The sequence below is a fragment of the Pseudomonas sp. AL 58 genome, from assembly GCF_036348395.1.
GTDB classification, from domain to species: domain Bacteria; phylum Pseudomonadota; class Gammaproteobacteria; order Pseudomonadales; family Pseudomonadaceae; genus Aquipseudomonas; species Aquipseudomonas defluvii.
In genome coordinates this window covers 57,672-115,342 of the sequence record NZ_JAZBQR010000005.1, presented here as the reverse complement: position 1 = coordinate 115,342, position 57,671 = coordinate 57,672, and the positions used below count along the sequence as shown (strand labels likewise).

Here is a 57,671-nt window from a genome sequence, read left to right as displayed (position 1 = left end):
CACCGGCGTTTTGTTGGCGGTCAGCCCCTCACCGGTCTTGAAGGTGACAGTAATGACAGGCCCTTGTTGCAGCCAGTTATGCACCACCAGGGAAATGCCCACCAGGACTGCAATGATCGGAACAATCCACACCACCGAAACACTGACGCGGCGGGTCTTGATGCTGGGCTGGCCGGGCATGGCTTGGCTATCAGGGGTTGCTGGCTTCATCCATGCGCTCCTCGGTTTTTTTGGGTTCCCATATCAGACGCGGGTCGAAACTCATCGCCGAAAGCATGGTGAACACCACCACCAGGCCGAAGAAGAGAATGCCCGGGCGCGGTTCAATGTCGCCAAGTGCCTGAAACTTGACCAGTGCCGCCACCAGGGCGACCACGATGACGTCGAGCATTGACCAGTAGCCAATGACCTCGACGAAGCGGTAGAGCTGCGCTCGCTCTCTGCGGGCCCAGTCACTCTGGCGTTGTACGGTGACCAATAGCAGGGTCAAGGCGACGAATTTGGTCGCGGGTACGGCGATACTGGCGATGAAGATAATCGAAGCAATGTCCCAGGCGCCGTGCCCCCAGAACTCGATGACACCACTCATGATCGTGCTGTCGGCACCACTGCCGAACAGGCTCGTGTTCATCACCGGTAAAAGGTTGGCAGGGATATAGAAGATCAAGGCGGCAAGCATATAGGCCCAGGTGCGGGCCAACGCATCAGGCTTGCGTACGTGCAGCGCCGCGCCGCAGCGAGGACAGGTGTGCGGGTGATCGGTCATGTCGCAAGCCATGTTGCAGGCATGGCACAGGGCAAGGTTCAGCTCGGCGGCGAGTGCAGGCGTGCTCACGGCAACATCTCCCACAGTTCGCGAACATCGCGCCCGGCAACCCTTATGATCAGCAAGCTCAACACAGCGAGGGCAATCAGGCCTATACCGGGCAGCACATCCAACATGCCCGCCAGTTTGAAAACTGCGACCATCGCGCCAAGCAGGCACACCTCAAGCATGCTCCAAGGCCTCAAGGTCTCAAGCCAACGCATGCACAGCTTGAATGCCGGAGAGCGTTTGGCGGCCATCGCAAAGGTCAGCACCCAGATCAACAGCACGAGTTGAAAGAGCGGCGCGATGATGATGGCGATGGCTGCCACGAGTGCAATGAAAGTGATAGGCCCGTTACTCAAGGCCCGCACCGAATCCCAGAGGGTTGCGCTGTTGCTCAGGCCTTGCAGGCTGATACTCATGACCGGGTAGAAGTTGGCGAAAATCCACAGCACTGCCGCCGTAAGGCTCAACGCCAGACGTTGCTGCAAGGTCATTCCGTTGTAGCGTTGAAGCACTGCGCCGCAACGCTGACACAAGGCTTTCTGATGTTTGGCAAGCGTGACTTTTTCGTACACGCAGTCACAGTGTTCGCAAATGATCAGACGATCAGTTTTCACCATGATCTGTGCTCTAGCAAAGGGCGAGGAACCGCTGTCACTAGCTCAATATAGAAGTGCGCTGCAATTGAGCAAATCAACCGGCGCGTTTTTAATCGCCAAGCGCTACTGTAGCCCCATAGTTTTTCACTTTGCTGCCCGCTTGAGGTGGCAGCAGCAGGGGCGGAGTGCCCCCACTGCAAACGGGTGTTCAGAGATCAAACGTGATGCCGGTGTAGAGCGCACGCCCGTCGCCAGGTGAGTGCAGTGACGCATCGGCGCCATCCGGGTCGTACCAGACGTATTCGTAATAGCGGTTTGTCAGGTTCTTGAGCTGTACGTCGACACTGACCGACTCGGTTACCTTGTAGACAGCACCAAGGTTCATCAATACATAACCGCCGTAGGTACCTTGGGTGTTCTGCCGTTCCAGGTAGTAATTGGTCTGTCCATTCATCCATGCCGTCAACTGCAGGGCAGGTGTGGCCTGGTAGCTGACGCCGGCGTTGTACAAATGATGCGGTACGTGGTCGATTTCCTGGCCTTTACTGTCAGGCAAGGTCGCACTGGGCTGCAGGATCTTTGAATATTGCCAGGCGTAGGCCATCCAGAAATCGATACGCTCGTTGGGATACATGTTCACCTGCAGGTCGTATCCCCAGCGCCGGGTTTCACCAACGTTGTCCGATTCTCCGCTCGGGTCGTTGAGACGGCGGCTGACTTCACCGGTGGCCTCCTGTTGCCAATAGGCGATACGTCCATCGACCCAGTCACTCGGGGTGAATTTGACGCCGGTTTCCCAGCCCTCATTGATCGAGGGTTCCAGGTCGGTGGTACGCGGAGGAATCTTGTACGCGGCTGCGCCTGTACCCACCTGAAATGTACGCCCCCAGTTGGCATAAACGCTGGCCACTGCCCAGGGTGAGTAAACAATGCTGAGCTTGGGCTGTTTGATCAGCCCGTAGTCGTTGATGTCGTAATCCGTGCCGGTCATTTCATTGGTGAAATCACCCTGGATTTTATCGACCCGGTAGGCAGGGACGATTTTCAACGACTCGAACGGTTTGATCTCGGCCTGAACATAAGCACCGTACGTGTCAAAGTCGAATGCTTGATCCCGCGTCTGGGATTGGCGCACACGAGACTTGGTTTTGTAACGCTCACTCTTGTTCTGTTGCTGTTGCACATCTGCACCGCCTTCCAACGCAAAGTCATACAACCCGTTGACTTCAGGGCGCCAGGTCAGGGAGGTAAGGGCACCGTATTGGGTTTCATAGGTGTCGCGCTCCTGTTGGGAGCTGGTGCGCCAGTACTGTGTCCAGCGACGGTCATCGTAGGTATTGACGTAGGTTTTAGCCGACCAGGCCAGGCTGTCGGTCAGCTCGGTATCGAAATGCAGGCTGACCTGGTTCATCCGCCGCGTGCCCTTGTCCGTCGCGTTGTAGCTGTTGGTCATAGTGGGATGATGGCGGGCGTCATCTTCTGTCAGGTAGCCGGGCTCCTGAGCTTCGGTTTCATAGTGACGGGCAATCAGGCCTATACGGTAGCTGTCGTCGTCCGGGGTATAGAACCACTTGCCTGACATGGAATACCGGTCAGCCTCGGCATGGTCACGGTAGCCATCGGCTTTCTGGTAGGCAATGAAGTAGTTTTGAGTCCAGTTGCTGCTTTCGATGCCCTTGGCCAATTGGGTCTCTTGGGTATTGAAGCTGCCATAGCGGACCCTGGCCTTGGTGTAGTCACCGCTGGTACGGGTCAACATGTTCACATTGCCTGCGATGTTGTTCAGACCGTAACGCGCATCACTGGTGCCGCGCACCACCTCGATGCTGTCGAGTTCGAGGGGGAAAATCATGTCCATATACGGCATGTTGCCGTCGTTGCTGTTGCTCGGAATGCCATCAATCAACAACTTGACGGCATTCACTTCGCCTTCACCGTTGAAGCCTCGGAAAGAAATTTTCCCCGAGGTAGTGCCTTGGTTGAACTCGGTGAGCATCACCCCCGGTGCGCGGCTGAACAGCTCCCAGCTGTAGTTGACTGGCATTTTTTCGAGGATATCACCCCCAAGAATATCGACAGAGCTGACTACGCTGCTGGTTGCCAAGGGGCCTGCTGCTGCACCTGAAACAGTGACAGTGCCAAGGGTGAGTGTGGAGTCTTCGCTGCTGGAGGTTGCTGCAACGGCGATTGAAAGCGGATCAAATGCAGACAGGCTGGCGCTGAGCAAGGCAAGAAACGAGCGGGAAACAACGCGTTGTTTTACACGCGGCAAACTACATGGAGCAGGCATAACGCATACGTCCTGATAACCAAGAAAACTCAATCGTGCCAATGGGCGGTGCGAAATCGCCCAAGGCCCGGCAATGAATGCCTTGCCAGATACGGTCTGGAAGGACTGGACTTAGTGATCAGGCAACAGGAGAGGCGCGGGGGTTGAGACGTGGCCAGAGCCGGCGGGGAGACGATGGTGGAAGCACCGGATTGCGCAGTTCGGCATCGACAGCGAACAATCCCAAGACATGCCGAACGTATGGCGAAGGCAACGCAGCCTGGCCATTGTGGCCACAGCAGCAATCGCCATGCTGCATACTGATTTTCAGTGACGCGGGTGCATGCGTATCGATCAGTTTGTCGAGCGCAGGCACGCGAGGGGTAGAAGGGTTTGCGGAGCAGAAACCGCCCCACAGCGGCAACTGCACATCTTGCGTCTGTAGCGCACGGCCTATGGGCATGGCCAGCAGGTTGAGCAGCACAGCCAGGCAGGCAATCCAGGGGCTTATGCGTTTCAACGAGGCCATTAGGGGAAGGGCTGAGTTAAGAAGCCACTATTTAGCCGCAGTGGGGCGCAGATGTAAAAGCGCGTCAGTGTGCCATTTTGTCACATCCTGCGTGAGTGTATTCGGCCACTCCTGGCAACGGCGCGGCGAGCGGCTGGGACAGACGTTCTCTACCATAAAGCGCCAGTGCGACCATCAACGTACTTAGCCAGACAAATATCCCCGACCAAAAGGTATGGGACATAAAGTGCCAGCCTTGCAGCACCCGCGTCGTGCCGAAGACAAAACCAAGCAATAGCGCCCCCATCAACACCTTTCTAGTGTGTTGCCAACGGTAGCGTCGCGCAATGAAGTACAGGGCCAGCATACTGAAGCCACCGGAAGCATGACCCCCTGGCCAACATCTTCCAGGGCCTGCCTTTTGCCACAAAGAGAAGTTATGGAACCACTCCATGCGAATTTCCTTGCCGCCATACAGTGTGGTTTCTACGGGGCAATACACGCCCGTGTGGCTTTTCAGGTAGTGGATAACACCCGTGCTCAGAGAAAAGGCCAATAGGACAAACAGAAAATCGCGGCGATAACGGGTGGTAAAGCGCAACACGGGCGCGATACGGAAGGCTTCCAGGACAGTTGTGACCCGCGATTGGGGATGAGGGGCGAGGCGAGGCCAGATAAACGACAGCAGCGAGCCGATGATCGCTATTTCACCTGTCCAGTCCGGGATTACCCGGGCCCATTTATGAGTGATCTTTTCAAACAGTGTGTTGTGTTCAAGTGGAAACACACCGGTGACGGGGTCATAGAGCAGATCGCTGAATAAACGGTCAAGGTCTGCCAGGTCGAACAGGACAAACACCGCCAACGCAAACAACAGGACATAACCCACGTTCACCCGATAAAACGCTTCACGCGATATGGCCTGCATTGTTAGTTCACCGCTTGCTGTGCGACTTTCTGCCACTCATCAGCTGAAATGCTACCGAGAATTCGTGGCAGGCCTTTGTCACTGACTGAAACAAACAACGCCTGTGCATAGGCAATCGAGCGTTCGCCGCCTGGCACATTCTGCTCACGTTCAAACTGATCGATACAGCCACTGTGAGTCACCAGCACCAGATTCCGATTGGGCGTCTTGTGCTCAAGCACATTGTTGGCAAACCCCTTGTCGCAGAGCTTCAACCAGTCTTGACTGGCGACCGCATTACCGACAATCCAATCAGCTGTCTGCTGTGTCCTTAGCAAAGGACTGGCGAAAATATCGGTTTGCGCAAGACCAAACGATTTGAGTCCCTTGCCGACCTGTGCAGCGGCCTGGCTACCATTGATGGTAATCCCCTCGGGCGCAGCAAGGCAGGGCGCCTTTGAGCGATCGCAGCGTTCCGCGTGGCGTATCAGTACAACAACTTCGCCTTTTTTCCAGCCCTCATAAACGCCGGCTTTGGCCATCGCACCGCTGGCGCTGAGGTCCGGCACATGCGGCCATGCCATGAACCAGACGGCAAGCGCCCCCAGTACAGCTGCCACCGCAAGGCCAGCGGCAAGTTTGAGAGGGCGCGCGTACTTGTGGCGTAGCGCAAGCGGAAGGGCTTCTGCCCGGCCAATCACTGCGTGCAGCATCATGCAACTCCAGTGCAATATTTTTGAGGGGGCTGCGGCAAAGCACCGCGAAAGAGCGTTGTGCGCAGAAGATAGCGACGCGGGAAGAAATGACTCGTCAAACGGGTGTGAAGGGCGTGTGAAAACGGCTAAGGGTCAGTAGCCGTCAAGCACCTGGCAATTCATCCGCGCGTCCCCACCCGGCAGGCCCGGGCAGGGAAGCACAAGGGTAGTGTCACTGTGTGACAGAAAGAGGTGTTTTGGGGCAGGCCGTTCCAAGGCCGATCAACAGTGCGCGCCGTTTTGGTTTCAGATAGGGCTCAACCTGCGCCAGCACGCAGGGTTGCAGTGCGTTGAGTTCTGCCGGGAGTGGTGCCTGGACAAACAGCAACCCGGGGGCCTCGGTGCGTGCCAGCGCCTGCTCGGCACTTATCGTCGCAACTGGACGCCCCATGTAATAGACCAGGCGCATATCCGGGGGGAGCAGGCTGTAAGCAGGCAGTTCAGGATGGGCTGCAGCAGCGCTACTGATTTGTGGGAACCCAGCGATCCGATGCGCAAAGGCTCTGGACTCGAAGCCCATATAGAACACGGTAAAGCCCGCCAGCACGACAAGCGGCAGACCGATCATCAGCTTGCGCCAGGCATTGCCCACGCGCGACAACACCTCGCTCCACTGCCAGGCCAGCAGCAATGCAACCGCCGGATAGGTGGGTAGCAGGTACTTGGCGTGTTTTTCGGTAAACAGTGAGAAGAGGACCAAGGGCAGCACACTGCAGCAAAACAGCAGCATCAGCTCGGGGCGTTCGCGAAGGCTGCGCCACAGTTGGCGCGGCTGAACCAGCAACACCAGCCAGAATGGAAAGAAGTCGCCAGCCAGGTACAACAGGTAGGCATACCAGGACTCAGCCCCCTGACCGGAGATTTTTTTGACAATATCTTCATTCAGAATGCCGGCCCAAATGCTCCAGCCCTCCTGCAGCGAAACAGCCAGGTACCAGGAACTACCGATTGCCAAGGCGATCAGCCAGCCCCATCCATCACACAGGTAAGCCTTGGCCTTTGCCGAGCGCGTAATGAGTGCAAATGCCAAAACAGGCGCAGTCACCCACAGTAAGCAAACCGGCCCCTTGGTCAGCAGCGCACAACCCAATACGGCGTAGCTGAGCCATACCCAGCCCCGACGACCTTCATAAAACAGGTACTGCCAGGCGGCAAGCAGGGCCATGAAACATAGGCCCGTAAGTGTCATTTCAATTTCTGCGCGGCGCGCGAAGAGGCTGAAGCCGGCATTGGCAGCAAGAAAAATCAACGCGAACAAACCAACCTGACGCCCTGCCAGGCGCACCCCCTGCCAGTAGACAAGGCCGCAGCAAAGCGCGGCAAACAGGGCTGACGGCAGGCGCAGGCTCCATTCGCTCAGTGCCCCCAGCATTTGAGAGGACATCAGCGTCAACCAGTAGAAGAGCGGCGGCTTGGAGAGGTACAGATCACCGTTCATATACGGCAAAAGCCATTGACCGGTTTCCAGCATCTCTCGAGAAGTCACGGCACGGCGCGCCTCGTTCACACTCAAGAGCGGTATGCTGCCCAAGCCCCAGAACAGCAATAACAAGACCAGCATTAAAGCGATGATGGTGAAGGCGCGTGTTGCGTTGCCGGCAGCAAACTTCATGTGCAACCCCCTCAAACAGCCGCGTCAGGTGTATTTACTGTTTCTTGAACTGGTAAAACAGGTTCGGCTCACTGACCACATACAGGTTGCCATCACTGTCCATCGTCATGCCTTCGGCCTGAGGTGCGCTCTGCTTCATGTCGCTAATACCACCGCGCAGTGAACGAGTGCTGACAAAATTCCCGTCCTGATCCAGTTCGGTGATGGACTTCGATTGATCACTCAGAATCAGCATGTGGCCAGTGGCAGCGTCGTAGTAGCCATCCGACATATCCCTGGCAAAGACACTGCGATCGACCCACGAAGTAAGGTCAGCCACTTTGATCTTCAGTGGCGCCCCTATTGAATTAATCATCCCGGTGACTTCAAACAGCTGACGGGGATCCCGTTCCTTGATGGCGAACAACCGGTCATGTTCAGCATCGTAGGTCACACCCTCAAACCCTTTGTTTGTATTGGTAAGATTGATCGCCAGGCTGATGAATTGAGTGTCATCGGCTTTGATCGGGCGAACCTCTGTCGGCAGGGTGACCACGTTGAGTCGTTGCAGGTCTTCGTCGGCTACCACCACACGGCCGTGCCCCAGGTAGGCCAAGCCTTCGGTGTCTTTAAAACCCTCCAGCGGGTAGCGACTGACGATATCGCCAGCCTTGCTCAGTACCAACAACTCCATTGGCGTGTTGTTGGTGATGGCCAGCAGGCGATTCTGATCGTAGTCGTACGTGATGGCTGAGAGATTCCTCAACGTGCTTTCCACCACCTTTCCATCAATGACCACCTTGTAGTCAGGTAACCAGATGTTCTGACCAGGCGCCGTGTCTCCTGCCCAGGCAGTGCGTAATTGAGCGTAGATCTGCTGATGTATGAAATAGCGTGACGATGCGGTATAGGCCAACACGAGCACGATCAACAATAACGCTGCGCCAATCCACTTCGGTGTAGCGAGAACCGGTAGCCCACGCGCTGTTTTCCCTGCAACTGAAATCACTGCATCAATCTCCAGGCAATACGAGGTAACCAGGCCGCTGACGGCCTGGTGATCAAATCAAGGAATTACAGGGGGCTGGTGTGCCAGCTGAAGCGGTACACGTTGGTTGGCGGTGCCGGGCGGCAACTACCGTTATCGGCGTCGGCACCGACCAGGAACCACTGCGCGCGCGACGTTTCGCCTAATTTACGAGCCTTGTCTGCCTGGAAGCAGCGCTCAAGTTCACTGGCGGGTACCAGTGCATAGGCCTTGGGATGCTCATGCAACCATAAGGCAGCCTGGTCGATCTTCGATCCGCTAAGGAAGCCAAAGTGGATAATTGGCTGCTTCGCGAACAACCAGTGCCCTTCGCGCCAATTGACAAGCACCAGATCGGCACCTTGGGTCAGTGCGGCGGTCTCGTTCATCAGCGTTTCATGTGGATTGCGACCTTCCTTGTGAGCTTCGACAAAACCGCGAGCAAACCAGAGGCAGAACCACAGGATCGCTACTGCTGTGAAAATCTTGCGCCCCATGGGGCGCTGGCCGAACCAGCGGCGAAGCAACCAAGGCACCAAGGGGGCAGCAACCAAGGCCAGGCCTGGCAGCGCCGGGTAGATGTACAACTTGCGTTTGCCGGTGCTCAAGCAGAAGAACAGCACCACGAGAATGACCCAGCCCAGCAATACCAGCACACGCCCGTCGTGCTTGAGCAGTTGCCGGCGCCACGCCGGTACCAGCCAGGGCAAGGCGAGGAACATCGGCAGCCAATACTGCGGGATTACCTTGACGAAAAAGTACCAGAACGGTTCACGGTGATCCCATGCACTGGCGTAGCGATGAGCGGTTTGGCGTAACAGAATTTCCTTGATATAGGCCAGCTCTGCAGCATTGCCGCTCGACAGCGCCGTTACCACCAAAGGTACTAGCCAGACTGCAATGGCCAGCAGCATGACCAGCAACCCCAGCCACCAGCGTCGCCCTTGCCCAGGCATGGCAACCACACCCTTCCAGCCCTTGCTGACGGCATAGGCGTAGGGGATCAACATGAGCGCGGGGACAAAGCCGACCCCTTTACTGATCACCCCGAAGCCCATCGCCGCACAGCCCAGGTAGAACCAGCCCCAGGCGGGACCAAGCAAAAGATGACGAACCAGGCCGTACATGCCCAGCGCCACCCACAAGCATAAAAAGCTGTCGATCTGGCCAGTACGCAGAATACTGTAGGTCTGGTAGGTGGCAAGGAAGAGCAGGGCAGCAATGCGGCCGACGCGGCGGTTCCACAAACGACGCCCGAGATCATGCAGCACTACCGTGGCGGTGACCGCCGAAAGTAGCCCGGGCAAGTACAATGCGACCTTTGGCAGGCCCGTCAACCAGGTGAAGAACGCAACCGCCCACATGAACAACGGCGGTTTATCTGGATAGATTTCAGCGGCACGATGTGGAATGAACCAGGAACCGCTTTGCAGCATTTCCAGAGCCACACCAAGAAAGCGCTCTTCGTCGACATTCATTGGTTGACGCAAGCCGAGGCCGGCGCCCACCAGTACAAGGGCTAGCAGGGCAAACGCGAGGCGTTCAGTCCTGTGGGAGGTGAACATACGCACCAGGCTTATTCCTTAAGCGTTTTGTTACGGGCAATCAGCTGCAGATTGCGCAAGTAGACGATGAAGCCGAAGGCTTGACCGGCGATGAAAACCGGGTCTTGCCGGTAGATCGCATACACCAGCAGCAGTGCACTGCCAAGAATGCTCAAGTACCAGAACCCCACAGGAATCAGGCTGCGTTTTTTGACTTCGCTATAGATCCACTGAAGCAAAAAGCGCCCGGTAAAGACAGCCTGCCCGGTAAACCCCAGTATGAGCCAGAGTGTTTCCCGAGTAATGTTCATACATCCACCTCTTGGGGGGTGGCGTCGAAACGGGTACGGCGGATTAGCCACCAGACACCCAGCAGGTCAAGAATCCCCACCAGTGCACGGTCCAGGTTGCCGTACTTCGAGGTCCCGGCCTGGCGATGGCGGTGATTGACTGGATGCACCAGCATTCGGCCTTTATTGCGCTGGATAAGTGCTGGCAGGTAACGGTGCATATGATCGAAGTAGGGCAGGCGCAAGAACGCTGCCCGCTCTATCAGCTTGAGCCCGCAACCGGTGTCTGGCGTAGCGTCCTTGAGCATGCGGCTGCGCAGGCCATTGGCGAATCGCGAAGCCCAGCGCTTGCTGGCCGTATCACGACGGTTCACCCGGTGTCCTGCGACGAGTTTGATGCCGTCGGCATCGCCTTCACTGCCACGAACCAATGCGATCATGCTTGGGATATCGGCGGGGTCATTCTGGCCGTCGCCGTCGAGCGTCACCAGCCAGTGCCCATGCGCGGCCTGGGCGGCGTTATAGATCGAAGTGCTCTGCCCGAGCGAACGCGCCTGATGCAAGATTCTCAACTGATCGAAACCGCCGCTTTTCAGGTTGCGCAGTTTTTCCAGCGTGTTGTCGGTACTACCATCGTCGACCACGATAATCTCGTACGCTTCGCCATCGAGAGCTGCACGTATCTCGTGCAGCAAAGGTGGTAGATTTGCCGCTTCATTCTTTGCTGGAATCAGCACAGAGATGTAAATGTTCTTGCTCATGACGCTCCCGCAACTATTTCTATGGTGTTGTGCCTTGCCTAGACTCGGTAATAGTTTCGGTACCACCTCACAAATTCAGCGACGCCCGTTTGAACTGTAACGGAAGGCGAAAAATCGACCCATTTGGCCAACGCCGAAACATCAGCCCAGGTTTTTTCAACATCGCCTGCCTGCATGGGCAACAAGTTGCGTTTTGCCTTGATACCCAGAGCGGACTCAAGGCACTCAACGAAGTCCAGAAGCTTTACCGGCTGACCGCGGCCAATGTTGTAAAGCTTGCTAGGAACGGCCGGTGCGACGGCGTCCTTCTCTGGCGACTGCCATGACGGAGGTCTTAACCGAAGGCGTACGATGCTCTCGACAATGTCGTCGACGTAGGTAAAGTCGCGTGACATATTTCCGTCGTTGTAGATATCGATTGGCTGGTTTTCGAGGATCGCCCGGGTAAATTTGAACAGCGCCATATCTGGACGTCCCCACGGCCCGTAGACCGTAAAGAAGCGCAAGCCACTGGCCTGAATACCAAACAAGTGGGAGTAACTGTGCGCCATCAGCTCATTGGCACGCTTGCTGGCGGCATACAGCGAAACCGGGTGATCGACGGCATCTTCGATACAGAACGGTAGCTTGTCGTTCGAGCCATAGACCGAGCTGCTCGAGGCGTAGATCAAATGCCGGGGCATGTGATACCGACAGGCTTCGAGCACATTCAGGAATCCAACCAGATTGGATGAGCCGTATGCATCCGGATTATCCAGGGAATAGCGAACGCCGGCCTGTGCAGCCAGGTGTATCACCTCGCTGAAGGCGTGCGCTTCGAACAAGGCGAGCAATGCTGGCTTGTCGACGATGTCCATGGTTTGAAAACGGAAGTTTTTAAACCCTGATAATGCCTTCAACCGGTCACGCTTGAGCTCAACGCTGTAGTAGTCATTGAGGTTGTCGATACCTAGAACGTCGACACCTTGCTCGCACAAGCGTTTAGCCGTGTGGAAGCCGATAAAACCTGCTGCGCCTGTAATCAGTACCGTCATTCGCTGTCCACCCGCCCACGTCCTATGCCGTAGTAGGCAAGGCCTGCGGCGGCCATGTGCTCGGGGTCAAACAGGTTTCTGCCGTCAAACACCACCCGGTCAGCAAGCAGTTGGGGAACCTGCTCCAGGTCAAGCACGCGGAAATCCTGCCATTCGGTGACGATGACCAACGCATCGGCACCTTGCAATGTGCCTTCCTTGGATGACATCAACTGCAAGTCAGAGCGTTGGCCATAATGACGCTCAAACTCCTGCATCGCTTGAGGATCATGGGCCTGAACCCGCGCACCGGCCTTCCACAAGGCTTCCAGCAACACGCGACTGGAGGCTTCACGAATGTCATCAGTGTTGGGTTTGAACGCAAGCCCCCACACCGCGAAGACCTTGCCGCGCAGTTCGTTGCGATAATGGCGCTGTATCTTTTCGAACAAGCGGTGCTTCTGTCGCTGATTGACCGCGTCTACGGCGCGCAACAGTTGGGTGTCGAAATCCACAAGCTCGGCTGTTTTTTGCAAGGCTGAGAGATCCTTGGGGAAACAGGAACCGCCAAAGCCGCAGCCGGGGTAGATGAAGTCGTAACCAATTCGCGAGTCGGAGCCGATGCCACGTCTGACCATCTCGATATCGGCACCCAAATGCTCCGCCAGGTTGGCCATCTCGTTGATGAAGGAGATTTTCGTGGCGAGCATGCAGTTAGCGGCGTACTTGGTGAGTTCGGCGCTGCGCGCATCCATCTCGATGATTTTTTCGCGATTCCGGCTGAACGGTTGGTAAAGCTCGCGAATCAATTCAATGGTGGCAGGTTGTGCGCCCCCAATAATGATGCGCTCAGGTCGCATGCAATCATTGACGGCGGAGCCTTCCTTGAGAAACTCGGGGTTGCTGACCACTTCAAAACGTAGCGCGCTGCCGTTGGATCGATCGGCAATCATGCTTTTGATCCGGTCGACGGTGCCTACAGGAGAGGTCGATTTATTGATAATGACCTTGTCGTGTGTGGCGTAAGCCATCAGTGTTTCGACCACCGCGAAAACGTTGCGCAGGTCAGCACTGCCGTCCTCACAGGGAGGGGTGCCCACTGCAATAAAGACGATGTCAGCAAAGGCAGTAGCCAACGCGGCGTCCGTGGTGAACTGGAGCCGCCCTGATGCGAGGTTTTTTTCCAACAAAGCTGGGAGACCGGGCTCGAAAATAGGGCAGTGCCCTTCAAGCAGAGAAGCTATACGCTGCTCGTCGACATCCACACAGCACACCGAATGCCCGACTTCGGCAAGGCATGCAGCTTGTGTAAGACCGACGTAGCCGGTTCCAAAAACAGTGACCTTCATCCTTTGCTATTCCTTATCGAAACGCATGCTATAAACCTGGTAGCAGGCAGGCCAAGATGCTTTGCGAGAGCTCTGAAAAAAAATGTCACAAATTTGTTAAAATTTTGTTATTGCGCCAAATTAATCCAGAAACGCAGGAATGCCGCTCAGCCTTGCAGGGCAAGGTGCGGTTCGCGGTAACCGGCTGGGTGTTTGGCTGAAAGAGGGTGGTCAATACAGTGATTACGGCCAGTTTCGCAGAACTGGAAATTCGCTTGTGAAGGGCGCGCCTGGGCCAAGAGCCCATAGATAGGCCTGCTTGTGGATGAAGGGGATTGCTCGAGACGGAAAAGGCGTACCGCAGAAGCCGGCCATCGAAACAGGAGGGAAGAGCACTCAGGGCTTGCGTAACGCGCGCGCAGGGTCCCTCGGCTGGAAGGCCGTTGATCGTTAAGGTGGAATTTTTCGCCAAGCCTTCGTACAGCATGCTCAATCACCTTGATCTGCAATGTCCGCCATTTGGGCGTCGGTGACGGCCTGCCGTCGCATTGCATTTCTTGTTTTTATTGTTGGGCCGATAGACCCATGCCTCATAATCCGTCGAACCTCAGCCTAGAGCGTTATGGCTGCGCCGGAGTTGTGCTACATCAGGTTTTCGCATGCTACCTAGCGGTTGAGGAAAATTCCAGCGCAGGAAGACCCGAAACAAAGTGCAACACGCGTAGGGCAAGGGCCTGCACGGAGGAGGGTGTGGCCTTGCCAGGCTCAAGAAGAACGCAGGGTTTCTTACCGTAATAGACTTATAGTTATACGGTTCTTGTTGTATATTCTTACGAATAATAACCAGCGACTATCACGTGATGAGAGAACCAGAAAGGCGCGCTACTGCTCTAGCGTTGTACCCAGAGGACACACAAGAAGCGGCGGCCTTGCTGAAGCAAGCTGTACCCCTGATGATGCGTCACAGCATCCCTACCAACCCTGTGCACTACGCGCTTTGGTATACGTACTGTAGAGGGCAGGAGCCCGAGCTCAATCACCAACTGGATCGGCTTGTCCTGGAGGAAGGCGGTTTCCCCGCAGAGTCCGCCACCAAGCTTTTTCGCGACTTCATCATTCGAGACGAGTTGGAAGAGGCCCGCGCCGGGCAACAGCAAGCTATCGACCTCGTTGACGACATGGAGCGTGACGTCTCGCATAGCGTAAAGGTTAACCTGAACTTCCAGGCCAGCCTGGAGCATTGCATTGAGATGCTTGATGAACCAATCGCCTTGCCCAGCATACTGAGCGAGTTGCAACAGAGCACCCAGCTCATACAGGATCAACAGGCGCTTTTTCTCGGCCAGCTGCGCGCGGCCCAAAACGAGATCACCAGTCTGCGAGCAAAGCTTGAACGCGTTCAACTCGCGGCTACGGTCGACAGCCTGACACAGGTATTCAACCGAAACACCTTCACACGCTTGCTGGAGCAAGCACTGAGCAAAGGGCCTGATGGCGTAGCATTGGTCATGCTGGACATTGACCACTTCAAGCAGTTCAACGACCAGTACGGGCATCCACTAGGTGATCGCGTACTGCAGCATGTTGGCCAACTACTCCGCAACGCCCTTCCTCCTCATGGCGTAGCGGCGCGCTATGGCGGCGAAGAATTCTGCGTCATCCTGCAACGATGTGCCGATATTGATAGCGTCTATGCCTTTGCCGAGCAGTTGCGCCTGAAAATCCGAACGCTGCGAATCAAGACACGGAGCACAGATGAATTGCTCGACACCGTGACCGCATCATTCGGCGTTGCCTTTGCCGAAAGTGATGACAGCGTGGAGAGTCTTATCACGCGTGCCGACGATGCTCTGTACCGTGCCAAGCGCAATGGCCGTAACCAGGTACAGTGACATTAGCGAGGGGCTGTCAACAGGGCAGGGTGGCGAGTTGCACCTGCCCTATGTCAGCCGCTTTATCGTGGCGTCTGCAGCATGAAGGCTACACGCCGTCCGGGATCTTCGATTGCATCATTTTTCTTCGATCCAGTCTTCTACCGTCCACAATGAACGTGCCATCCCCCACAGCATGAAGCGTTCGCTGCTCTTTGCGTGAACTGTCGAAGTATGCGGCGATGCCTTCAAGGACAACGATGTTGTATTTTTCGACGATATCAATGACCTTGCATTCGATATTCGCCACGCACTCTTTAATCAAGGGCGCCCTAACATGCTTTCCTTTCACTGGCGTTAGCCCGAACGTTGCAAATTTGTTGGTGTCGGCGCCACTGCAGGTTCCAATACCCACAACATGATCAATCAGATCCACCGTAGGAATTGAAATCACGCACGCCCTGGATTTACTGAGCGCGGCGTATGAGTAGTTCCAAGGCCCCGTGGTGATCGCAATGATCGGCGTAAAGTCAACCACCATGGTCCACGAGAGGGTCATTATATTGTTCTTCTCACCCTCATTCGTGGTAACGAAAACAACCGGACCTGATTCGATCAGCGTGAACGCTTTACTGATGTTCATCTTTTCCATCACGTTGCGCTCACTCCAGCGTTTTTTTAGATCTGCCGTCGAGGGTGACGCCATGACGCAGTACGTCAATACAGAATTCCGCTTCATAAGGCGGAACGTTGCATTCGACAATATCATGGGCAGCGACTTGTAGATGTACACCGACAATATCGGCATGGACTGGTTGTTGACAGACATGCCGGTCGACCAGTACTGCAGTGTAGATCCGGCGAGCGCCGAGTTGCGCGAGATAAGCGCAGGTACGCAGGAGCGAGTGGCCTTCAAAAAGCACATCATCGACAATCAACAAGGTGTTACCCGCGAGGTCTAGCGCACCCAGAAGCGGGTTTTCGGTCAATTGCGTGTGGGTATGCAGCACTTTCAGGTCATCGGCATAGCGCTTGACCTTCAGCGGATACAGCGGCAGTTCCGGCAGGCCGGTCTGACATGACAGAAGTCGTTGTAAACGCTGGGCCAGGGGCTCACCACGGCGCTGGATACCGATCAGTACGGCTTGAGTAGGCGGCAACAGCGCAGCAGCCTGTCTTGCCATCGCCTGCAATATGCAATCGAGTTCATCACTGTCGTACAAACGCAACCGCTGACCCGAATGTGTGATCGGCATGGCACGCTCCCGTTGAGGGCGACAGATTGATCATAGCCCAAGGGGCGGTGTTGCTTTGGCGATTTCCCATGAAGTAAGGGTAGGGTTAGTAGTGGGGTGAATCACCGGTGATTCATAATTTGGCGTACCCGATGGGTCAGGGAGCTTCTACCTATACATCGCCGTAAATATCTTCGATCTGCTGCCCCTGAAGGACCTGTATTGGCTAAGTGCCAGATCAGAGAGGCGAGGACTGCTAATGCGCAGGAAAATCCGCCTTGGCGGCGATGGACCTTCTTCAGCCCCATCAACGGCAGGCGGATGTAAACGGTTTCCGCGGGCTACTGAATCAGCGGCACGCCACTGAGCTTCTGCAACTGGTCGAAGTCGATATCGGCACAGATCTCTAACACTTTCAGTCCATCGGACGTCACTTCCAGCACGGCCAGGTCGGTGTAGATGCGACTGACGCAACCGATGCCGGTCAGGGGGTAAGTGCACTCGGGCACGAGCTTGCTTTCGCCTGACTTGGTCAGGTGGTCCATCATCACGAACACCTGGCGGGCGCCTGTGGCGAGGTCCATCGCGCCGCCTACGGCCGGGATTGAACCTTCGGCGCCGGTGTGCCAGTTGGCAAGATCGCCCTTGACCGACACTTGGAAGGCGCCCAGTACGGCGATGTCAAGGTGGCCGCCACGCATCATCGAGAAGGAATCGGCGTGGTGGAAGTAGGCGCCACCGGTGAGCAGGGTCACGTGCTGCTTGCCTGCGTTGATCAGGTCATCGTCTTCCTCGCCTGGAGCGGGGCTCGGGCCCATGCCCAGTAGACCGTTCTCGCTGTGCAGGAATACTTCCTTGTCGCCCAGGTAGTTGGCCACTAGGGTCGGTGCGCCGATGCCCAGGTTTACGTACGCGCCTTCCTGGATGTCTGCAGCCACGCGCTGGGCCATCTCGGTGCGGGAGAACTTTTTGGTGATGGTCATGGCAGGCCTCAGACAGCTTTGGCGATCGAAGAAGCGGCAGCGCCGGTGACGGCGACCACGCGCTGGACGAAGATACCCGGGGTGATGATGTGTTCCGGGTCCAGCTCACCGAGTTCGACGATCTGGTCGACCTGGGCGATGGCAGTCTTGGCGGCCATGGCCATGATCGGGCCGAAGTTGCGGGCGGCCTTGCGGTAGATCAGGTTGCCCCAACGGTCACCCTTGTGCGCCTTGATCAGCGCGAAGTCGGCGTGCAGCGGCATTTCCAGAACGTACTGGCGGCCGTCGATTTCTCGGGTTTCCTTGCCCTCGGCAAGCAGGGTGCCGTAGCCGGTCGGCGAGAAGAAGGCACCGATGCCTGAGCCCGCAGCGCGGATACGCTCGGCCAGGTTACCTTGCGGTACCACTTCCAGCTCGATCTTGCCGGCCCGGTACAGTTCGTCGAACACGTAGGAGTCCGACTGGCGCGGGAAAGAGCAGACCACCTTACGTACGCTGCCCGCCTTGAGCAGAGCAGCAAGACCGACCTCACCGTTGCCGGCATTGTTGCTGATGATGGTCAGGTCGCGGGTACCGGTGGCGATCAGGGCATCGATCAGCTCAGACGGCATGCCGGCAGTGCCAAAGCCACCGACCATGATGGTCGAACCGTCGGTGATCCCTTCCACCGCGCTGGCGATGGACTCAAACGTTTTATTAATCAAAGCGAGCTCCTGGTTTTCCTGGAGTGTGAGTTGTCAAGCTGGCCCTCGCGCTGCGAAGCGGTGGGCCAATCAGCACCTAGGAAGTATTTGGTGACTGCGCAATAGCGTGCCGCAAGATTGGGCACAAGTAGAGAGACCTAAACGGATGTTGTGCGGTTATCGAACTGTTGTGCGAAATGCGACCATCAATTCTGGAGTTCGTTGTGTAAGGCAGAACGTTGAGGGTGCATAAGAAATCCAGCCTGAAATGATTGCCGACTCTCGAATGGTGGCCGCTACCTGCGAGTGTCGCCCGCAAGCGGCGGCCGCCCCCGTTAGATTGCCAATGCTCGTTCCCGAAGTTCTGCGTTCAATATGCGATCGTTTTCGCTGTAGTCGACTGGGCAATCGATCACATGCACACCTGGGTTAGAAATGCAGTGATCGAGCAACGGCAGCAAGGCGTCTACATATTCCACGCGGTGGCCTTGGGCACCATAGGCCTCGGCGTATTTGACAAAGTCTGGGTTGCCGTAATTCAGGCCGAAATCGGTGAAGCCCATGTTGGCCTGCTTCCAGCGGATCATGCCGTAGCCGTCGTCACGCAGGATTACCACGGTGATGTGCATGCCCAGACGCACAGCCGTTTCCAGTTCCTGGCTGTTCATCATGAAGCCGCCGTCGCCGCAGACCGAGATTACCGGGCGGTCCGGATACACTAGGTGCGCGGCCATGGCAGATGGCAGGCCGGCGCCCATGGTCGCCAGGGCGTTGTCGAGTAATACGGTGTTTGGCTTGTGGGCCTTGTAGTTGCCGGCGAACCAGATCTTGTAGATGCCATTGTCCATGGCCACGATGCCTTCGGACGGCAGCGCGCGACGGATGTCTGCGACCATACGCTGCGGGTAAACCGGGAAGCGGTTGTCGTCGGCGCCTTCGGTGATCTGGGCTTCGTTCGCTTCACGGATCGCCATCAGGCGGGTGAAGTCCCAGTGCGCGGTGTCGGTCAGTGCTTCGCTGATCTGCCACACGGCGTTGGCGATGTCGCCTATTACTTCCACCTGCGGGAAGTACACGGCATCGACCTCAGCAGAGCGGAAGTTGATGTGGATGACTTCAATGCCGCCACGGACCATGAAGAACGGTGGCTTTTCGATCACGTCGTGGCCGATGTTGACGATCAGGTCGGCAGCTTTAACCGCACGATGTACGAAATCGCCGGACGACAGTGCAGCGTTGCCGAGGAAGCGTGGATGGCGCTCGTCGACCACACCTTTACCCATTTGGGTGGTGATGAACGGGATGCCTGTCTTGTCGATTAGTTGCTTGAGGACCTTGGCTGTTACCTTAGTTGTACTCAGTAAAAGCAGGCATGTATTGCCCGCGGTTTCACGGCTTGCGTGTGAGGTGACGCAACCCGATTCGGTCCGGCGTGTTCGGTAATGCCTGGTCAAAACCTCGGGTTAAGCGCCGAATTAGTCAGTCAGTCGAGCGTCCGCAACCTAAGCTGCCTCGACATTCATCGTTGCAATAATTCCGTAAGCGAAACGCTTTAGTACGGGGCTTTTCTGGCTGCCGCTGATGTCCGTATTGAGCCACTGAGCCTGGTTGAAAAGCATGCCAATGACCGCGTCTGCAGCCATCGAGAGCGTGATGTGCGGCAGGTGGGTTGTCCTGATGAGGTCCTTGATGATGTCCGAAAGCAGCTGGATGTATTCGGCTTTCAGGGCATTGAATTCTTCTGCTTGCGCTTCGGTTAGGTTGATCTGCTCACGAGCCAGCAGGACTGCTCTGCTATTCGAGTTTTGCTTGAAGGCAAGGAATGTGTCGATGAAACAGTTCAGCCGTTCATGCGCCTGCGCTTTACGGCGGAGGTTCTGCTGCGTGTAAAACAGCAGCTCACTGATTGCGTCCTCCATGAGCTCAAACAGGAGGGACTGCTTACTTTCGATGTGGTGATAAAGCGATCCAGCTTTTATGCCAACGTGATCTGCCAAATCCCGCAATCCGATTGCTTGATAGCCGTAAGCTGCAAAGAGCTCGCAAGCGCCCTCTAAGATGCGATCGCGGGCGTTTTTCACGTCGAAAGCTGTCATGACCGAGGCCCTTTTCGTATTTTTGCTATTGGCGGATTTGTTGACTAAATGTAAGACAACAGGCATCTTACAGTAAAGCGTTTATCGGAGGAGCTTGGCATGAACGATCAAACCGTGGTGATTGTGGGTGGTGCGTCGGGTTTGGGCCTGGAAACGGCTCGATTGATGGTTAAGCGTGGGGCAAGCAAGATTGGCCTGATCGACCGTAACGAGCAGTTGCTGGTACAGGCGGCTGAGGAGCTGCGTGGTCAGGGAGCTGAGGTGGCGACCGCTATTGGCGACATCGCTCGGCAGGAAACCGCCCACGCTGCTTTCCAGCAGATCGTGGATGCGCTTGGCCGTGTGCATTGTTTGGTGAACAGCGCCGCCATTTACCCTCGTAAAGACATTCTCGAGATTACTGATGACGAGTGGGATCTGGAGAACGCGGTCAATATCAAGGGCACGTACCACATGATGGTGGCTGCAGTGCGTCACATGCAGCAGTACGTCGCGGCCCCGGCTGTGACCGGCCGTATCGTCAACGTCACCTCGGTTGATGCCTTCAAAGCTCACCCGCAGAACGCCCATTACGCTGCAACCAAAGCTGCAGTTGTTAGCCTCACCAAGTCGTTTGCTCAGGCGTGTGCAAAGGATCAGATTCTCGTCAACTCGGTAGCTCCAGCAGGCTTCGCGACTGAGCGTGCTAAGCAGCTTGGTTTCCTTGGCGAGCTGGCCGCAGCTAACCCACTGGGTCGTGCTGCTGAACCGGCTGAGATTGCTGAATGGATCGTGATGATGGGCAGCAGCCGTAACAGCTATGCCACCGGCGAAAACGTCATCGTTAGCGGGGGCTACATCTATGCCTAATGCAGCATTGCCCGCAGGTTACCGACGCGCGCTAGTCACTGGTGCTACCAGTGGTATTGGCAAGGCCATCGTGTTGGCCTTGCGCGATGCAGGGTTGGAAGTCATCGCCGTAGGACGGAGTCGCGAATCGCTAGCGGAGCTGGCTAGCGAATCAGGCGTCACTACTCTCGAGGCCGACGTTCGCGATGTGGGCGCGTTCAAAGCTGCCCTCGAAGGGCAGGCGATTGATGTCTTGGTCAATAACGCCGGCATCCTTTCCACGCGCGCGTCCTTCCAGGAAATTGAAGAGACCGAAATCGACAATATGCTCGATATCAATCTCAAGGCGCCGCTTTATCTCGCTCGGCAAGTTCTTCCTGGCATGGTTGAGCGACACACCGGTCATCTTTTCTTTATCGGCTCCAGCGCCGGACGGGCTCCGCATCCAGGAGCTGCGGTATACGGCGCGTCCAAAGCAGGTGTGAGCCTGTTCTGCGATGCGTTGCGTTGCGATCTTCTGGGGACAGGTGTTCGTGTTACAGAAATTGCGCCGGGCCGGGTCCAGACGCAGCTGTACCGCACTGCTATGGGCATGCAAGCTGCTGGTAGCGAGCTTTATGACGGCTATGAGTCGATTCAGCCGCAAGACATCGCTGAGCTGCTGCTGGCCGCCTTGCGCATGCCTGCCGCCGTTGATGTATCCCGTCTTGAAGTATTCCCGACCGCGCAAGCTGTCGGCGGGGCAAGGATGATCAAGACACTTGGCTAACGCCTTGGTATGAAGCTTCGTGGGTAGAAGGCGAGGCCACCCTTGCAAGGAAAAGGTCTGGAGCAATCCAGACTTCTTGGAGGGGTGGCCTTTATTTTAGGTCGGATCATTTTTTTATGACCATTTGACCTCAAATCTTGGCGCCCAACCCCTTGACCACATGTAAGACAACATATAACTTACATTGAAGCCGACCATTTAGTGGGCGGATACAACTACAAAGCAGGGGATATGACGATGACTGCGACATCATGCCGGGTCGGCGTGGACATTGGCGGCACTTTTACCGATATCGCGCTGGATGTGGATGGCGTGCTCCATTCGACCAAGATCCTGACCGACTACGAGTTGCCTGAGCGAGCGATCCTGACCGGCGTCAAGCAGGTTGTAGAAGCCGCCGGCCTGTCTCTCTCCGACATCCACCAGTTGATCCATGGTACGACCTTGGCGACCAACGCGCTCATCGAGCGTCGCGGAGCACGCACTGCCTTCATCACCACGGAAGGTTTCCGTGACACGCTGGAAATGCGCACCGAGAACCGCTTCGAGCAGTACGACATCAACATCGTCCTGCCGCCACCGCTAATCGCTCGAGAAGATCGTTTCACCCTGCGCGAGCGCTTGGGTGTGAAGGGCAATGTCCTGATCGCCCCGGCCAAAGCGGAAATTGACGCTCTGGTGGAACGAGTCGCCCAAGGTAACTATGAAAGTGTCGCGATCGGTTTCATCCACAGCTATGTCAATGGTGCCCACGAGCGCCAGTTGCGCGATGCTCTGCAGGCGCGCTTGCCGCAGCTGTCCATTTCGATTTCCAGCGAAGTCTCGCCGCAGATGCGCGAGTTCGAGCGTTTCAACACTGTCTGCGCCAACGCCTACGTCAAGCCACTGATCAAGTCCTACCTGGACCGCCTGGTGGTCACGCTCAAAAAGGAAGGCGCCGATTGCCCGGTGTTCATGATCCACTCCGGTGGCGGCATTATCTCGGTTGAGAGTGCTGCTGAGTTTCCGGTGCGTCTGGTTGAATCGGGGCCGGCTGGCGGCGCTATCTTCGCTGCGGATATCGCCCGTCGTTACAAGCTCGACTCGGTTGTTTCCTTCGATATGGGCGGTACGACTGCCAAGATTTGTTTGATTGAAAACCAGGTTCCTAAAACCGCAAAAACCTTCGAAGTGGCACGGACCTACCGTTTCAAGAAGGGCAGCGGCATGCCGATTTCCATCCCGGTTGTGGAGATGGTCGAGATTGGTGCCGGTGGTGGTTCTATCGCAAGCATCGACAGCATGCGCCAGATCCGTGTGGGCCCTCACAGTGCTGCGTCCGAACCTGGCCCAGCTTGCTATAACCGAGGCGGCCTGGAGCCGACAATTACCGACGCCAACCTACTGCTTGGCCGATTGGACGCTGACAACTTCGCTGGCGGTGCCCTGCGCCTGTCCACCGAGAAGGGGGCGGCAGCCATGGGTCGGGTGATTGGTAACCCGCTGGGTATGGATTCTGATACTGCAGCCTTTGGTGTCTGCGAAGTGGTCGACGAAAACATGGCTAACGCTGGCCGCGTCCATGCCGTTGAGAGCGGGAAAGATATCGCCGATTACACCATGATCACCTTTGGCGGCGGTGGCCCACTGCATGCTGCACGCCTGTGCGAAAAGATGGGTGTTTCTCGATTCGTAGTACCAGCCGGTGCAGGCGTCGGCTCTGCAATTGGCTTCCTGCGCGCGCCGTTCGGCTACGAAGCCGTTCGAAGCTCCTTTGTTCGTCTATCAGAATTCGACGCAGCCGCTGTTAACAAATTGATCGATGAAATGAAAGCCGAATCCATGGGCTTCCTGCGTCAGGGTATGCCGGAAGGCGAGGCTGAAATGGATTGCACTGCTTTCATGCGGTACGTCGGCCAAGGCTGGGAAATCCCTGTTGGGTTGCCGTTCAAAGCATTCACTGCAGCTGACACTGTCCAGTTCAAGGCCCTCTTTGAAGAAGCCTACACCCGCTTCTTCGGTCGCCCAATCGAAGGGCCGGACATTGAAATTGTCAGTTGGTCGGTCAGAGCCAGCTCGCCGCTTCCTCCTGTGAAACACATCGACGAAGTCGGAGCCGCTTATCGAGCTCAAGAAGTGTCGCGCCGCAAGGTATTCGACGTCGCTGCAGGTGGCTTTGTAGATGCGGGTATTCATCCGCGTGAAGAGCTGCAGATTGGTGCACGCGTCGATGGCCCGGCCATCATTGTCGAGCGCGAGACCTCTACCTTCGTCACTTCGAACTTCACCGCCACGGTCCAGCCCGACGGCTGCCTCTTGGTTGTTCGTCGCTAACGTCTCACATCGGAAGAAAGAACCATGAGCGAAACCATGATCGACATTCAAATGCAGGTGATGTGGAACCGACTGGTCTCGGTGGTCGAAGAACAAGCCCTGACGCTGATCCGTACCGCCTTTTCCACTAGCGTTCGTGAGGCGGGCGACCTGTCCGCTGGTGTATTCGACCGTGCAGGCAACATGCTGGCCCAAGCCGTAACCGGTACCCCTGGTCATGTGAACACCATGGCCGAGGCAGTAGTGCACTTCATCAATGACATTGGTGCAGACAATATCTTTGAAGGTGACGTCTACGTGACCAACGACCCGTGGAAGGGTACGGGCCACCTGCACGATATCACCATCGTCTCGCCGTCATTCTTCAAGGGAAAACTGATCGGCTACTTCGCAAGTACTGCTCACGTTGTGGATATCGGCGGTCGCGGCTTTGGTCCTGACGCACGTGAAGTTTATGAAGAGGGTCTGATGATCCCTGTGCTCAAGCTCTTTGAGCGCGGCCAGGTCAATCGCGATTTCATCAACATTCTGCGCAATAACGTACGTGAAAACGACCGAGTCGTCGGCGACTTCTATGCGCTGTCGGCCTGTAACGAAACTGGTCACAAACGTCTGCTCGACATGCTGGAAGAGTTCCAGCTGGACGATCTGGAGCACATCGGTGGCTTCATCCTGGAGCACAGCCGTCGCGCTACTCTGGAATGTTTCAAGTCGCTTCCGCACGGTACTTACAGCAATAGCATGACCCTGGATGGTTATGATGTGCCAGTGACCCTGGCCGTGACCCTCACTGTCAGTCCTGACGGGATTACCACTGACTTCACCGGTACTTCCGGCATGAGTCAGTTTGGCATCAACGTTCCTCTGGGTTATGCCAAAGCGTATGCCTGCTACGGTTTGAAGTGCATCGTCGCCCCGGAAATTCCAAACAACTCTGCATCGCTGGCACCATTTGAAGTAACGGCACCGGAAGGCTGCATCCTGAATGCTAAGCATCCAGCTCCAGTTTCCGTGCGTCACGTGCTGGGCCACTTCGTTCCAGACCTGGTCCTGGGTGCATTGCATAAGTGCTTGCCAGGTAAGGTACCCGCTGAAGGCGCCAGTGCCCTGTGGAACCTGCACCTGAGCGTCCGTCCGCTGGAGAGCAACCCGAACGGCCGCAACGCAGAAATGCTGATGTTCAACAGCGGTGGTATGGGCGCTCGCTCGGCAATGGATGGTTTGAGCGCGACAGCTTTCCCAAGCGGGGTACACACCATGCCCGTGGAAGCTACCGAACATGCCGGGCCGGTCGTTGTTTGGCGAAAAGAGCTTCGTGAAGGCTCAGGTGGCGCCGGTGAGCTTCGTGGCGGTCTGGGTCAGGAGATCGAGGTTTCCGCTGCTGAGGGTTACAGCTTCCGCTTCAGCGCCATGTTCGACCGTATCCAGCATGCTGCTCGTGGCCTGGAGGGCGGTAAGTCAGGAGCTCAAGGCTTTGTCGGTCTTGATGACGGCACTGTGCTGCGAGGTAAAGGCCAGCAGTTTGTGCCGGCCGACCGCCGCCTGGTCTTGAGCCTCCCTGGCGGTGGTGGCTATGGCGACCCGCTTAAGCGTGATCGTGATCAAGTAGCGCGCGATGTTCGCTTCGGTTACATCAGCGCCCAACAGGCGCGTGAAGACTACGGCTTCGAAGCCGCTCAGGAGCGCTGAGCCATGGAAATCCAAAGCAGCCGCGTTCGCGCGGTCAAAAGTTCGCCGAGCATGGCAGTGTCGATCCTGGCTAAGCAGATGCTTGCCAAAGGCGAACCGGTGATCAACCTGAGCCTGGGTGAGCCTGACTTCAATGTGCCGGCCCACGTCATTGAAGCCGCTCACCAAGCCATGCTGGCTGGCAACAACCACTACACCGCTCCAAATGGTCTGGAAGAGTTGCGCCAAGCCGTTGTGAATAAGTTTGAACGGGAAAACGGCCTCAAGTATGGGTTGGATGAAATCTGCGTTGGCAACGGTGCCAAGCAGCTTCTGTTCAATGCTTTTCTGGCCACGTTGGAGCCTGGTGATGAGGTGATCACACCGGCGCCGTACTGGGTGTCCTACACCGACATGGCCATGCTCAATGGCGGGGTACCAAAAGTTATTCCTTGCGGAGCAGAGTACGGGTTCAAGCTGGATCCTGAGCGCCTGGAAGCAGCAATCACCCCTCGCACACGCTGGTTGATGCTGAACTCGCCAAACAATCCCTGTGGCGCTATTTACACTCGAGAAGAGTTCGCTGCGCTCGGTGCCGTACTGGAGCGTCACCCACATGTATTGGTGATCTCTGATGAGATCTACGAACACATTGTCCTGGGTGACAAACCGTTTGTGTCCTTCGTCGTCGCATGCCCGCAACTGCGCGAGCGGACATTGCTGATCAATGGTGTTTCAAAAGCCTATGCCATGACCGGCTATCGCTTGGGTTATGCAGCTGGGTCTAAAGAACTGATCGTGGCGATGAACAAGACCCAGTCGCAGACCACGACCTGCCCATCGGTGATTTCGCAATTGGCCGCGGCCGCAGCGCTTAATGGTCCTCAGGACTTCGTTCGTGCAGCGAATCGTGAGTACCAAGCTCGCGGAGCACTGGTCGTGCGAGGCCTCGCGGAAATCGATGGTTTGTCTTTGCAGATGCCAGATGGCGCGTTCTATGCCTTCCCAAATGTCGCTGCGTTCATTGGTAAGCGCACGCCAGATGGTCAGGTCATTTCAAACGATGCGGATCTCTCATCCTATCTGCTGAGAGTGGGCAAGGTCGCGACAGTACCTGGATCAGCTTTCGGGCTGGAGCCTTATGTACGTCTTTCCTTCGCCACTTCCCAGCAGGAGCTGGAACAGGCCCTGGGTCAACTGCGCGAAGCTTTCGCTGCACTGGTCTGAAAACTGATTGATTTGAGGTAAGACATGAGCAAGCCGTTCAAACGATTGCTGATCACTGGGGCCGCTGGGCGCCTGGGCAGCGTCCTACGCACGCATCTCGCTGCCTTTGCAGATGAGCTGCGTCTGACCGACATCGCCGACATGGGCCAGGCCGCTTCGCATGAGGAATTGGTCCGCTGCGACCTTGGTAACTTCGATGCTGTTTTGCCTCTGACTGAAGGCGTGGACGCTATTGTCCATGCCGGCGGTGTACCGGTTGAGAACACGTTCGAAGCAATCCTCAACGGAAACATCGTCGGGACCTACAACATTTACGAAGCTGCGCGACGCAATGGTGTGAAACGAGTTGTGTACACCAGTTCGAACCATGCGATTGGCTTCTACGACCGTACCGAGACCATTGATGCCAGTGTTCCCCACCGGCCTGACAGTCTCTACGGTGTGAGTAAATGCTTCGCCGAGGACCTGGGCCGTTACTACTGGGACAAGTTTGGGATCGAATCGGTGAACCTGCGAATCGGCTCCTCGTTCCCCGAGCCTTTGGATCGCCGAATGCTCGCTACCTGGCTGTCGTTTGACGATTTTGCCCAGCTGACTGAGCGTTCGCTGCTGGCCCCGCGAGTCCGGCACATGGTGGTCTACGGCATGTCCAATAACCGCGAGTCCCTGTGGGATAACCGTATGGCCTCTTCGATTGGTTATGTCCCCAAGGACAGCGCCGACGACTATCGGGATAAGGTACTTGCTGCGCATCCGCCACTGGATCCCAACGAGCCTTCAGCAAGGTATCACGGCGGCAGTTTCGCCGGGGCCGGGCACTTCGAAGACCCCAAATAACCTCCACATCACAAGAGAGCTTATTCCATGGCTTCCACAGCAAAACAACAGAACTACGATGTGGTGATCGTTGGCGGCGCGGTCAACGGTAGCTCCACCGCCTATTTCCTGGCCAACAACCCAGACTTCAAGGGGTCGGTACTGGTCATTGAGCGAGATTGGACCTACAACAAGTCGGCAACTGCGCTTTCGAGCAGCTCGATTCGTCAGCAGTTTTCCAATCCGATCAATATCGAGATTTCCAAGTTCGGTGCCGAATTTGTTCGCAACTTCCCTGACGTGATGGAAGTGGACGGCGACCGTCCAGATCTGGCCTTCCATGAAAATGGCTACCTGTTCTTGGGCGACAACCGCGGGTATGAAGTACTGCGGCGTCTGCACGATACTCAGATCTCTCACGGCGCTGACGTCCATCTTCTTGACCCGGAACACCTGAAGCGCAAATTCCCGTGGGTGAATATCGACGGATTGGCGGGTGCAAGTTACGGCCAAACCGGTGAAGGGTGGTTCGATAGCCTGGGCATGCTCAACGGGTTCCGTCGCAAAGCTCGCTCAATGGGCATCGAGTACATCGAGAATGAGGTCGCCAGCATTCAGCGCGAAGGGGATCGTATCACCGGTGTGCAACTGGCAAGCGGTGAGCGAATCGGTTGCGGACTCCTGGTTAACTGCGCCGGTACTCGCGGAACGAAGGTTGCACGCATGGCGGGTCTCGACATTCCGGTTGAGCCACGTCGTCGCTCGCTGTTTGTATTCGATTGCCGCACTCCGCTCGAAGGCACTGTGCCGCTGACGATTGATCCGAGCGGTGTCTTCTTCCGGCCCGAGGGGAAATTTTACCTCGGTGGTACCTATCCGAAGAACGATCCGGAAGTCGATTTCGAAGACTTTGACGTCTTGCACGACGAGTTCGATGAAGAAGTCTGGCCGATCTTGGCCGAACGCGTGCCGGCTTTTGAAGGCATCAAGGTAGTCAACTTTTGGGCCGGACATTACGACTTTTGCGTGCTGGACCACAACGCCATTGTGGGTCCTCATAACGAAGTAAGTAACTTCCTGTTTTGCAACGGTTTCAGTGGCCACGGCCTGCAGCAAGCTCCAGCCATCGGTCGCGGCCTGTCTGAGCTCATTACCTACGGCGGTTACCGCTCGCTGGACCTCAGTGCGCTTTCCTACCAGCGCGTGATCGACAACAAGCCATTCCTGGAAGACTCGGTCATTTGACCCCAGGCCTGAGGAGAACATCACAATGAATAAACCATCCAAAGGCAAGCGCAGTGGCGGTCAGGTACTGGTCGATGCGCTACGAGTCAACGGTGTTGACCGAGCATTCTGCGTACCAGGTGAGAGCTATCTCGACGTGCTAGACGCCCTTCACGACGTGAAGGACGAGATTCAACTGATCGTTTGCCGTCAGGAAGGTGGGGCGGCATACATGGCGGAAGCCTATGGCAAACTCACCGGTAAGCCTGGGATCTGCATGGTCACACGCGGGCCTGGTGCGACCAACGCGTCTGTAGGCGTGCATACCGCTTTCCAAGACTCTACGCCGATGATTCTTTTCATCGGGCAAGTCGCCCGGGACCAGATCGAGCGCGAAGCTTTCCAAGAAATTGATTACCGCCGTATGTTTGGCCAGATGGCCAAATGGGTGGTGCAAATCGATGATGCCGCTCGTATCCCGGAGCTGGTGAATCAAGCTTTCCAGCGTGCCATCAGCGGTCGCCCAGGCCCGGTTGTTGTGGCCCTGCCTGAAGACATGCTGACTGATTTGGTGGATGTGCCCGATGCACGACCCGCACAGCGCGTGGAAGCAGCGCCTGCTCCAACTCAGATGAGCCAGTTGCAGGAACTGTTGGCGACAGCCAAGAAACCACTGGTCATCGCTGGTGGTGGTGCCTGGACTGATGATGCGGTAGCCGATCTTCAGCAATTCGTGCAGAAGCAAAACCTCCCATTGGCCGCGTCGTTCCGCTGTCAGGATCTCTTCGACAACACCGATCCGCATTATGCGGGGGATTTGGGTCTCGCTGCCGGTCCGGTTCTGGTAGATGCAGTCAAGCAGTCGGATCTGCTCATTGTGATTGGTGCTCGTCTGGGTGAAATGACCACCGGTGGTTATGCTTTGGTTGACATCCCGGTCCCTAAGCAAACTCTGGTGCATGTGCACCCGAGTGCGGAAGAGATCGGCCGTGTCTATCAGCCAACCCTGGGCATCAACGCCGGGCCTGCTAGTTTCCTGAGCCAAGCCGCCGACCTGTCCGCAGTTCAACCTGACGCCTTTACCGACTGGGTCAGCAGCTTGAATCGTGGTTATCGCGGGAACTTCGAGACGCCTCGTTCGCCTGGCGATGTGCAGATGAGCGAGATCATTTCGTGGCTGAACAAGTCCTTGCCGATCGACAGTATTCTGACCTGCGGTGCTGGTAACTACACCGGATGGGTGCACCGTGGCTATCAGCACCGCACTTTTCGGACTCTGCTTGGACCAACCAACGGGTCCATGGGGTACGGCGTCCCAGCGGCCGTTGCGGCTAAGCTGACGTATCCGCAGCGGACGGTCGTAGCCTTCGCCGGCGATGGTTGCTTCCTGATGAATGGTCAGGAGCTAGCAACTGCTGCGCACTATGACGCACGTCTGATCGTTATTGTGGTGAATAACGGGATGTACGGCACTATTCGGATGCACCAGGAGCGTAGCTACCCAGGCCGTGTGTCTGGTACCGAGCTGCATAACCCTGACTTCGCAGCGTTGGCTCGTGCGTTTGGCCTGCATGGCGAGACTGTCACCCGTACTGAGGACTTCGTCGCTGCGTTTGAGCGCTGCCAGGAGTCGGGTAAACCGGCGCTGATAGAAGTGCAGGTCGATCCGGAGGCTCTGACCCCGCGGATGACGCTCAGCCAAATCCGCGAAAAGGCTCTGGCCTCCAAGTAAGGTTCACCTCAAGTGGGGCTCGGTACCGACCCCACTTTTTTTCTTTCTTCGAACGAGCTAGTCGACATGAAACTTGCCGATTCTGGTTTGCTGCGTGAAGTTTGCTACATCAACGGTGATTGGGTGGCGGCAGATAATGGCCAGCGCATCAACGTAATCAACCCCGCCACTGGCGAATCGTTAGGTTCTGTACCTCGGATGGGCGCGGTTGAGACGCGTCGCGCTTTGGAGGCCGCCGAACGAGCGCTGCCTGCATGGCGCGCGCTGACTGCTAAGGAGCGCGCCGCTCGCTTGCAGGCTTGGTTCCGAGAAATTATGAACCACCAAGAAGATCTCGCTCAGATCATGACCGCTGAGCAAGGTAAGCCGTTGGCGGAGTCTCGTGGTGAGATTGCTTTCGCTGCGGCCTATGTTGAGTTCTATGCCGAAGAGGGGAAGCGTATTTACGGTGACGTGATCCCTTCTCCAAACGCTGATCGTCGTCTGCTCGTCACCAAGGAGCCGATTGGTGTCTGTGCAGCGATCACGCCCTGGAATTTCCCGGCGGCGATGATCACGCGTAAAGCCGCTCCCGCATTAGCGGCCGGCTGCACTCTGGTCCTCAAGCCTGCTTCGCAAACTCCTTTCAGTGCCTTGGCGCTCTGTGTGTTGGCTGAGCGCGCTGGTATCCCTGCAGGTGTGCTGAGCGTAGTCACGGGCGATTCGGCGGCCATTGGTGGTGAGATTACGGCGAGCCCCATCGTGCGTAAGTTGTCGTTCACCGGCTCTACACCTATCGGCATCCAGCTGCTGCAGCAATCCGCGGCGACGGTGAAGAAGGTGACCATGGAGCTTGGCGGGAACGCTCCCTTCATTGTCTTCGACGACGCCGATTTGGAAAAAGCGGTAGAGGGGGCGTTGATAGCCAAATTCCGGAACAGCGGGCAAACATGTGTGTGCGCCAACCGGTTCTACATCCAGGATGGGATTTATGACCGCTTCGTCGAGCGCTTCGCAGAGCGTGTCAACGAATTGGTAGTAGGGAAGGGCGATCAGCCAGGCACTCAAGTGGGGCCGATGATTGATGGCCGTGCAGCGACAGGTGTTGAGCAAATGGTCGCCGAGGCTGTTGAGGCGGGCGCTCGTATAGTCACTGGTGGGCGTCGCCATTCGCTGGGAGAAGCTTTCTTCGCGCCGACCCTGTTGGCTGATGTACAGCCGCACATGCGCGTCGCTCGTGAAGAGATCTTCGGCCCGGTTGCACCTATTTTTCGCTTCACCACGGAGGAGGAGGTAATCGTTGAGGCCAACAATACAGAGTTTGGCCTGGCGTGTTATCTCTACGCCAGAGACGTCGGGCGGATTTGGCGAGTCTCGGAGGCGCTCGAGTACGGCATGGTGGGAGTGAACGTTGGGGTGGTAGCTACCGAAGTAGCTCCCTTCGGTGGGGTGAAGTCTTCAGGGCTTGGACGTGAGGGTTCTCGTTACGGCATCGAAGACTATCTTGAGATCAAGTACGTCTGCCTCGGGCTTTGATCACTAGCCTCCCACTTCAGATTCAAACCGATTGCAGCGCCAGTTTGGCTATGCGTCGGTTTGGACTGAAGCATCTGGAGGTGTTGCACAATGGCGGGGCAGTTAATTGCTTTCTGCCAAAAGTCGTTGATAGCGAGAGAGACTTTCCTCGAGGTGTTTGCGCAGTGCATTTCGCGCACCTGTCACATCACCCATGGTGATCGCTGATAGGATGGCGCCGTGCTCGCGTCCGATCTTCTTGATATGCGTCAGACGATTTTTCCCTCCGACCTGACTGTGCTTGAGATTGAGATCCAGAATGATATCTGGGCCTAGTGCCTCGAGCAGTTGAGGGAAGTGAGGATTGTTGGTGGCTTTGGCAATAGCCAGGTGGAATTCGAAGTCCGCCTTTGCTTCTTCTTCGAGATTTGAACCATCCAGTGCGTTGAAGCGGTCGAAAGCTTCGGTGATCATCGCCAGGCTCGCAGGGGTACGTCGTTCGGCTGCACGGGCAACAGACTCCGTCTCGATGCCAAGGCGCAATTCCAGCACGTGCGCAGCGGCGCGAACGTCATCAACGATGCTGCTGATGGCAAAACCTATTCGCTTAACATCTTGCTCTACAACAAAAACACCGACGCCTTGGCGAGCGATGAGCCGGCCACCTAAGCGCAACGATGCTACAGCCTCGCGTATAACAGGGCGGCTGACGTTGAATTCTTTGCACAGGGCTTGCTCGGACGGGAGCTTCTCCCCAGGCCCATAAATTCCAGAGTCGATGCGATTCGACAGCTCGCGGATAACAGATTCTGCGAGGTTACCCCTCCGAGTGTTGATAGGTGCATCCATTGATGAGTCTCCACAAAAGCTTGGGTGTCACGGTCAAAAAAATACGGAATGATATTATGCTTGTATGTTATCAAATAACTGACCAATCAGGTTAGAAATTAGGATGGGCGTGCCAATCAGCCACCAGAGCCTCTAGCATGCCTATTACAGCGATAATAGGAGCACAGAACATCAATGAGGCCGCCAAACGGTTGATGCGAATTACCTCGCCGCAGGGCGCAATAGATTTTGCCGGCGCGATCGAGTTCGCACGCATAGTCACAACGAAGCCAGCCTGATCTGGCCGTAGTTCACCGGTAATCCTCTAGGTCGCAGCTTAGCTTTCTAACAGTCGCTGGTAGCGGGAAAGGCTTTCATCCAGGTGCTTGCGTACGGCCGTGCGCGCACCTACGGCGTCTCCCATGCTGATTGCCGAGAGGATTGCCCCGTGCTCTCGAGCGATTTTCCGAATATGTGATTGCCTGTTTTTTCCATGAACCTGCCTGTGCTTGATATTCAGGTCCAGTATGATTTCTGGGCCCAAGGCCTCTAAGAGCTCAGTGAAATGAGGATTGTTGGTCGCACGAGCGATCGCAAGATGGAACTGGAAATCGGCGTTCGCCTCTTCTTCCAGCGATGCATCTACAAGAGCATTGAACCGATCAAACGCTTCAGTGATCAGCGCTAAGCTGGCAGGGCTGCGGCGTTCCGCTGCGCGAGCTACTGACTCGCTTTCGATGCCCAGCCGTAACTCGAGAATCTGAGCGGCGGCCCTCACATCGTCGACGACACTGTCGATTGCGAATCCGATTTTTTTCACATCTTGTTCAACGACAAAAACCCCAACCCCCTGCCGAGCCAACAAGCGCCCACCCAGCCTCAGCGAGGCCACTGCTTCTCTTACCACTGGCCGACTAACGCTGAACTCTCTGCAGAGCTTTTGTTCCGACGGGAGCTTTTCTCCGGGCCCCCATGTGCCATTGTCGATCCGGGCTGTCAGCTCCTGAATCACGGTTTCGGCCAAATTGGCGCGACGTGCACCTGACGATGCATTCATAACGATTTTCTCCTCATGCTGCTGCTCTCATCACCAATTGCACTTTTTTCGTTGAACTCTGATCACTACTCCCGCGGGGTAAAAAGCTGGAGTCGCGCTAATTTTCGGGGTTTCGCGACAAATCTCTGCGTATTCATTCCCTTCGTATCGGCCCGATAGCGCCGTACCTCAACAGTCCTCGGTCGCAGTCTAATCATAGCCCTATTGACAGTTAGCTGCTGACTGTTATCTTACAAGTGCATTGTCGTTTTCGCCAATGCATGTGGTGAGCGATGGCGAGGTGCTTGTATTGCTTTCTGGCTCCTCACTCGCTTGCTCTGTGTCCCGATGTTGATACGACCACTACTGGGAGCACCAGAAATGCAGAAAAACAACAAACATCGTAGGCTGACTGCGCTCGCGACTGCGGTTACCTTGATTATGAGTATGGGAACGACGCAGGCAGCAGATAGCCAGGTCGTAAAAATCGGGTTCGCCGGCCCTCTGACCGGACCATCGGCTCACCAGGGACAGGACGTAGAGCATGGTATTCAGATTGCGATAGAAGAGGCCAACCAGCAGCAGCTGAAAATCGGGGATAAATTCGCAGAATTCAAACTGGTTTCTGAGGACGACGTTGCCGACCCGCGGACAGGAACAGCTGTGGCTCAGAGGCTGGTCGACTCCAAGGTCGCCGTGGTCATAGGTCATTACAACTCTGGTACCAGCATCCCCGCCTCCAAGATCTACGGTGCTGCCGGCATCCCACAAATCTCACCTTCAGCGACTAATCCCGCCCTTACCCAGCAGGGTATTTCATCGGTGTTTCGTGTAGTCAACGACGATGCGACTCTTGGGCGATATGCCGGCAATTACTTAGTTAGCAAGCTCGAGGCTAAGCGTATTGCCATCTTCGATGACCGGACTGCATATGGTCAGGGGTTGGCGGACGAGGTCACCAAGGCCGTGAAAGCTGCCGGCGGCAATGTGGTAGTTCGTGAATACACCAACGACAAGTCGACAGATTTCAACGCCATTCTCACGACTGCAAAAGCTAAACAGGCGGATGCAGTTTTCTTCGCGGCACTCGACTATCAGGCTGCGCCGATGGCTAAACAGATGAAGAATCTGGGCTTGAAAGCGCGCTTCATGAACATCGGCAATCTTCCAAACGATTCCTTCAAGCAGATGGCTGGTAGTGCTGCTGAGGGCGTTTACGCTTGGAACTACGGCACACCGCTGTTGGAGATGCCTAAGGGTGCCGCCTTCGAACAGAAGCTCAAAGACAAGTTTGGCGTAGGTGTCGTGCAGTCCTCGCCAGCAGCCTATGACGCTACCTGGGCAGCGATCAATGCAATGGTAAAGGCCGGGTCTGCAGATCCTAAGGTCTATCTGCCGGTACTCAAGACGGAAACCTATGAAGGCGTAACAGGGACTATCGCCTTTGATGAGAAGGGCAATCTGAAAAATCCTGCAGCTACCGTTTTTCAGTTTGAAGGTGGTGCATGGAAAACGCTGGCTGTTCAACGGGATTGAGCGACGTAAAGCCATCGGATAATTAGCAGGCGTAGCCTGCAATAAAAATAAAAAGATCTTATCTATCTGCCAGTCCCGACAACACATGCTAAGGCCTGTGTTGTCGTCAACGCAGTTTCGAGGATTCAGCTCGTGGACGGTAACTTCGATATCTTGTTGCAACAGGTCCTCAACGGCCTGGTGTTGGGCAGCATCTACGCCCTAGTAGCCTTGGGCTATACCATGGTCTACGGCATCATCGGCCTGATCAACTTCGCCCACGGCGAGGTGGTGATGGTTGGCGCGATGGTGACCATCTCCGTACTCACAATGCTTGCCGGTGCCGGTTTTGCCCCAGGCATCGTCACCCTACTGTTGGCGATCATGGCCGCGGTTGTGGTGTGCATGCTGCTGGCGCAGGGCATGGAGAAGTACGCCTACCGGCCGCTACGCAAGGCGCCGCGCCTCACTCCGCTGATTCTCGCCATCGGTATCTCCATCGCCCTGCAGAATCTGGCGATGATGATCTGGGGGCGCGGCTACAAGACCTTCCCGGAAGTGTTCGAGGTTCAGCCCGTCGAGGTGTTCGGCGCGACCATGACCAACGTGCAGGTGTCGATCATGGTCATTGCAGTGGTGATCATGCTTGGCCTTTGGCTGCTGGTCGACAAGACCCGCTTGGGCAAGGCCATGCGCGCTACCGCGCAGAACCAGGAGGTGGCCGGACTGATGGGTATCAACATCAACCGGGTGATTTCCGCGACGTTCCTGATCGGTGCCAGCCTAGGTGCGATCGCCGGGGTTATGCGCGCCATCAACTACGGCCAGGCCGACGCCTACATGGGACTGCTGCTGGGTCTCAAGGCGTTCTCGGCGGCAGTGCTTGGCGGTATCGGCAACCTGTTCGGGGCCATGGCCGGCGGTTTGCTGTTGGGGCTGATTGAGTCGCTGGCGGCGGGTTACACCGGGCAGCTCACTGGCGGCTTCCTGGGCGCCAACTACCAGGACATCTTTGCTTTCGCGGTGCTGATCCTGGTGCTTCTGTTCCGGCCCAATGGCCTGCTTGGCGAACGCCAGGCCGACCGGGCGTGAGGGCTTGGCAACCATGAAAAATCTCAAGACTCAATACCTGTTGCTTATCCTCGGCTTCATCGCCTTGCCGTTCCTAGTCGATGCCATTCCCGTGCTCGGCCCGACCTGGGTGCGAATTCTCGGCTTCGCCATGCTCTACGTACTGCTGGCGCTGGGCCTGAACATAGTCATCGGTTACGCCGGTCTACTCGACATGGGCTACATCGGCTTCTATGCCATCGGTGCCTACCTGTACGCCTTGCTGGCCTCGCCGCACCTGAACATGGCGAGCCTCGCCAGTGGGGTTATGGACTGGCCGTTGTGGGTGATCATCCCGCTGGCCGCGGTAGTCGCAGCCTTCTGTGGTGTGCTGATCGGCGCACCGGTGCTGAAACTACGCGGCGACTACCTGGCAATCGTCACCCTCGGCTTCGGCGAAATCATCCGAATCTTCATGAACAACCTGGACCAGCCGGTGAACCTCACCAACGGTCCCCAGGGCATCAGCAACATTGCCCCGCTGCACGTCGATTTCGGGCCATGGACGCACGCGGCGGGCGAGGGGGCCATACCGGTGCTGTCGCTGCAGCAGAGCTGGAGCCTGTTCGGCCTCAACGTGTCGCCGGTTATCAGCTACTACCTGTTCTTCTTGTTCATCGTCATCCTCTGCATCGTGCTGTCCAAGCGCCTGGAGGTGTCGCGCATTGGGCGGGCCTGGATGGCCCTGCGCGAGGACGAGGTGGCAGCCGAGGCTATGGGTCTGAACAAGCGCAACCTCAAGTTGCTGGCCTTCGCCATGGGCGCGACCTTCGGTGGCGTGTCCGGTGTGCTGTTCTCCAGCTACCAGGGCTTCGTTAGTCCTGAGTCGTTCACCTTGATGGAGTCGATCATGGTCCTGGCCATGGTGGTACTCGGCGGCATGGGTTCAATCCGTGGTGTGGTGCTGGGGGCCTTGATCTTGTCGGTGATGCCCGAACTGTTCCGTGACTTGGTCAACTGGATTCAGCCCTGGGTGATGGACAACGTCACCTTCATCAGCCGCGACATCCTGCGCAACGTGCTGGATGCCTCGACCCTGCGCATGCTGGTGTTCGGTTTCGCGCTGATTCTGGTGATGCGCTTTCGCCCTGAGGGCCTCTGGCCGTCGGATAGGCGTCGAGCTGAACTTCAAGAAGGTGATCCAGAGCTTGAAACCCCAGCAACTGCCTTGAATACCGTGGTTCACGCTCCAGCCACGCAAGCGTCTTTTGAGCACCCGGCTAAAGAGGGGGGCAAGGTATGAACAACGTTCTTCTTGAGCTTCACCAGGTCAGTAAGTTCTTCGGTGGTCTTCAGGCCCTCCATGGCATCGATCTCACTATTCGTCGGGGTGAAATCCGCGGCCTGCTGGGCCCAAATGGCGCTGGCAAAACCACTCTATTCAATGTGCTAACGGGGTTGTACCAGGCTGAGCAGGGGCGGGTGGTGTTCGACGGCAAACCGCTGCGCATCAGTAAACCGGACAAGGTGGTGGAAGCCGGCATATCACGAACCTTCCAGAATATCCGCCTGTTCCACAACATGACGGCCCTGGAGAACGTGATGATCGGCCGTCATGTGCGCACCCGCAGCGGGGTATTTGGCGCGATCCTGCGCACGGCGGCCTGTGTCCGCGAAGAACGGGAGATCCGCCAGGCTGCGCGCTATTGGCTTGATTACGTCGGCATTGGCCATCTGGGTGGCGAGCTTGCACGCAACCTGTCGTACGGCGATCAGCGCCGCCTGGAAATTGCCCGCGCCCTGGCGACCGAACCCAAGCTGATCGCCCTCGACGAGCCGGCAGCCGGCATGAACGCCTCGGAGACCGAAGGCCTGCGCAAGTTGATGTGCAAGATGCAGGCGGATGGCAAGACGGTGCTGCTGATCGAACACGACGTAAAACTGGTCATGGGCCTGTGCGACCACGTCACGGTGCTCGAATTTGGCCGCAAGATCGCCGACGGCCTGCCTGCCGACGTGCAAAAGGACCCCAAGGTCATCGAGGCGTACCTCGGTGCGGAGGTAGAGGCATGAAGAACATTCTCGAAGTGAACGACCTCAAGGTTGCCTACGGTGCGATCCAGGCAATCAAGGGCATCGACCTGAACGTGGGCGTAGGCGAGATGGTCGCCTTGATCGGTGCCAACGGTGCGGGCAAGACCACGACTCTGAAGACTCTGGCCGGCTTGCTGACCCCAAGTGCCGGGGAAATCACCTTTGACGGAAAGGCGCATTCGGCGATCAAGGGCTACAACCTGATCCGCGAGGGCCTGGCACTGGTGCCAGAAGGGCGCGGCATCTTCCCCAAACTGACGGTGCACGAGAATCTGGAAATGGGGGCTTTTTCCCGGCGTGATGGTAAGCATGCCATCGGTGCCGATATCGAGCGCATGTACGACATTTTCCCGCGCCTGAAAGAGCGTGCGTTCCAGTTGGCGGGCACCATGTCCGGTGGCGAGCAGCAAATGCTAGCGATCTCCCGCGCGCTAATGGGTAAGCCGAAGTTGCTGCTGCTGGACGAGCCGTCCATGGGGTTGGCGCCGATCATTGTGCAAAAGATCTTCGAGACCATCCGCGAGGTAGTGAAGGGTGGCGTGACGTTGCTGCTGGTAGAGCAGAACGCCCGCCTGGCCTTACAGACCTGTGATCGGGCCTACGTCATTGATTCCGGGCGCATCGCCCTTACGGGCAATTGCCAGGACCTGCTGCACGACAAGCAGGTGCAGAAAGCCTACCTCGGTGAGTGAGGGGCCACCTACGTTTTGTATTTCATTGGGAGAGTGTGTGCTGTGAGTGAGATTGAGCGTTACGAGTTCGATACGCGGGTTCACCATGCTGTCAAACATAACGGTTTGGTGTACCTGACCGGGCAGGTGGGCACGCCAGGAGAGTCTGCAGGGGCGCAGACCCGAGAAATACTGGCGAAGGTCGATCATCTTTTGGCGTTGGCCGGCACCGACAAGACCAAGATCCTCAGCGCCATCCTCTGGCTGGATGACCTCCGCGATTTTGAAGAAGTGAACAGCGTGTGGGACGCCTGGGTGTTGAAGGCACATGCCCCGGCGCGTTCTACCGGGCAGGCGCGCATGGCCAAGTCCGGCATGCTGGTTGAAATCATTATCACTGCCGCTGCTTGAAGGGCATTCACTGCTTACTCTCGCCGTCGCCCGTGCGCCGGCGAAGTTGATTGAAGGTTACAGATGACGTCGCTCCAACAAGAAAAACAGCGTTTCCTGCAACACGGCCTGACCTCGCGCCAGGTGTCCATGATTTCCATCGCCGGAATCATTGGTGCTGGCCTGCTCATCGGTTCCTCCAACGCTATCGCCCCTGCGGGGCCGGCGATCCTCATCTCCTATGCCATGACCAGTTTGCTGGTGCTGCTGGTGATGAGGATGCGGCAGAGCACAACTCTGTGCCTGTAAGCAGGGTTGTCTGATCTCCGCTGGCTGGGAAACGCTGATGAATATAAAACAAAAATTGACGCTGGCATTTGCTGCCATCGCCTGTATTCCAGTTGTCATCGTCGCCTCATGGATCGTTGTTAATCTGCGTGATGAGGCGCGCGACGTGTTCATTGATGGCAGTACTCGGGAAATCAGACAGATCAGTAGATCCATGACGATTTTCTTTAACGGAATCTCGAACAACGTTGAGTTTCTTGCTACTCATGACCTTCTGATCGATACAGGCCATGAGCTCAGCAAGTATATGGCCGTCGCTCCGGCTGTAGTGCTGAGCGAACACGAGCAGCAGCTTCACAAGCTTTTCGACAATTTGGGAAAGTCGCATCCTGACTATACCTACATCTCCTATGCGGCCAGTGATGGTGGGATCTTCGCTTGGCCCCCCGGACAGAAACTAGTCAGCTACGACCCGCGGGTGCGTCCGTGGTATCAACTAGCAATGGCTAATCCGGGCAAGACCATACGAACTCATGCCTATCCTGGTGCTGCGGACGGTCAGGTGTTAATCAGTACCGTTCGTACATTAGAGAATCGGCTTGATAAGACAGGTGGTGTAGTCAACATTGACGTAACGCTCAATGGGCTAACTGAAATTGTCAGCAAGATAAAGCTGGGCGACAGTGGCTACCTGATGCTGGTCGAGAACAATGGCAATGTACTCGTCGACCCTCGTGAGCCAGGCCATAACTTCAAACCGTTGACCAGCTTGGGAGCCGGGTACACTGAGTTGTCCAAAGCAGGTCGAGGGCTGGTTCGCGTCGTAGTCAACGGTGAACACTTCATGGCCAACGTCTATCCTGATGACCGACTTGGTTGGACCTTCATAGGTCTGATACGAGAGGATGAAGTCATGCAGAGCTCCACCAGTCTGACTTGGTTGATCTGTGCCGTGGTATTAGGGCTGACTGCTATGTTTGCTCTGGTTGGTGCGGCTTTCGCCAAAGTGATCGTGCGACCGATTAACACCGTCAGCAATGGTCTTGAAGACATCGCTCAAGGGGAGGGCGACCTCACCCGCAGCCTAGAAATCCGAGGTCAAGATGAAACCGCCCAGTTAGCCAATTGGTTTAACCAGTTTCTCGGCGCGATTCGGGAGGTGATTCAGCATATCGGCATGGCAGCAGGACAGATACTGAGCACCTCACACAGCTCGATCCAAGTGTCCGGTGATATGGCTGAAGCAGCTAGTCGTCAGCGTGAGGCTGTGGATATGGTGTCTACAGCATTCCATGAAATGGTTGCCACCGCTAGCGAGGTCGCTCGTTCCTGCAGCCTTGCCGCACGCTCGGCAGATAGCGGTCAGCAACAGGCTCGGGAAGGACAGCAGCAAATCGACGATGCCGTACGTAGCGTAGATCTGTTGAGCCAAGAGATTAATCAATCCGCCCAATCGATCAGGCAACTGGAGCTCGACAGCCATGACATCCAGTCGATCCTCAGCACCATTCGCGCTATCGCGGAACAAACAAACTTACTGGCCCTCAACGCAGCCATTGAGGCTGCCCGTGCGGGCGAGCAAGGGCGCGGTTTCGCTGTTGTCGCGGACGAGGTCCGCGCTTTAGCCAAGCGTACGGCTGACTCGACAGCTGAGATAGATGGTTTATTGGCTAATCTGGGTTTGCGCACCGCAGAAGTTGCAGAGAAGATGCATGCTAGCCTGGAGGTTTCACAACAATCAGTAAGTCGAATCGGTTTGGCACGTAATAGCTTCGGGCTTATTCGGGAGTCGATGGAGGTCATCCGCGACATGAACACGCAGATCGCCACGGCCGCGGAAGAACAGCATCAAGTAGCTGAAGACATTAACCGGCACATTCGCGCAATCCATGGCGATGCACAGAGTGTCGCTGAGCTTGCTGATGCAGCGCGCCGGGATTCTCATCGTCTTGCTGGGCTCTCCGCAGAGCTTGATCGATTGGTACAGCGGTTCAGGACCTGATGGTGCAGTTATGTATTTAGCTTCGAATCGTCGTCAATCACATGTTTGATCAGGTCGCGTGAAAATCTAGCAATTTGTCCGCCCCATTAAGAGTGCTCTGTATCGAAAGATGCGGAGCATTTTTCGTTTGTTACTGGTCACCGTGTATCTATTCCTGGAAAAAGCCTGAGCCTAACTTTATTGACTTCTCTACATAGGAGTTGTCTTCGACGTTCAAGTGGCATGCCAGTGTTTCGGCAGATGGTTGGCCAAGCTGATCGTAGAAATCACAAGTGGGTTATAGAGTATTATCATGTGGTTCAGGCCGAGGTTGATGCCCTCAATGCCCTTGATTGCTTCCAGGACCTTTGTTTTGATGCGCTTGAGCTATTCATGAGCCGGTAAGTTGAAATTTTTAGTTGTTACGTCTATGCAGATAGTTCCCTCCGGGAAAGCAGATCTGCGGCGTAGGCAGTGGGTTCGCATTCATGTTGAACCTCCTAAATTATGCAGGCAATGGGGCCACGTAGCGGGCCCCATCGCGACAGCCATATTTAGCGGTGGCTAACCACAACCGCTGGGTTATCTAGAGGGGCTGGGAATTGTTGAGCCCAGATTTCCTTGTCGATATTCACATCCTGAAAAGCACTAACGGACAGGATTGGCTCGGCAACTCCTGCTTTGCGTTGTTTGTCGTAATCCGCGAGTAGTCTGAGACCAACCTTGCACAATAGTGTCAGGGCGATCAGGTTGACCAAGGCGGAAAGGGTCATGGTGATGTCGGCAAATGCGAATACAGTTGATAGGTCTTCCATCGAGCCCCAGAGGATGAGTGCTAGCACGACTGCGCGGTAGCCTAGGAGCACCTTGCGGCTTTCACCAAGGATAAACTTCAGGTTGTTCTCGCCGAGGTAGTAGTTGTAGAGGATCGAGGTAAACACGAACAAAGCCAGTGCAGCGCTAATGAAAACGCGCCCCCAGTCGCCCACAACCGCAGCTAGTGAGTTCTGGGTCAGAACCAGACCGTCACCGGCAAAGCCGGCGGTGTAGAAGCCCGACAGCAGGATCAGCAGAGCAGTACAGGTACAAATCACAAACGTGTCGAAGAACACGCTAAACGCCTGCACCACACCTTGAGAAATTGGGTGTCTAACCTCGGCCACAGCCGCCACGTTGGGAGCACTGCCCAGGCCGGCTTCATTGGCGAACACGCCTCGTTTGACTCCCATCACGATGGCGCTGCCAATGAGGCCACCGAAAGCCTGGTCCAAGCCGAAGGCGCTTTTGATGATGGTCAGAAGCATCATTGGCACGTGATCGAACTGCAAAACAATCACGTAGAGTGTTACCACCACGTAGGCTAGCGTTTTCACCGGTACCAGCAGGTCTGCCACCTTCGCGATACGCTTGATTCCGCCGACGAATACCAGCCCAAGCACGACGGCAAGGACGATGCCCGAATGAGTGGGCTCGATGCCGAAGGCATTTTGAAGGGAGTGGGTCACAGCATGCGATTGCAGACCGTTGAATGAAAAGCCAAAAGTGACGATGAGCAAAATTGCCATCAGTACGCCGAGCCACCGCTTGTTCAGCCCGTATTCAATGTAGAAGGACGGCCCGCCGTAGAATTGGCCGCTGGCATCTTTACGCTTGTACAACTGAGCCAAGCTACATTCCATCAGCGTGGTCGCCATTCCAACCAGAGCTGTGACCCACATCCAGAAGACAGCACCCGGACCACCCATTGTTACAGCAACCCCAACACCGGCAATGTTGCCTGCACCTACCCGACCCGCGAGGCTTAACATGAGCGCTTGAAACGAGCTAATTTGCGCTGAGCTGCTGGTGAGGCTGTCTTTGAAAACTTTAAACATGTGCAGGAAATACCGAAGCTGCACAAAGCGTGTCTTGATGGTGAAATAAGTGCCTAGTCCGACGACCAGGACGATGAGCAGCTTTCCCGAAAGAAAACCATTGATGGCTTCGAGCATGGCGCAACCTCATTGTTATTTTTACTGGGGGTAGTGCGAGCTTCACGCGGCCGACTCAGCCGCGTGGTAAAGATATGATCCGCTCAGGCACGGTCTTGCAAAGCCTTGATGTGCTTCCACATCAGGGCGGGATTCGAATACATCGGGAAATGACCGCAATCAGGGATGCACGCCAGTTCCACGCCTTGTGCAGCGATATGGTCGAGGTAGGACAGGTGTGAGTTGGTTACCCCATACATGTATTGGCGCGGGAATGGTAGTGCGAGGAACTTGTCCATCAACTTAGCGTTGTCGGACAAATCCACCATCGATTCGAAAATGCCACGCACTGCGCCGGTCCGCACTTTATGCGCGAGGCTGGCCGCATATAGTGCACTTGCAGGATCCGAAGCCAACCGAGTGCGATCGATAAAGTCACGGAAGAAGCCCGCGTCGTCATCACGGTTATGATCATGGATCTGTCGACTGAGGAAGCAATCCTCAGGTGCAATGTTGCCTTCGATATCAACGAAACTTTGAATGCGATCAGGCTCCTCGTGAGCCAACACCAAGCCGGTCAGTCCACCCATGGAATGACCTACTAGATGGAACTTGTCGATTCCGAAATGCTTAAGCACGGCTTGCGCGGTTTTTACCAGAAAAGCGATGTTGATGCGCGAGAGGTCGGCGCACTCCGTTTCACCGCAGCCTGGCGCATCATAGGCAATGAAGGGGTGTCCTTCGAAAGACGCCTGCAGCGTGATATCGGCGTAATCCTCTTTGGTGGAACCGAAACCATGGAGGAACAGGATGGGCTTTTTTGGCCCGGTGCGGTGTATCACCGCCAGATCGAGCTGTACACCATCGATGTTCAGTGGGACTTTTTCATAGGTGAAGCGAGCTGCATGGGACACGGATACAAACTCCTATAACAGAGTCCCCAATGTTGAACTCGCCAAATGATTTGTAAAATACGAAGCCACGAACCCTGTCATACGCTTGGCCTATGACAGCAAATCTTGTCTTGCATGGTCGATCATTGCCTCCACCAATGGATTTTTGTGCTCGTTATGCCAGGCCATGGCCGTGATCACCACTTTTACTTCGGGATTGAGGGGGCGGATGAGCACGTTCTCCGGCGCGAGTTTACCCATAGACGTCGGTACCAATGCGATGCCCTGACCGCAACTGACAAAGGCGACTTGTGACGAAACGGACCGCACCTGGTGGACGATGCGCGGTGCGAAGCCGCTGGCTTTGCACTGCCCAACCAGGTAGTCGAAGTACACAGGACTCACATCCCGTGAAGCCATGACCAAGGTTTCGTCCGCCAGGGCTTGTAGAGAGATTGACTCCCTGGCAGCCAAGGGATGGTCTTTGGGTAACGCGACAGCCAGCCTATCTTCGGACAACGGCAAGGATTGAAGATGCCTGCCGAGATTCCCTTCCAGGCGTGCGAATGCAATGTCAATATCACCTGCCTCCAATGCGGGTATGGCTTCCGCGCTATCTATCTCTCGAACCGATACCGTGATCAACGGATGGTTCTGCTTGAAACGCTCGATCAATGGGGGAAGTACGTCGATCATGGCCGACGTAATCGCTCCGATAGTCACCACGCCGGCATGGCCTGCGACGGCTTCGTGAACCGCCAACTCTAGTCGCTCCAGTTGATCTGCGAATTTTCGGACCGCGGGGAGAATCGCGGCGCCGGCGGCAGTCAACTGTGCACCGCGGCGAGACCGGGTGAACAGTTGAACCCGAAGGGATTGTTCGAGCGCTTGGATTTGCTCGGTCAACGGCGGTTGCGACATGCCCAGCCGCTTGGCCGCGCGGCTGAAGTTTTGGTCTTCTGCCACAGCCAGGAACAGCCAGAGGTGGCGTATCAAGCGAAAGTTGATCACGGCGCTTTTCCATAGGTTTTGGATATAACAAGCTTAGCTTCTTCGTAATATACGTATCAAATTTCGGCGCAGATACTCAAGTCTCACCAACAAGAGGCCTGCAACCGATGAGCTTGAAAGCCCCGCTTGAACGCCTGGCCGTGCTCGACACCAACACAGTGTCGGACGCGCTGGACTTCCTCGAACTGCCTGGAGCCACTAACGGCCTGATGCCGCTCTGGAACTGCCCCAAAATTGTCGGCCGAGCCAGCACTGTGCAACTGGGGCCCAAGCAAGACGTGGCGCCCACGGTTCACCTTATTACCCCGGTAGTAGAGCAAGTCACCACCGATGACCGCGTGCTGGTGATCGCAGGTGGCGTCGACGGTATCTCCAGCTGGGGCGACATCCTGGCCAACGCAGCCCAACGCAAGGGCATCCGTGGTTCGATCATTGATGGCTTCAGCCGCGACATCCGCGGCAGCGCCGATATCGCTTACCCGGTCTTCGGTCGCGGCGTGACCATGATCAGCGCGCGCAACAGGCTCATCCAGGTCGACGCGGCCGTCAAAGTTCGCATGGTTGGCGTTGAGGTTGATGAAGGCGACTACGTGATCGCCGATGAATGCGGCACCGTTTTCGTCCCGGCCAATGCCATCGAGAAGGTGCTTGATCTGGCCGAGCGTATTGACCGGCGCCAAGCCGGCATGGTCGACGCCGTCCGCGCCGGTCGCTCGGTCGAAGAAGTGATGCACGACACGCAATTCGAAGCCATCAAGGTGGAGCACTGATATGAGCCTTTCTGATAAAGACCTGATTGCCTTGTTCGAAGGTTTGGATACCCCGGGTGTATCCGACGCGATGGACAAGCTGGGCCTTCCAGGCCAGGCCTTCGGTATCGCGCCATTGGCAAACTACAGCCAGGTCGTGGTCGGCCCTGCCTTCACTGTTCAGTACGTCAGTGCAAGTACACCGCCCGGCACAGTCGGTGACTTCATTGATGAAGTAGCACCAGGCGACGTGGTGGTCATCGCCAATGAGGGCCGTACCGATTGCACGGTGTGGGGCGACATCATGACCCAGTACGCACTGGCTCGGGGTATTGCCGGCACGGTCATTGACGGTGTCTGCCGCGATGTGAACAAGGCGCTGGGCGAAGGCTACCCGCTGTTCAGCAAAGGCCGTTTCATGCGTACCGGCAAGGATCGCGTGGAAGTCGTGGCCGTAAACCAGCCGGTGTCGGTTGGCCAAGCTCGAGTTTGCGCCCGCGATATCGTCGTCGCTGACGCCAATGGTGTCGTCATCGTCCCGCGCAATCGTGCGCAGGAGGTCGCCGAAACGGCACGTCGTATCGAACACGTCGAAGCGCAGATCCGCGAACAGATCGCCACTGGCAAAAGCCTCAAAGAAGCTCGTGCCGCCCTCGGTTACCACTCCCTGCAGAGTAAACAACCATGAGCCTTCCACACGATTATCAGAATATTGCAAAGGTCCTCGGCAGCTCCACCCTCTACGAGGCCTCTGGGCTGCCGTGTGCGGTCGACCGCGAGATTCGCGCTGTCTGGAAGGGCGCATTCATTGCCGCGCCTGCTTACCCGCTGCAGTGTTCGCCTGGTGACAACCTGGGCTTGCACTTGGCCGTGGCCAAAGCGCCGCGCGGTAGCGTCCTGGTCTGTGATTGCGCCGACTTCATTGCTGGCTACTGGGGTGAAGTGCTCACTGTGGCGGCGGAAGCCGCAGGCATTATCGGTTTGGTAATCAATGGCGGCGTACGCGACATCGCCGCGCTTGAAGCGCATGGCTTCCCGGTGTTCGCGCGGGGTATCTCGGTCAAAGGTACCGTCAAGGCGACCACGCCTTCAGTAGGCAAACCGTTCGACTTCAGCGGTGCACAAGTAAGCGCCGGCGATCTGGTCGTCGCGGACGAGGACGGTGTGATCATCATCCCGGCGGATGCAGTCGAACTCACGCTACGCGAAGGCCAGAAACGTGCGGACAAAGAGGCATTGTTCATGGCCAAGCTGCGCGAGGGTCACACCACCATGGACCTGATGGGCCTTACTCACCCGGAGGAACACGCGTGAGCCTGGAAACGCTGAACCGTCGCTTGGAGGCTGCCAAGCCTTCGGCAACCTACAAGATCATCGACCGCGTGGCTGCGCGACGCGCAGAAGGGGCGAAGATCATTTCGCTTTGCGCGGGTGAGCCTGACTTCGATACGCCAGAGCACATCCGTACCGCAGCCATCAGTGCAATCAACAATGGTCATACTCGTTACACCCAGGTGGCTGGCCTTCGTGCGTTGCGAGAAGCCATCGCGCGCAAATACCAGCGTGAAAATGGTCTCGACGTCAGCTGGCAGGACACGCTGGTTTGCAGTGGCGGCAAGCAAGTCATCTTCAATGCCCTGGCCGCAACCCTCAACGAAGGCGACGAAGTTGTGATCCCAGCGCCGTACTGGGTCAGCTATCCAGAAATGGTTGAGCTGTGTGGTGGCGAGTCGCGCATTATCGCCTGCGGCGCCGAGTCGAGCTTCAAGTTGACCCCGCAAGCACTGGCCGAAGCCATCGGCCCGAACACCCGCTGGCTGATCCTGAATTCGCCGTCAAACCCCACGGGCGCCGTGTACGATCGCGACGAATTGCAAGCTCTGGCTGAGGTGTTGTTAGCCCATCCGCAGGTTCTGATTCTGGCTGACGACATCTATGAGCACCTGATATTCGACGGCCGTAACTTCCTCACGCTTGCCCAGGTTGAACCACGGCTGGCTGCACGGACGTTGACCATGAACGGCGTGTCGAAGGCCTATGCCATGACGGGTTGGCGAATCGGGTTTGCTACCGGTCCTCGCTGGCTGCTCGAGGCGATGGAGAAGCTTCAGGGGCAGCAGACCTCAGGCGCCTGTTCCATATCGCAGCACGCTGCAATGGCTGCCCTCGACGGTCCGAAAGACTTTATCGCTCATAGCCGCGAAGTGTTCCAGCGGCGTCGCGACTTTATGGTCGAGCTGATCAACCAGGCGCCGGGCATTAGTTGCGAAGTTCCAGGAGGGGCTTTCTACGCTTTCGCCGACTGTTCTGGGCTGATCGGCAAGCGTTCTCCCGCCGGTTGTGAGTTGGTCAATGATGAGGCGGTAGCCCTGGCGTTGCTAGAGGAGGCCAACGTTGCAGTCGTTCAGGGCAGTGCTTTTGGTCTTTCTGGCTACCTCCGCATTGCTTACGCGCTCGATGACGATTCGCTGCGTGCGGCGTGTCAGGCTATCCACCGCTTCTGCGAGGACGCGCGATAGCTAGATACTAGATAGCCACGCTGAAGTAGAGCAGCGAAAGGCTGTACCTCCTCAATTGCATACGTGCGATACAGGTGGTGCAGCCTTCATATCAGCTTTGACCGGCGACCTCGCGCGGCCAGGCCGATTGGCGATCTCGAAGACTATCCAGGACGGGCGAGCGGGCTATGTCGAAAGTCGTATGCTGAGAACACACTGCTAGTTACTGAGATTTTGCTGACACTCAGGAGTGCAGCTCTCGTGAGATACAGCAGGCAGATAGCGTTGCGTGCATACACTAAACCTTCCTGTTGCTTTGATGCCAGTTGGCGAGCGCAGCCAGGCGTTGTTTAAGCGTGCTGAGCGCCTGCGGGTCAGCGTACTCAGCGATGTACCGCACGACTGACTCGGTGGTGGTGGGCAGAAAGCCGCCCCAAGTAACCTCGAAGTGGGCGAGGGCAGCCGCATAACTCTTCGACGTGTTCTCTCGAACGCTCGCCTCCAAGTACCTATCGGCCTTGCTGACAACTTCAACCAAACTCTCCGCTACGAGCCCTCGGTGGCTCTCTTCAACGCCTTAAATAGAGGTGCGACCCTCGCAGCGCCGCCCGCCAGTACCGACTAGATCCTCTTAAAATTCCACCAAGGGCATGCTGATATAATCAAGCTTCTTCGAAGCTTTACTTCCAGCTAGCTTTATCCAACCCTACCTCTCAATTTTTCATCTTCAGTTCAACATTGAAGTGATCACGTTTAAAGTGTAAACGAATCGCTAAAAACGGGCAGGGCGCGCAATAGGCAGCTGCACCTGATCATTTCGGCCTACCGCACGGCAACATGAAGCATGTGGAGCGATCATTTTTACTCAACTAAATGACTATTTAGTCGAGTTAGAATCTCATCAAGGGAAATCCTGGCTGGAGCAGGGTAGTATGGGGCTTTGAACAATCGGTAGTTTTTAAAATGGACCACAAAACTAACCCCTTGGTGCGCAGTACAGACATCTAAGATCTGCAGGAGGCGTGAGGGCTAATACCCTGGCCCACGTTAGCATTTTTTAGCACACCGTTAAAATTGCAGCCTGCATGAGAGTAAGTGCCCTTGGGGCAAAATCAACGTAAAACCGCACCCTGTAAACCACTTTTTACGTGTTAACCACAGTGACTACCACGTAAAAAAGTGATTTACAACGCCCAGAAATAAGCCTCGAAACCGACATTTCACTGTTGGACGCAGCCCATGTGAAAACGCCACGACCTGACGTCGGCTAGTGGGCCTGACAAGCATCAAATCTATTGTTCATTGGATCCCACCACCCGTAAAGTGGTAGGAACGACTTCTTGGATGCTGACCGGTCTCCTGTGACTGCTGCGGGTCAACATCGTCCAGGCTAGCGCACGGCAAACGTCGGACGTCGAACGCAGCGGTGACAGGAAGTAATTTGTGGACTCGGAGGAAAAACGCTGCCGTCAAGGAATTAGTTCCGAAAACGTCCTAAAAATTACTTCCGAGGACTGAAGCGTATTCGCAGATTTGTCTGAAACAGCGGCTTGATCTGTAGCTCAAGACAAATCACTGAAGGGCCTGATTTCTGGGGCTTTCGCATATTTGGCTGTGGTTTCGTATTTTTAGCTGAGGTCGGCAACTCCACACGCAGAGTCACAACGCATCCACACCAAGGTGCCCATAATGTATATTATGTTAAATAGAGTTTCTGGGCTGCGACGCCTTATTTGTCTGCGTTTCGTAATCCCTGGACGGTAATTTTCCAAACTCGGACGCTTCGACCGAAGGAAATTCAAAGCCCTGCCCTTGTCTGCGCCACGCACAAGAACGTGCGCATGTTCTCCATGGCGCTGCCTCAAAAAACGACGGAAGCCTGTGTAATTCAATGAGTCATGACGGCCCCCACATTGACCCTCAAAAAATACTGCGCTATAAACACTCACAGTTTCTATTGTGCCTGACGCTTACCTCCAATCTCTTGATGCCAGATTCCATGACCGATACAGCCAAGCCGATCAAAAGCGCCAAGCCACGAAGCCGCTCATCCATCGGGGCTGTGCGCAGCCCTCAAAGCACCGAAGCGATTCTTGATGCGGCAACTGCCATCCTCAAGGAAAATGGGTACAAAGCGTTCACCATGGACGCATTGGTAGAGCGTGCAGGCTCCAGCAAACCCACCATCTATAGATGGTGGCGCAGTAAAGGCGCATTACTGCGCGATGTGTATGAGCGTGCAGCTGTGACGTTCGTTACATCCCCCGATACCGGAAACCTCGAGCAAGACCTGATCGAGCACTTGCGATCCTTGTGGGTGTGGTGGCGCTCATCCAGTGCTGGCGAGACGCTGCGCAGTGTGTTTATCGAAATTCAACTCGACATCGAAGCCATCGAGGAGTTTCGTACAGCCTTTCTTCCCCGCCGCGAGCGAACACTGCGGAAAATTTTTGCCAGAGCTGTGAGCAGAGGTGAAATCGTCGAAGGGCCGGCCATTGATGCTGCCGTAGCAATGCTGACCGGGACATCCTGGTTGCACTTGGTCACCGCAAATCTGGACAACCTGGAAGACATCGATCGTTCGGTTGCGCTTGTTGTACGAGGCCTTCGCATCGGCTGATGCCTTACAGGGAATAAATGCCGATGTTTTCTAACGCCCATAACGACACTGATAGTTTTTATAGGTTGCCCATCCTCCACTCGCGCCAACCGTGCGTAGGCATTTTTTGCGTCAGAGAATCCCGTTCATGAACACCAGAAAACACCGGGCTTTTAGAAGGGTTCCATCTACGTTACGCCATAGCGCGTACACCTCTATCGCCGTGCTGCTAGGCGCCCTCACCGGCTGCGCATTCAGTGACCTGACAACCAGCGCCCATATGAATACGCCGCAGGGTATGGAGCAGACCCTGGCCGATAGCGACATCAAGCTGTCACCTGCTGCGTGGCCCAGTGAAACCTGGTGGACCAGTTACAACGACGCTCAACTCAATGTGTTGGTCGTAGAGGCGCTGTCCGGTAGCCCGACGCTGCGTGCCGCGGCCGCGCGCGTGCATCAGGCCAATGCTCTGGAAGACATAGAGGGGGCATCGCTGTTGCCTCATGCAGAGGTTGGCATGAGTGTTACCCGCGAGCACTTCAGCTCCAACGGCACAACGCCTGCGCCGGCAAAAGGAACTTGGCAGAACGTCCATCTGGGTACGTTCAACCTAGGCTACGAACTGGACTTCTGGGGAAAGAACCGCGAGGCAGTGAACGCTGCGGTCGGGCGCCGTCATGCCCTGGAGGTAGACGAGCATGCGGCAGCACTCATGCTCTCGACTTCGGTGGTACAGACATACATAGCCTTGCAGGACAACTACGAGCAACTGGACCTGGCCCAAGCACTGCTGGATCAGCAGGAGCAGATTGAGAAGCTGACTCTGCAGCGATTTGCCGCCGAATTGGGTACGCAGATAGACATTAAGCAATCTCAAGCAGCTCTTCCTGCCAGCCGGGCCAACATCGCTGCGCTGAAGGAAGTGATCGAGCTCAACCAGAACAAATTGGCTTCGCTCTTGGGTAAAGGACCTGACCGTGGCCGAACAATCACACGGCCACATATGCGGGCAAGCAGTACTGTGACCCTGCCAACGGATCTTCCCGCCGAACTTATCGGTCACCGCCCGGATGTCGTAGCCCAGCGCTGGCGAGTAGAGGCATCAGGGCACGAGATCGAAGTCGCCAAGGCGCGGTTCTACCCCAACGTGAACCTCACTTCTTTCATTGGCATGCAGAGCCTTGCATTCGACACCTTCAACGACCACAGCAGTCGCATCCTCGGTGTATCCCCGGCCATCAGCTTGCCAATCTTCGAAGGGGGTCGCCTGCGTGGCAACCTTGATGCGCAGAATGCAGCCTACGACCTAGCAGTAGAGAACTACAACCAGACAGTCATCGATGCGTTGCGAGACATTGCCGACCAGATTGCATCCCTGCGTTGGCTCAAAGAACGCTTGGCCCAACAAAACGAGGCTGTCGCTACGGCCCAGGCGGCCTCAGATCTGGTCAACAGTCGCTATGCGGCTGGCCTGGCAACTTACCTGCAGGTACTCGCCACACAAAACGCTACGTTGTCCGAGAAACGACAACTCGTCACTTTGCAGTCTCGTGCACTTTCCTTGCAGGCGAACCTCAGCCGAGCGCTGGGGGGCGGATATCGCCCTCAAATTCAACCTGATGCCGACGTAACTTCCACAGCAGCCCAAAAATCATGACCAGCAAAACACCGACACCCTCCTCCCCAGAGCAAGCCAGACCCTTCCGCTCCCCACAGTTGCTGTTGGCCCTGGCCATCGTGCTACTGGTCATGGTCCTTGGAGGCTGGTACGCGACCCGTATGGGCGCAGAGTCTACCGATGATGCCTACGTTGAGGGCAATATCGTCCAGGTTACGTCCCAAGTCAGTGGTACGGTAACGGTCATCAGTGGTGACAACACCGATTATGTTGCTGCTCATAGCCCGCTGGTGACTCTCAACGCAGTAGATGCCGAAATTCAGTTCGAGCGTGCCAAGTCCAACCTGGCGAGGGCGGTGCGCCAAGCACGAACCCAGTATTACCAGGTTCAGCAACTGGAAGCCGAGGTCAGCCAGCGCAAGAACGACGTGCGCAAGGCCCAGGACGATGTGCGTCGACGTAATCAGCTCGCGTCCAGCGGCGCCGTGTCGCGGGAAGAGATCAGCCATACTCAAGAGGTGCTGAAAAACGCAGTTGCGGGCCTTGAGGGAACCCAGCACGCGCTGGCGGTTCGTCTGGCGATGGTCGATAACACTACGCTGCGCACGCACCCAGACGTCTTGGTGGCCGCAAGCAATTTGCGGGATGCATACATCGCGTTGCACCGTACGCAAATCAGCTCGCCAGTGAGCGGGCTGATCACCAAACGCACTGTTCAAGTCGGTCAGCGAATCAATCCCGGCGTGGCGTTGATGTCGGTGGTGCCGGTCGATCAGGTCTGGGTCAACGCCAACTTCAAAGAGTCCCAGATCGAAGACTTACGTATTGGCCAACCGGTCGAACTTCGCGCCGATGCTTACAGCCGTGACATCGTCTTCCACGGCACCATCGTAGGCTTGGATGCCGGCACAGGTAGCGCGTTCTCCCTGATGCCCGCGCAGAACGCAACAGGCAACTGGATCAAAGTGACCCAGCGCGTACCTGTGCGCATCGCCCTGGATGCCCAAGAAGTGCAACGGCACCCATTGCGTCTCGGCCTGTCCATGCGGGTCTCGGTAGATACACACGATCAAAACGGTGCTGTGTTGAACACGGCCAGCCCTACCCGTCCGGCCTACAGCACTTCCATTTTCGACAACGAGCTCAAGGATGCCAATCAGGTTGTTGAGCAGGTGATCAGCGCCAACGAGGATCGTGGGCGTGACAACCAAAGTGTCAAGCTGTAACGAGGGGCATCATGTACCGGAAAAATGCTGCCCTACTTGTAACGGTCGGATTGCTTTGCGCACTGGAGTATCTGCAGGCCGGAATGATTGCCTTCGCCTCGGCGCCGATTCGCGGTGAGATCGACGCCAGCCCTGAAGAATTCACACTTGTCGCGGCGCTTTATGCCTGCATTGCCGTTGTGGTGATCTCCAAGCAGCGCTGGCTGGTGGAGAGGCTCGGGTGGCGTAACTTCATGCTGGGTTCTATCAGCATCTTCGTAGTTGGCGCGCTGGTCTGTGGAGTCAGCGACGACTTGACGACCTTTACCGCAGGCAGAGTGATAATGGCACTGGGCGGCGCATCTTTCATGACGTCGGCCCGCCTGATGGTCAATTTCCTGCCCCCAGGACCAGGCCGTTTTATCGGTGTAAAAGTGTTCGCCACCGGGTTGGCCGTCGGCACCGCTTCCGCACCTTTCATTTCGTCCATGGTGGTTATTGAGGATACCTGGCATGCGATTTTCTGGGTTCTGATTACCGGGGCCCTGGCCGCTGGCTTGCTGGGTATGCGATTCCTACCCCGTGCGCCCGCTCCGATTGACGATCGAACACCCTCGACGCCTGCGAACATTCTGCTGTTGTCCGTGAGCAGCTTCTTTCTCTTGTACGTGTTGCAACGCTCCTACTACGACTTCTATAACGAGACATTCATTCTCGTTACATTCTCACTGTTAGCAGCGCTGGGGCTGTACATCTTCTTCCACGCCGAACACCGCAAAGACGCTCCGTTCCTCAAGGTCAGGGACCTCATGCAACCACGCTACCTACTCGGTGTCGCACTCTTCTGCTTCACCTATGTGGTACTGGGCGCAAATAACTACATGCTGCCGTACTTTCTGCAGACAGGCCTTGGATACTCTTGGGATACCATCGGGACTTTCCAGGCGTTTGGGCTCGGCGGTGCACTGGTGACGTGGCTGATCATGGCCGTGCTCATTCCGAAATTCCCGGCCCCGAAGAAATTCTTCCTTGCAGGCTTCGGCGCGCTGACAGGGTTTGGCTGGCTAATGTCATCCATCACAACGGACGCCAACATGTGGTCGAACATCTTGCCTGCGCTGTTCTTGAATGGCTGCTTCGTGATGCTGGTACTGGCAACTGCGGCCATGCAGACCTTCCGCGATGTAACCCATCACGACACACTGTTCGCCCACGCCTACCAAATCAAAAGCATGCTAGGTCAGATTGCCATGGCCATGGGTACAGCAGTGGCTACCTTGTTCCTGCAGTGGCGCACGACACTCCAGTACAACAATTTGAATGGACACTTCAGCCCCGGGGACCCTGTGTATCTTGAACAGTCGCAGCACCTTGCGCAGGCCCTGACACCTCAGGTCGGCACGGCGGCGGCGAACCAGATCTCACTGTCGATGCTGACACAGAACCTCCACCAGCAATCAACCCTGATTGCCAGCATGGAATACTTCTGGTTTGTAATCGTTGTCGCGGTCATGGCACTGGGGGTATCGGCGGTTCAAAGAACCTTCAGGTGATTTGCCATCACGAAATCGTCAATGCGTTACGCCGGTATCCCGGTGAAAGAAGCCGGCATAGATCGCCGCTGGGTCAACCGGGCGGCGCAGTTCGCCATCCGATAGCCGCAGCCGTGGGAAAGCCGTGCTAGAAAAAAGAGCCGTCCGTACCCGAACGATACGGACGACCCAAAAACCAAAGCAGCGGTGCCGGGATAAAACTCAGAAAGGATATGGTTGGCCCGACGGCTCCACCGTTACCCATTTCACCTCAGTGAACTCTTCGATCACTGCACTGCCATCGAAGCGGCCATATCCGCTTTTCTTCATGCCGCCGTAAGGCGCCTGCGGCTCGTTTTGCACGGTCGCACCATTGATGTGAACGCAGCCAGCATCCAGTCGGCTGGCGAGGCCGAGTGCTTTGGTGACGTCACGGCTGAAAATCGAAGATGAAAGACCGTAGGCTGTGTCGTTGGCAACGGCCAAGGCCTGCTCGGCCCCTTTTACCCTGACGATAGTGGTTACCGGGCCAAAGGTCTCCTCATCGTAGATGGCCATTTCCCGGGTCACGCAGTCGACCAATGTCGGGCCCATCAGTGCGCTCTGGGCGAGCCCCCCAGTGACAATTTTGGCTCCCTTGTTAACCGCATCATCCAGCAGATGATTGATCCGCTGTACGGAACCTTGACCAATCATGGGGCCGATCACACAGGCTGGAGATTTCGTCGGCAAGCCCGTCTCGAGTGCGTTGACGCGCTCGGCAAAGCGGGCAACGAACGCATCTGCCACGGTTTCGTCCACCACGAAGCGCTCCGTGGACATGCAAATCTGCCCCTGATACAAGAACGCGCCGAACACCGCTGCATTCACAGCACCCTCGATATCCGCGTCATCCAGCACGATGAATGGCGCTTTGCCACCCAGCTCCAGCAGACAACGTTTCAGATGGCTTGCACAGGTTTGCGCAATCATGCGGCCAACCTTGGTTGAGCCTGTGAAATTGACGCGCCGTACAGTGTCATGGGCAACCAGTGCTTCGGTAACCGCCGCAGCATCTTCCGGAGCACTGATCAGAAAGTTGAGAACGCCCGCTGGCAAGCCGGCTTCGTAGAATGCCTCAGCCAGCAAAGCATGGGTGCGCGGGCTGCTCTCGGACCCCTTGAAGATCACCGTATTGCCGCACGCCAGTGGATACGCGATCGCCCGCGCGCCAAGAATGACCGGACCGTTCCATGGCACGATCGAAAGTACCGTACCGACCGGTTGGCGCAGGGTCATAGACAGAGCGCCTGGCTTGTCGGTGGGTATGGTTTCGCCCTTGATCTGCGTGGTCATTGCAGCAGCTTCACGCAGCAGGTTTGCAGATGCCCCCACATTGAATTGCGCCCACAGCTGCGAGGC

General features: G+C 56.4%; 50 protein-coding genes and 3 pseudogenes (2 of these 53 cut by a window edge). 27 read left to right on the top strand and 26 right to left on the bottom strand.

Features of this window, described 5'->3' with window-relative positions; genetic code table 11:
- From UIA24_RS08150 to UIA24_RS08085, 14 genes are all read right to left on the bottom strand, one after another.
- Positions 1-210, bottom strand: the 5' end (the start) of a protein-coding gene (locus UIA24_RS08150) for a PqiB family protein (RefSeq protein WP_330522604.1). It extends 1,443 nt beyond the left edge of the window; the window shows 210 of its 1,653 coding nt (coding positions 1-210); its start codon is at positions 208-210; the stop codon falls past the left edge of the window.
- Entirely contained in the window at positions 191-835 is a 645-nt protein-coding gene (locus tag UIA24_RS08145; RefSeq protein WP_178081694.1) for a paraquat-inducible protein A, read from the bottom strand. Before UIA24_RS08145 ends, UIA24_RS08150 begins: the two co-directional genes overlap by 20 nt.
- Entirely contained in the window at positions 832-1,431 is a 600-nt protein-coding gene (locus UIA24_RS08140; RefSeq protein ID WP_065757776.1) for a paraquat-inducible protein A, read from the bottom strand. Before UIA24_RS08140 ends, UIA24_RS08145 begins: the two co-directional genes overlap by 4 nt.
- Positions 1,432-1,618: 187 nt before the next feature.
- Positions 1,619-3,700, bottom strand: coding sequence for a TonB-dependent receptor (locus UIA24_RS08135; RefSeq protein WP_330522603.1), 2,082 nt, complete (start codon positions 3,698-3,700; stop codon positions 1,619-1,621).
- A gap of 118 nt (positions 3,701-3,818) precedes the next feature.
- Positions 3,819-4,208 (bottom strand): DUF2946 domain-containing protein, encoded by a 390-nt coding sequence (locus UIA24_RS08130; RefSeq protein WP_330522602.1) that lies wholly within the window; start codon positions 4,206-4,208, stop codon positions 3,819-3,821.
- A 64-nt stretch (positions 4,209-4,272) separates the two neighbouring features.
- Positions 4,273-5,115: a phosphatase PAP2 family protein gene (locus UIA24_RS08125; RefSeq protein WP_330522601.1), complete on the bottom strand. Its 843-nt coding sequence runs from the start codon at positions 5,113-5,115 to the stop codon at positions 4,273-4,275.
- A gap of 2 nt (positions 5,116-5,117) precedes the next feature.
- The gene (locus tag UIA24_RS08120) at positions 5,118-5,636 is read right to left on the bottom strand and encodes a histidine phosphatase family protein (RefSeq protein ID WP_330522600.1); all 519 of its coding nucleotides are present in this window, start codon (positions 5,634-5,636) and stop codon (positions 5,118-5,120) included.
- Between the two features lie 385 nt (positions 5,637-6,021).
- Positions 6,022-7,461, bottom strand: coding sequence for an ArnT family glycosyltransferase (locus UIA24_RS08115; RefSeq protein ID WP_330522599.1), 1,440 nt, complete (start codon positions 7,459-7,461; stop codon positions 6,022-6,024).
- A gap of 34 nt (positions 7,462-7,495) precedes the next feature.
- Positions 7,496-8,389 (bottom strand): SdiA-regulated domain-containing protein, encoded by an 894-nt coding sequence (locus tag UIA24_RS08110; RefSeq protein WP_330522738.1) that lies wholly within the window; start codon positions 8,387-8,389, stop codon positions 7,496-7,498.
- A gap of 125 nt (positions 8,390-8,514) precedes the next feature.
- Positions 8,515-10,032 (bottom strand): ArnT family glycosyltransferase, encoded by a 1,518-nt coding sequence (locus UIA24_RS08105; protein ID WP_256587988.1) that lies wholly within the window; start codon positions 10,030-10,032, stop codon positions 8,515-8,517.
- Positions 10,033-10,043: 11 nt separating this feature from the next.
- A complete protein-coding gene (locus UIA24_RS08100; protein WP_099774808.1) occupies positions 10,044-10,322 on the bottom strand; it encodes a lipid-A-disaccharide synthase N-terminal domain-containing protein in 279 nt (92 codons plus the stop codon).
- On the bottom strand, positions 10,319-11,062 hold the full coding sequence (locus UIA24_RS08095; RefSeq protein ID WP_102052330.1) for a glycosyltransferase family 2 protein: 744 nt from the start codon (positions 11,060-11,062) through the stop codon (positions 10,319-10,321). The genes UIA24_RS08100 and UIA24_RS08095 overlap by 4 nt, the downstream gene beginning before the upstream one ends.
- A gap of 38 nt (positions 11,063-11,100) precedes the next feature.
- Positions 11,101-12,096, bottom strand: a complete 996-nt coding sequence (locus tag UIA24_RS08090) for an NAD-dependent epimerase (RefSeq protein ID WP_099774811.1) — start codon at positions 12,094-12,096, stop codon at positions 11,101-11,103.
- Positions 12,093-13,424 (bottom strand): UDP-glucose dehydrogenase family protein, encoded by a 1,332-nt coding sequence (locus UIA24_RS08085; protein ID WP_099774813.1) that lies wholly within the window; start codon positions 13,422-13,424, stop codon positions 12,093-12,095. Before UIA24_RS08085 ends, UIA24_RS08090 begins: the two co-directional genes overlap by 4 nt.
- 839 nt (positions 13,425-14,263) lie before the next feature.
- On the opposite strand from UIA24_RS08085, the gene UIA24_RS08080 reads away from it, so the two are divergent.
- Positions 14,264-15,295: a GGDEF domain-containing protein gene (locus UIA24_RS08080; protein ID WP_065757766.1), complete on the top strand. Its 1,032-nt coding sequence runs from the start codon at positions 14,264-14,266 to the stop codon at positions 15,293-15,295.
- Between the two features lie 88 nt (positions 15,296-15,383).
- Here the strand turns inward: UIA24_RS08080 and UIA24_RS08075 are convergent, their stop codons facing one another.
- The 6 genes and pseudogenes from UIA24_RS08075 to UIA24_RS08050 all read right to left on the bottom strand — a co-directional run bounded on the left by UIA24_RS08075 (position 15,384) and on the right by UIA24_RS08050 (position 20,271).
- Positions 15,384-15,926 (bottom strand): flavin reductase family protein, encoded by a 543-nt coding sequence (locus tag UIA24_RS08075; RefSeq protein WP_102052331.1) that lies wholly within the window; start codon positions 15,924-15,926, stop codon positions 15,384-15,386.
- A 10-nt stretch (positions 15,927-15,936) separates the two neighbouring features.
- Positions 15,937-16,530 (bottom strand): phosphoribosyltransferase family protein, encoded by a 594-nt coding sequence (locus UIA24_RS08070; RefSeq protein ID WP_330522598.1) that lies wholly within the window; start codon positions 16,528-16,530, stop codon positions 15,937-15,939.
- A 320-nt stretch (positions 16,531-16,850) separates the two neighbouring features.
- Complete coding sequence (locus UIA24_RS08065; protein ID WP_099774821.1) at positions 16,851-17,492, bottom strand: 3-oxoacid CoA-transferase subunit B; 642 nt, start codon at positions 17,490-17,492, stop codon at positions 16,851-16,853.
- A gap of 8 nt (positions 17,493-17,500) precedes the next feature.
- Positions 17,501-18,196 (bottom strand): 3-oxoacid CoA-transferase subunit A, encoded by a 696-nt coding sequence (locus UIA24_RS08060; RefSeq protein WP_065757762.1) that lies wholly within the window; start codon positions 18,194-18,196, stop codon positions 17,501-17,503.
- A 314-nt stretch (positions 18,197-18,510) separates the two neighbouring features.
- A pseudogene (locus UIA24_RS08055) lies at positions 18,511-19,524 on the bottom strand (acetolactate synthase large subunit); the annotation flags it as partial.
- A gap of 153 nt (positions 19,525-19,677) precedes the next feature.
- Positions 19,678-20,271 (bottom strand): TetR/AcrR family transcriptional regulator, encoded by a 594-nt coding sequence (locus tag UIA24_RS08050; RefSeq protein WP_330522597.1) that lies wholly within the window; start codon positions 20,269-20,271, stop codon positions 19,678-19,680.
- A gap of 99 nt (positions 20,272-20,370) precedes the next feature.
- On the opposite strand from UIA24_RS08050, the gene UIA24_RS08045 reads away from it, so the two are divergent.
- The 9 genes from UIA24_RS08045 (at position 20,371) to UIA24_RS08005 (ending at position 32,363) form a co-directional block, all read left to right on the top strand.
- Positions 20,371-21,120, top strand: a complete 750-nt coding sequence (locus tag UIA24_RS08045; RefSeq protein ID WP_330522596.1) for an SDR family NAD(P)-dependent oxidoreductase — start codon at positions 20,371-20,373, stop codon at positions 21,118-21,120.
- The gene (locus UIA24_RS08040; protein ID WP_330522595.1) at positions 21,113-21,868 is read left to right on the top strand and encodes an SDR family oxidoreductase; all 756 of its coding nucleotides are present in this window, start codon (positions 21,113-21,115) and stop codon (positions 21,866-21,868) included. The genes UIA24_RS08045 and UIA24_RS08040 overlap by 8 nt, the downstream gene beginning before the upstream one ends.
- Before the next feature lie 237 nt (positions 21,869-22,105).
- Positions 22,106-24,181, top strand: coding sequence for a hydantoinase/oxoprolinase family protein (locus UIA24_RS08035; protein ID WP_330522594.1), 2,076 nt, complete (start codon positions 22,106-22,108; stop codon positions 24,179-24,181).
- 36 nt (positions 24,182-24,217) lie between these two features.
- Positions 24,218-25,870: a hydantoinase B/oxoprolinase family protein gene (locus tag UIA24_RS08030; RefSeq protein WP_330522593.1), complete on the top strand. Its 1,653-nt coding sequence runs from the start codon at positions 24,218-24,220 to the stop codon at positions 25,868-25,870.
- Between the two features lie 3 nt (positions 25,871-25,873).
- Positions 25,874-27,076, top strand: a complete 1,203-nt coding sequence (locus tag UIA24_RS08025; protein WP_330522592.1) for a pyridoxal phosphate-dependent aminotransferase — start codon at positions 25,874-25,876, stop codon at positions 27,074-27,076.
- A gap of 24 nt (positions 27,077-27,100) precedes the next feature.
- Positions 27,101-27,913: an NAD-dependent epimerase/dehydratase family protein gene (locus tag UIA24_RS08020; protein WP_330522591.1), complete on the top strand. Its 813-nt coding sequence runs from the start codon at positions 27,101-27,103 to the stop codon at positions 27,911-27,913.
- 27 nt (positions 27,914-27,940) lie between these two features.
- Positions 27,941-29,137 carry an NAD(P)/FAD-dependent oxidoreductase gene (locus UIA24_RS08015; protein ID WP_330522590.1) on the top strand — a complete coding sequence of 399 codons (1,197 nt, stop codon included), beginning with the start codon at positions 27,941-27,943 and terminating at the stop codon, positions 29,135-29,137.
- 25 nt (positions 29,138-29,162) lie between these two features.
- Entirely contained in the window at positions 29,163-30,848 is a 1,686-nt protein-coding gene (locus tag UIA24_RS08010; RefSeq protein ID WP_330522589.1) for a thiamine pyrophosphate-binding protein, read from the top strand.
- 66 nt (positions 30,849-30,914) lie between these two features.
- The gene (locus UIA24_RS08005) at positions 30,915-32,363 is read left to right on the top strand and encodes an NAD-dependent succinate-semialdehyde dehydrogenase (RefSeq protein ID WP_330522588.1); all 1,449 of its coding nucleotides are present in this window, start codon (positions 30,915-30,917) and stop codon (positions 32,361-32,363) included.
- Between the two features lie 102 nt (positions 32,364-32,465).
- On the opposite strand, the gene UIA24_RS08000 is transcribed toward UIA24_RS08005, so the two are convergent.
- Positions 32,466-33,191 (bottom strand): FadR/GntR family transcriptional regulator, encoded by a 726-nt coding sequence (locus UIA24_RS08000; RefSeq protein WP_330522587.1) that lies wholly within the window; start codon positions 33,189-33,191, stop codon positions 32,466-32,468.
- Positions 33,192-33,507: 316 nt separating this feature from the next.
- Entirely contained in the window at positions 33,508-34,227 is a 720-nt protein-coding gene (locus tag UIA24_RS07995) for a FadR/GntR family transcriptional regulator (protein ID WP_330522586.1), read from the bottom strand.
- Between the two features lie 360 nt (positions 34,228-34,587).
- Here UIA24_RS07995 and UIA24_RS07990 point away from each other — a divergent pair, with 360 nt between their 5' ends.
- From UIA24_RS07990 to UIA24_RS23265, 9 genes and pseudogenes are all read left to right on the top strand, one after another.
- Complete coding sequence (locus UIA24_RS07990; RefSeq protein WP_330522585.1) at positions 34,588-35,742, top strand: branched-chain amino acid ABC transporter substrate-binding protein; 1,155 nt, start codon at positions 34,588-34,590, stop codon at positions 35,740-35,742.
- A gap of 132 nt (positions 35,743-35,874) precedes the next feature.
- The gene (locus UIA24_RS07985; RefSeq protein ID WP_330522584.1) at positions 35,875-36,813 is read left to right on the top strand and encodes a branched-chain amino acid ABC transporter permease; all 939 of its coding nucleotides are present in this window, start codon (positions 35,875-35,877) and stop codon (positions 36,811-36,813) included.
- 13 nt (positions 36,814-36,826) lie between these two features.
- Positions 36,827-38,074, top strand: a complete 1,248-nt coding sequence (locus tag UIA24_RS07980; protein ID WP_330522583.1) for an ABC transporter permease subunit — start codon at positions 36,827-36,829, stop codon at positions 38,072-38,074.
- Complete coding sequence (locus tag UIA24_RS07975) at positions 38,071-38,844, top strand: ABC transporter ATP-binding protein (RefSeq protein WP_330522582.1); 774 nt, start codon at positions 38,071-38,073, stop codon at positions 38,842-38,844. Before UIA24_RS07980 ends, UIA24_RS07975 begins: the two co-directional genes overlap by 4 nt.
- Complete coding sequence (locus tag UIA24_RS07970; RefSeq protein ID WP_330522581.1) at positions 38,841-39,557, top strand: ABC transporter ATP-binding protein; 717 nt, start codon at positions 38,841-38,843, stop codon at positions 39,555-39,557. Before UIA24_RS07975 ends, UIA24_RS07970 begins: the two co-directional genes overlap by 4 nt.
- 42 nt (positions 39,558-39,599) lie before the next feature.
- Positions 39,600-39,947 carry a RidA family protein gene (locus UIA24_RS07965; protein WP_330522580.1) on the top strand — a complete coding sequence of 116 codons (348 nt, stop codon included), beginning with the start codon at positions 39,600-39,602 and terminating at the stop codon, positions 39,945-39,947.
- Positions 39,948-40,010: 63 nt separating this feature from the next.
- Positions 40,011-40,208: pseudogene (locus UIA24_RS07960) on the top strand (GABA permease); the annotation flags it as partial.
- Between the two features lie 64 nt (positions 40,209-40,272).
- Positions 40,273-41,361: pseudogene (locus tag UIA24_RS23270) on the top strand (cache domain-containing protein); the annotation flags it as partial.
- A 30-nt stretch (positions 41,362-41,391) separates the two neighbouring features.
- Positions 41,392-42,216 carry a methyl-accepting chemotaxis protein gene (locus UIA24_RS23265; RefSeq protein ID WP_442963008.1) on the top strand — a complete coding sequence of 275 codons (825 nt, stop codon included), beginning with the start codon at positions 41,392-41,394 and terminating at the stop codon, positions 42,214-42,216.
- Between the two features lie 533 nt (positions 42,217-42,749).
- Here UIA24_RS23265 and UIA24_RS07950 read toward each other — a convergent pair.
- The 3 genes from UIA24_RS07950 to UIA24_RS07940 form a co-directional block, all read right to left on the bottom strand.
- Positions 42,750-44,186 carry an alanine/glycine:cation symporter family protein gene (locus tag UIA24_RS07950; RefSeq protein ID WP_330522578.1) on the bottom strand — a complete coding sequence of 479 codons (1,437 nt, stop codon included), beginning with the start codon at positions 44,184-44,186 and terminating at the stop codon, positions 42,750-42,752.
- Between the two features lie 83 nt (positions 44,187-44,269).
- The gene (locus UIA24_RS07945) at positions 44,270-45,079 is read right to left on the bottom strand and encodes an alpha/beta fold hydrolase (RefSeq protein ID WP_330522577.1); all 810 of its coding nucleotides are present in this window, start codon (positions 45,077-45,079) and stop codon (positions 44,270-44,272) included.
- 90 nt (positions 45,080-45,169) lie between these two features.
- Entirely contained in the window at positions 45,170-46,069 is a 900-nt protein-coding gene (locus UIA24_RS07940; protein ID WP_330522576.1) for a LysR substrate-binding domain-containing protein, read from the bottom strand.
- Between the two features lie 107 nt (positions 46,070-46,176).
- Here UIA24_RS07940 and UIA24_RS07935 point away from each other — a divergent pair, with 107 nt between their 5' ends.
- From UIA24_RS07935 to UIA24_RS07900, 8 genes are all read left to right on the top strand, one after another.
- Complete coding sequence (locus tag UIA24_RS07935; protein WP_330522575.1) at positions 46,177-46,839, top strand: RraA family protein; 663 nt, start codon at positions 46,177-46,179, stop codon at positions 46,837-46,839.
- Between the two features lies 1 nt (position 46,840).
- Complete coding sequence (locus UIA24_RS07930; protein WP_330522574.1) at positions 46,841-47,506, top strand: RraA family protein; 666 nt, start codon at positions 46,841-46,843, stop codon at positions 47,504-47,506.
- Positions 47,503-48,132, top strand: coding sequence for an RraA family protein (locus tag UIA24_RS07925; protein WP_330522573.1), 630 nt, complete (start codon positions 47,503-47,505; stop codon positions 48,130-48,132). Before UIA24_RS07930 ends, UIA24_RS07925 begins: the two co-directional genes overlap by 4 nt.
- The gene (locus UIA24_RS07920) at positions 48,129-49,337 is read left to right on the top strand and encodes a pyridoxal phosphate-dependent aminotransferase (protein WP_330522572.1); all 1,209 of its coding nucleotides are present in this window, start codon (positions 48,129-48,131) and stop codon (positions 49,335-49,337) included. Before UIA24_RS07925 ends, UIA24_RS07920 begins: the two co-directional genes overlap by 4 nt.
- A 1,870-nt stretch (positions 49,338-51,207) precedes the next feature.
- Positions 51,208-51,936: a TetR/AcrR family transcriptional regulator gene (locus UIA24_RS07915; RefSeq protein WP_330522571.1), complete on the top strand. Its 729-nt coding sequence runs from the start codon at positions 51,208-51,210 to the stop codon at positions 51,934-51,936.
- 127 nt (positions 51,937-52,063) lie between these two features.
- Positions 52,064-53,572 (top strand): efflux transporter outer membrane subunit, encoded by a 1,509-nt coding sequence (locus UIA24_RS07910; protein WP_330522570.1) that lies wholly within the window; start codon positions 52,064-52,066, stop codon positions 53,570-53,572.
- Complete coding sequence (locus tag UIA24_RS07905) at positions 53,569-54,759, top strand: HlyD family secretion protein (RefSeq protein WP_330522569.1); 1,191 nt, start codon at positions 53,569-53,571, stop codon at positions 54,757-54,759. The genes UIA24_RS07910 and UIA24_RS07905 overlap by 4 nt, the downstream gene beginning before the upstream one ends.
- 11 nt (positions 54,760-54,770) lie before the next feature.
- Entirely contained in the window at positions 54,771-56,291 is a 1,521-nt protein-coding gene (locus UIA24_RS07900; RefSeq protein WP_330522568.1) for an MFS transporter, read from the top strand.
- A gap of 201 nt (positions 56,292-56,492) precedes the next feature.
- Here the strand turns inward: UIA24_RS07900 and UIA24_RS07895 are convergent, their stop codons facing one another.
- Positions 56,493-57,671, bottom strand: partial view of an aldehyde dehydrogenase gene (locus UIA24_RS07895; RefSeq protein WP_330522567.1) — the 3' portion only. 273 nt of this gene lie beyond the right edge of the window; the window shows 1,179 of its 1,452 coding nt (coding positions 274-1,452); its start codon lies beyond the right edge, outside the window; the stop codon is at positions 56,493-56,495.

Coding starts and splice junctions, on each gene's coding strand:
- UIA24_RS07905 (WP_330522569.1), top strand. CDS start 53,569: ATGACCAGCAAAACACCGACACCCTCCTCCCCAGAGCAAGCCAGACCC.
- UIA24_RS07910 (WP_330522570.1), top strand. CDS start 52,064: ATGAACACCAGAAAACACCGGGCTTTTAGAAGGGTTCCATCTACGTTA.
- UIA24_RS08075 (WP_102052331.1), bottom strand. CDS start 15,926: ATGGAAAAGATGAACATCAGTAAAGCGTTCACGCTGATCGAATCAGGT.
- UIA24_RS08045 (WP_330522596.1), top strand. CDS start 20,371: ATGAACGATCAAACCGTGGTGATTGTGGGTGGTGCGTCGGGTTTGGGC.
- UIA24_RS08140 (WP_065757776.1), bottom strand. CDS start 1,431: ATGGTGAAAACTGATCGTCTGATCATTTGCGAACACTGTGACTGCGTG.
- UIA24_RS08025 (WP_330522592.1), top strand. CDS start 25,874: ATGGAAATCCAAAGCAGCCGCGTTCGCGCGGTCAAAAGTTCGCCGAGC.
- UIA24_RS08085 (WP_099774813.1), bottom strand. CDS start 13,424: ATGAAGGTCACTGTTTTTGGAACCGGCTACGTCGGTCTTACACAAGCT.
- UIA24_RS08130 (WP_330522602.1), bottom strand. CDS start 4,208: ATGGCCTCGTTGAAACGCATAAGCCCCTGGATTGCCTGCCTGGCTGTG.
- UIA24_RS08010 (WP_330522589.1), top strand. CDS start 29,163: ATGAATAAACCATCCAAAGGCAAGCGCAGTGGCGGTCAGGTACTGGTC.
- UIA24_RS08005 (WP_330522588.1), top strand. CDS start 30,915: ATGAAACTTGCCGATTCTGGTTTGCTGCGTGAAGTTTGCTACATCAAC.
- UIA24_RS07980 (WP_330522583.1), top strand. CDS start 36,827: ATGAAAAATCTCAAGACTCAATACCTGTTGCTTATCCTCGGCTTCATC.
- UIA24_RS07935 (WP_330522575.1), top strand. CDS start 46,177: ATGAGCTTGAAAGCCCCGCTTGAACGCCTGGCCGTGCTCGACACCAAC.
- UIA24_RS07925 (WP_330522573.1), top strand. CDS start 47,503: ATGAGCCTTCCACACGATTATCAGAATATTGCAAAGGTCCTCGGCAGC.
- UIA24_RS08065 (WP_099774821.1), bottom strand. CDS start 17,492: ATGACCATCACCAAAAAGTTCTCCCGCACCGAGATGGCCCAGCGCGTG.
- UIA24_RS08030 (WP_330522593.1), top strand. CDS start 24,218: ATGATCGACATTCAAATGCAGGTGATGTGGAACCGACTGGTCTCGGTG.
- UIA24_RS07900 (WP_330522568.1), top strand. CDS start 54,771: ATGTACCGGAAAAATGCTGCCCTACTTGTAACGGTCGGATTGCTTTGC.
- UIA24_RS08105 (WP_256587988.1), bottom strand. CDS start 10,032: ATGTTCACCTCCCACAGGACTGAACGCCTCGCGTTTGCCCTGCTAGCC.
- UIA24_RS08135 (WP_330522603.1), bottom strand. CDS start 3,700: ATGCCTGCTCCATGTAGTTTGCCGCGTGTAAAACAACGCGTTGTTTCC.
- UIA24_RS08100 (WP_099774808.1), bottom strand. CDS start 10,322: ATGAACATTACTCGGGAAACACTCTGGCTCATACTGGGGTTTACCGGG.
- UIA24_RS07995 (WP_330522586.1), bottom strand. CDS start 34,227: ATGAATGCATCGTCAGGTGCACGTCGCGCCAATTTGGCCGAAACCGTG.
- UIA24_RS08035 (WP_330522594.1), top strand. CDS start 22,106: ATGACTGCGACATCATGCCGGGTCGGCGTGGACATTGGCGGCACTTTT.
- UIA24_RS08115 (WP_330522599.1), bottom strand. CDS start 7,461: ATGAAGTTTGCTGCCGGCAACGCAACACGCGCCTTCACCATCATCGCT.
- UIA24_RS07970 (WP_330522581.1), top strand. CDS start 38,841: ATGAAGAACATTCTCGAAGTGAACGACCTCAAGGTTGCCTACGGTGCG.
- UIA24_RS23265 (WP_442963008.1), top strand. CDS start 41,392: ATGGCAGCAGGACAGATACTGAGCACCTCACACAGCTCGATCCAAGTG.
- UIA24_RS08125 (WP_330522601.1), bottom strand. CDS start 5,115: ATGCAGGCCATATCGCGTGAAGCGTTTTATCGGGTGAACGTGGGTTAT.
- UIA24_RS08020 (WP_330522591.1), top strand. CDS start 27,101: ATGAGCAAGCCGTTCAAACGATTGCTGATCACTGGGGCCGCTGGGCGC.
- UIA24_RS07915 (WP_330522571.1), top strand. CDS start 51,208: ATGAGTCATGACGGCCCCCACATTGACCCTCAAAAAATACTGCGCTAT.
- UIA24_RS08095 (WP_102052330.1), bottom strand. CDS start 11,062: ATGAGCAAGAACATTTACATCTCTGTGCTGATTCCAGCAAAGAATGAA.
- UIA24_RS08120 (WP_330522600.1), bottom strand. CDS start 5,636: ATGGCCAAAGCCGGCGTTTATGAGGGCTGGAAAAAAGGCGAAGTTGTT.
- UIA24_RS07950 (WP_330522578.1), bottom strand. CDS start 44,186: ATGCTCGAAGCCATCAATGGTTTTCTTTCGGGAAAGCTGCTCATCGTC.
- UIA24_RS08090 (WP_099774811.1), bottom strand. CDS start 12,096: ATGACGGTACTGATTACAGGCGCAGCAGGTTTTATCGGCTTCCACACG.
- UIA24_RS08050 (WP_330522597.1), bottom strand. CDS start 20,271: ATGACAGCTTTCGACGTGAAAAACGCCCGCGATCGCATCTTAGAGGGC.
- UIA24_RS08000 (WP_330522587.1), bottom strand. CDS start 33,191: ATGGATGCACCTATCAACACTCGGAGGGGTAACCTCGCAGAATCTGTT.
- UIA24_RS08070 (WP_330522598.1), bottom strand. CDS start 16,530: ATGCCGATCACACATTCGGGTCAGCGGTTGCGTTTGTACGACAGTGAT.
- UIA24_RS08015 (WP_330522590.1), top strand. CDS start 27,941: ATGGCTTCCACAGCAAAACAACAGAACTACGATGTGGTGATCGTTGGC.
- UIA24_RS07930 (WP_330522574.1), top strand. CDS start 46,841: ATGAGCCTTTCTGATAAAGACCTGATTGCCTTGTTCGAAGGTTTGGAT.
- UIA24_RS08040 (WP_330522595.1), top strand. CDS start 21,113: ATGCCTAATGCAGCATTGCCCGCAGGTTACCGACGCGCGCTAGTCACT.
- UIA24_RS07990 (WP_330522585.1), top strand. CDS start 34,588: ATGCAGAAAAACAACAAACATCGTAGGCTGACTGCGCTCGCGACTGCG.
- UIA24_RS07975 (WP_330522582.1), top strand. CDS start 38,071: ATGAACAACGTTCTTCTTGAGCTTCACCAGGTCAGTAAGTTCTTCGGT.
- UIA24_RS08080 (WP_065757766.1), top strand. CDS start 14,264: ATGAGAGAACCAGAAAGGCGCGCTACTGCTCTAGCGTTGTACCCAGAG.